Raw genomic sequence first — 48,918 nt, 5'->3', positions numbered from 1 at the left:
AGCACCACGTTGCCGAACACCAGCACCACCATGATGGCCAGCGCCAGCGCAATCAGCGCGTCCAGCACGCGGCAGTAGCCGTCCAGGAATTTGTTCATCGCTTGTCTCCTTCTCTTGGGCGGCTGGAGGACGCCGGCGCTTCCAGAAAAAACACGGCCTGCATTTGCCGCGGATCAGGAATGTACGAACTGGTTCGTTTTTCGTCTTTGGGGGTAACCCCTAGCTGCAGCGCAGCATCGGCACAGAAAAAACGCCGGCCGTCCAGGCGATGGACGGCCGGCGCGGACAGGGCAGGGCAAGCCGTGCCGCCGCGAGGGCGCGGCGGCGGCGATTCAGAGGGTGTTGAGCGGAATGCGCAGGTAGGCCACGCCGTTGTCGTCGGCCGGCGGGAGCTGGCCCGCGCGCACGTTGACCTGTATGGACGGCAGGATGAGCGTGGGCACCTCCAGCGTGGCGTCGCGCGCCTGGCGCATGGCGACGAACGCGTCCTCGCCGATGCCGTCGTGCACGTGGATGTTGTGCTCGCGCTGCGCGGCCACCGTGGTTTCCCAGGCCGGCTCGCGGCTCCCGGCGCCTTTGGGCGGGTAGTCGTGGCAGACGAACACGCGCGTGGCCGGCGGCAGCGCCAGCAGCCGGCGGATGGAGCGGTACAGGCTGCGCGCATCGCCGCCGGGGAAGTCGGCGCGCGCCGTGCCCACGTCCGGCATGAACAGCGTGTCGCCGGCAAACACCGCGTCCTCGATCAGGTAGGCCATGTCCGCCGGCGTGTGCCCCGGCACGTGCAGCGCCGTGGCCTGAAGGCCGCCGATGCTGAACGTCTCGCCGTCGTGGAAAAGATGGTCGAACTGGCTGCCGTCGGGCAGGAAGCCGCGCTCCAGGTTGTAGAGCTTCTTGAAGGTGGCCTGCACCTCGCGGATGTGCTCGCCTATGGCGATGCGCCCGCCCAGCCGCTGCTGCAGGTAGCGCGCGCCGGAGAGGTGGTCGGCGTGGGCATGGGTTTCCAGAATCCAGTCCACCGCGAGGCCGTGCGCGGCCACGTAGGCGGCCATGGCGTCGGCCGAGTGCGTGGCGGTGCGGCCGGACTTGAAGTCGAAGTCCAGCACGGGGTCGATCACGGCGGCGCGGCGCGTGGCGGTGTCGGCCACCAAGTAGCTCACGGTCCAGGTGGCGGGATCGAAGAAAGCCTGGATGTCGGCCCGGGTCGTCATGGGGGTGCTCCTTCACGTCAATCTATTGAAAAACAATATATGAACTGATATATTGTTGTCAAGACGACTTGTTGAGGAGACCGTGATGGCCGATGCCGCCACCGCCCTGGACCCCGCGCTGCTGCGCGGCGCCGCCGCGCGCGCCGTGGGGGCGCTGAAAGTGCTGGCCAATGAAGACCGGCTGCTGCTGCTGTGCCAGCTCTCGCAGGCCGAGCTGTCGGTGGGCGAGCTGGAGGAGCGGCTGGGCATCCGCCAGCCCACGCTGTCGCAGCAGCTCGCCGTGCTGCGCGCCGAGGGCGTGGTGGCCACGCGGCGCCAGGGCAAGAACGTGTTCTACAGCGTGGCCGACCCGGCGCTGCTGGAAATCCTGGCGGTGCTCTACCGCCTGTACTGCCCAAAGGAGGCCTGAGCCATGGCGATCGACTGGAATGCCTTCACCCCCGCCGCGTCGCTGGCCGGCGGGCTGCTCATCGGCGTGGCGGCGGCGATGTTCGTCCTGCTGCCGGGCCGCATTGCCGGCATCAGCGGCGTGTTGGGCGGGCTGCTCAAGCCCGCCCAGGGCGACGTCGCCTGGCGGCTGGCCTTCGTCCTGGGCTTGGTGGCCGCGCCGCTGGCCTGGTCGCTGCTGGCGGCGCTGCCCAGGCCGCACATCGACGCCGGCACCGGCGCGCTGGTGCTGGCCGGGCTGCTGGTGGGCGTGGGCACGCGCTACGGCGCGGGCTGCACCAGCGGCCATGGCGTGTGCGGGCTCTCGCGGCTGTCGCCGCGCTCGCTGGCGGCCACGCTCAGCTTCATGGGCGCGGGTTTCGCCACTGTGTACGTGCTGCGCCACCTGCTGGCCGGCTGAGGGGAGAGCGTCATGCTGTTGCTGTCTTCGTTCCTGAGCGGCCTGGTCTTCGGCCTCGGTTTGATCCTCTCCGGCATGGCCGACCCGGCCAAGGTGCTGGGCTTCCTGGACCTGGCCGGCGCCTGGGACCCGTCGCTGGCGCTGGTGATGGGCGGTGCGCTGGCCGTGGGCCTGGTCGCCTTCACGGTGGCCAAGCGCATGAAAACCTCGCTGCTGGGCGAGCCCATGCGGCTGCCCACGGCCACGCGCCTGGATGCACGGCTGGTGGGCGGCAGCCTGCTCTTTGGCGTCGGCTGGGGCGTGGCGGGCTTTTGTCCGGGCCCGGCGCTGGTGGCGCTGGGCATGGGCGAAGTGAAGGCCGCGCTCTTCGTGGCGGCCATGCTGGCGGGCATGGGCCTGTTCGAGCTGCTGGAGCGGCGCCGCGCGGCGCGCCGGCTGGGCGCCGCATGACGGCGCAAGGCACCGCTGCCGCCGCGGGCCTGTCCGCGGGCGGCTGGGACTGGTTCTTCGTCGTCGCCACCGCGGCGGTGCTGCTCGGCTACGAGGTGGGGCTTTCCGTGGTCGAGCGGCTGCGCCCGCAGCGCTGGGCGCGCAGCGCGCACGCCGTGCTGCGCCAGGAGTGGATCGACTCGGTGTCGCGCAACGCGGGCACCGAGATCCTGGCCGTGCAGACGCTGCGCAACTCGCTCATGTCCGCGACCATGACCGCCTCCACCGCCGCGCTGGCGCTCATGGGCACGGTGACGCTGGCCGCGCCCTCGCTGCACGCCGCCTTCGAGGTCGGCACGCCGCGCGCGACGGCGCTCACGCCGCGCCTGGTGCTGGAGCTGATGATGCTCACGCTGCTGCTGGCCTCGCTGGTGTCCTCGGTGATGGCGGTGCGCTACTACAACCACGTGAGCTTCATCGTGGGCATGCCCGTGGGCTCGCCGGACCGCGAGCGCTGGCAGCCCGCCGGGCGTGCCTACGTGCGCAAGGCCGGGCTGCTCTACAGCGGCGGGCTGCGCCAGCTCGTCCTGGTGGCGCCGCTGGTGGGCGCGGTGCTCTACCCCGGCGCCGGGTTGCTGGCCGCCGTGGTGCTGGTGGCCGTGCTGCTGAGCCTGGACCGTTACGGCCTGGACCACCTTGCGGCCGAAGAGGTGCGTACCCGCGCTTGAATTTCAGCCGCCAGGCCCTGCCGGGCGGTCATTTGAATCTGCGGCAAATGCCATCTCATATTGGAAAAATGCTTTTCCAATATCCATTTCAAGCTTGAAATTCCGAGGGAATTACTGGCAATAAGAAGAGCTTCTGATTCGCCGGAAACGCCGCGCCCCGCGTCTATATTTGAATCCACCACGAGAACACGGGGGTGAGCGCGCATGGCCACGGATCAGGGCCGCCCGGCCGGGCTGGATGGAAGTGCCGATGTGGTGGCTCTGCTGCGCAGCCGCGCGGCGCAGCAGCCCAGGCGCAAGGTCTTCGTTTTCCTCAAGAACGGCGAGGCCGAGGCGGGCCGCCTGACCTTTGCCGAGCTGGATCTGCAGGCCCGCTCCATCGCGGCGCAACTGCAGCAGCATTTCCAGCCGGGCGAGCGCGTGCTGCTGGCGTATGCCTCGGTGGCGGAATTCGTGAGGGCGCTGTTCGGCGCCCTGTACGCGGGCGTGGTGGCCGTGCCGGTGGCCGCACCCAGCGGCAGCACCGACATCGCGCGGCTGGCGGCGCTGGCGCAGGACTGCGGCGCCACCGGCCTGTGCCTGGGCCACGAGGGCTTCAATCTCGAATACCTCACGGCCGCCGGCCTGTCGCTGGAGAGGCAGCTGCGCTGCGTGACCACCCGCCGCGACGACGGTGCCCACGCCGGCGACTGGCGCGCCCAAGCCCCCGGCCCCGCCGGCGCGGCGCTGCTGCAGTACACGGCCGGGACGAGCGGCACGCCCAAGGGCGTGCTCGTGAGCCACGGCAACCTGCTGCACAACCAGGCGCTCATCCACCAGGCCTTTGGCCACGGCAGCCGCACCGTGGGCGTGAGCTGGTTGCCCGCGCACCGCGACATGGGCCTCATAGGCGCGCTGCTGCAGCCGGTGTTTGCGGGCTGCACCTCGGTGCTGATGTCCCCCGCCGCCTTTTTCGCCAAACCCCTGCGCTGGCTCCAGGCCATCTCCAGGTATCGGGCCTCCACCAGCGGCGGGCCGGGTTTTGCCTATGAAATGTGCGTGCGCCGCATTCGCGCGGAGCAGGCCATGGAACTGGACCTTTCCAGTTGGGAATCGGCCTTCGTGGGTGGCGGCATCGTGCGGCCGGAAACCCTGGAGCGGTTTGCGGAGAAATTCGCCATCTGCCGTTTCGACGCCCGCGCCTGGACCCCGTGCTACGGCCAGACGGAGGCGACCCTGATGGTGAGCTGCGCGCCCAAGCGCGAGTCGCCCAGGACCACCGTGCTGGACGCCGACGAGCTGCAGCACCAGGCCGTGCGCCCGTGCGCGCCGGCCACGCGCCGCGTGCGCGGGCTCACCAGTTGCGGCCCGGTGCTGGGGATGGACGTGGTGATCGTGGACCCCGCCACCGCGCAGCCCTGCGCCGCCGACCGCGTGGGCGAGGTCTGGGTGCGCGGCGACAGCGTGGCGCAGGGCTACTGGCAGCGCCCGCAGCAGACGCGCGACACCTTTGGCGCCCGCCTGGCCGACGGCTCGGGGCCCTGGCTGCGCACCGGCGACCTGGGCTTCGTGCTGGACGGCGAGCTGTTCATCACCGGCACGCTGGGCGACAACGTCGTCATCCGCGGCCGCCACTACGACCTGCGCGACATCGAGCACGCCGTGCGCGACAGCCACCCCGCGCTCAGCGAAGGCGCCAGTGCCGCCGTGTGCGTGGGCGGCGGCGCGCAGCCGCTGCGCGTGGTGCTGATGCAGGAAGTGCAGCAAGCCGAGCTGCTGAGCCTGGACCGTGCCGCCGTGCTCAAGGCCGCACGCCACAGCCTGCATGTTCGCGCCGGGCTGACGCTGCACGACATCGTGTTCGTGAAGGCCGGCAGCCTGCCGCGCACGACCGAGGGCCAGGTGCAGCGCGATAGGGCCTGGGCCGCCTGCCGGCCCGCGGCGCGCGGGCGCGGCCTGCCACCGGCCGCCGCGCCCACGGGCATCGACGGCTGAGCCGCCTGCGGCCGCTCAGGCGCGCACGGGGTAGGCAGCGACGCGCGCCAGCCCCTCGCGGGCCTGGTCGGCCGCCAGCAATTCCTGCTCTATGCGCTGCGCCAGCTCCGCGGGCGGCAGGTCGGCCACGTCGGCATCCACCACCACCTGCAGCGCCTTGCGCACCTGGGGGCCGAGCTGTCGCATGAGCTCGCTCAGGAAAGGACAGGCGGCAAAAAGCGCCACCCGCTCGAAGCCACCCTGCGCCACGGCCGCCTCCACGCGCGGCGCGATGGCGGCGGCGAACTCGCGCCAGTGGCGCCGGCGCGGGTCCGGCGGCGCGGCCCAGGAGGCGAGGTCGGTACGGGGGTCGGGGGCGCGGCGCTGCAGCGGGCTGGGTGCGCTTCGGAGCTGGTGGCGCAGCGTGTCCAGCGCCGCCAGTTCGGCCGTGTCGCGGTCACGGCTCAGGAGCCGGGCCTCGGAAGCATGGGCAATCAGGATCAGGTCGCGGCTCATCGGGAGAGTGTGAACGGAGGAATGCAATCCCCAAATGGGGGCTTCCCAAGGGCTTGGCAAGTTGTCTGCCCGGCCCGTTGCGCGGCGGCGCTCAGCCGGGCTGCGCGCCGTGCCTGAGCGCGTCGCGCAGCGAGGCCGTGAAGCCGCACGCCTGCGCCACCAGCGGCTGCACGCGCGTGGGCAGATGGCCGTGCCGGCCTTCGCGCAGCTCGCCCTCCAGCGCGAGCCAGGGGCCGGTCAGCACTTGGGCGCCCAAGGTGCCGGCGGCGCCGCGCAAGCTGTGCAGCACGCTGCCCACGGCACGGTGGTCGCCGCGGGCCGCGGCCTCCTGCAGCGCGGCCATGCCGGTGTCCATGTCGTCGGCCAGGCGCGAGAGCAGGGCCCGATAGTGGGCCTCGTCACCGGCCAAGCTGCGCAGCCCGGCCTCGACGTCCAGCCCGTCCAGCCGGCGCAAGGCCGCCAGTGCGTCCTGCGGCGCCGGGCCGTCCTCGCCCGCGGGCACCGGTGCGGCCGGCAGCGGCGCGTCGGCGCCCTGGCGGCAGGGGTCCAGCCACTTGAGCAACTGCTCGTACAGGCTGTCCGGGTCCACGGGCTTGGCGACGAAGCCGTTCATGCCCGCCAGCAGGCAGGCGCGCCTGTCCTCGTCGAAGGCGTTGGCGGTGAGGGCCAGGATGGGCAGTTGCCCGCTGGAAAAGCGCCGGCGCAGGGCGATGGTGGCCTCGAAGCCGTCCATCTCCGGCATCTGCAAGTCCATCAGCACCAGTTGCGCCTGCAAGGCCGCCACGCGCTCCAGCGCCTCGCGGCCGTTGCCCGCGCTGCTGACCTCCAGGCCGGCGTGGCGCACGAGGCTGGTGGTGACCTCCAGGTTGACGGGGTTGTCCTCGACCACCAGCACGCGCGCCCCGGCGTGGCGCTGGCGCAGCAGGTCCAGCGCGCGCAGGCCCGGGGCGGTGGGGGTCGGGTGGGCCTCGGTGCTGCCGCGGCGCAGCTGCACCGTGAACCAGAAGCGGCTGCCTTCGCCCAGGCGGCTGCTCACGCCCACCTGGCCGCCCATGCGCTCGGCCAGCATGCGCGTGATGCTCAGGCCCAGCCCCGTGCCGCCGTAGCGGCGCGTGGTGGAGGCATCGGCCTGCTCGAAGGCGTCGAAGAGGCGGTCGATCTGCCCGGCCGCGATGCCCGGGCCCGTGTCTTCCACCTCCAGCAGCAGCGTGACGCCGGCCTCGGTATCGGCCACCACGCGGGCGCGGATGTCCACGCGGCCGCGTTCGGTGAACTTCACCGCGTTGGCCGCCAGGTTGAGCAGCGCCTGGCGGATGCGCGTGGGGTCGCCCACCAGCATGCCCGGCGGCGCGTCGGCCGCGATGCTGACCTGCAAGCCCTTTTGCTCGGCCATCACCGCCACGTGCGACTGCACGCTTTGCAGCAGGGAGACCAGGTTGAACTCGGCCTCGTCGAGGACGAGCTTGCCGGCCTCGATTTTGGAAAGGTCCAGCACGTCGCTGACCAGCGACACCAGGTGCTGCGCGGCCGTATCGATCTTGCGCAGCCGCTCGGCGTTGGTCTGCTCGTCGGCGCCGCCATGCCGCATGAGGCGGCTCAAGCCGATGATCGCGTTCATGGGCGTGCGGATCTCGTGGCTCATGTTGGCCAGGAAGTCGGCCTTGGCGCGCGTGGCCTGCTCGGCGGCCTGGCGCGCGGCCTCGGCCTCGGCGCGGGCCGCTTCGAGCTGCGCCTCGGCCAGGCGGCGCTGCACCGCCAGCATGGTGCCCAGCACGCCCAGCCCGGCCGTCCCGGCCGCGGCCAGCGCCGCACCCCAGAGCTGCGCGCGGCTGAAGGCGCGGTCGTTGGGCGCCGACCACTTGTCCACCAGCCGGTCCAGCATGCCGTCGGCCTTGATGCGCGCGACCGCCGCGTCGAGCTCCTGCAGCAGTTGCGGATTGCGCCGGTGCACCGCGATGCCGGCCTCCTGCAAGGCGAACGGCCCGCCGGCCTGCGCCACGCCGCCGATGTCGAGCTCCTGCACGAAGGTCAGGCTTGCACGCACCTCGCCGGCATAGGCGTCGATCTCGCCGCGCTGCAGCCGGCGCATGCCGTCGCTGGTGTCGGCCACCGTCACCAGCCGGACGCCGGGGTATCTGGCACTGAAATGCTGGCGGGCAAAGCCCGCCGCGCTCACGCCGATGCGCAGCGTGCCGGGGTTGGCGTGCGCCACGCGTTCGGCCTCGGCCTCGCGCGCGAACAGTGCGAACTCCAGCGTCCACAGCGTGCGCGTGAACGCGAAGTGCTCGCGGCGCGCCGCTGTGCTGACGATGGGCGGCAGCACCTCACCCTCGCCGGCCACCACGGCGGCCTGCGCCTCGCCCCAGTCGCGCAGCCTGTATTCGATCTCGCGCCCAAGCACTTGCCCCAGGGCGTGGAACACGTCCACGTTCAGTCCCTTGGCCAGGCCGTCCTCCAGGAATTCATAGGGCGGCAGGCTGCGGTCGCCATGGACGACCAGCGGCTTGCCGCGGGGCCGGACGGCGGACGCCGCGGGCGCAGACAGCCCCGCGGCCCGGGCACCGGCCGTGGCCAGCGCCAGGCCGAGCCAGGCGCGACGGCGCAGGGGTGAAGACGTTGGGGAGGACATGAAGAAAATGCTTTCGGCACCGATGGGCGCCATCCTCCGGACGAAACGCTGCGGCGCAGCAAAACGCCTCAGGCAAAAGGTCGGATTTTCACTGGACCCGCAATGAAACTGGGCCGGGCGTTACACACGCGGGCGGCAAGGAACCAATTAATTCACAAAAAAAGAAAAGATAGGACAGGCCAATAAGCTGAAAAACCCGCGTTGATCCGCACAAACCCGGCGCCGCAAGGCTTTATGTATGGCCACGATCAAAATGCGTCATTCATGTCCACGGGCAATCCGGCCGCCTTGAGCTCCTTGGCCAACTGCAAATGCCAAGCACCTTTCTTGTCCATCTCAATGTACAAGACGTCAGCACAATCGGAAGGAATCTCCACACCCGGCTCAAACAACGCGCAAACCCTATTCTTTCCAAGCTTGCCAACAAAATATCCAAGCCCAAAAATAACATTCTTGTGGGCACGCGAATGCGAGCCTTCACGCGCAGACGATTTAACACCACTCTTATCATCGGCCGTAAGAAGAACTACAGCAAACCCGACATTCGCACACTCTTCAAACTTATCAACAATGGTTTTTCCCTGACCCGGCTTTTCAGGCAAAACCACAACCTCTTGCTGCAGCTTCCCTAGAAAACCGGTCGTTTCGCGCAGGGCAGGGTGGTCACGGCCATGAATCACGAATATCTGGCGTCCCTTGACATTGGGTTCCGACTCCACAACATCATTCTTTTGCAACTCACATTCCGTCTCAAGAAGCTCAATCAAGACATTGATCTTGGCGATTTGAGTCTTGAGAGATTCCGCGCGATGGTTATCCGACCATGCTTCACCAGTCCCCATGGCAAAACCACCATAACGCCCGATGTTCATCACCGAGGCAATATTTGGCGAATCAGGGCCAAAAGCCTTTCCCAAGTAATTTCCGGCCAGCAAAACCCAAACCGAATATTTATCGGCATTAATGGGACGGCTTGACATAATTTCAAGCCCAAGGCTCGAATGTTTGCGCAACAAATCAACTGCTTTTCCAGGAGTCAACTCTGGCTGGCCAACGGCAACTGCAGCAATTTTTTTTGCATTCAGGACCACAAATATTCTCTTACTCGGCAACTACACCGACTTTGACTGTATCCACGCCTTAATCTTTCAACGGCAGGAGCAATCCTTTTTGCGATGAAGACGTTTCTGAGTCCCGACAAGACAAATCAATGACCTGGACACCAGCAACCTTTTCCCACCTCTCCAAAGCCTCGGCAAGCACGGCGTCAAGCTTTCCGTCCGACACCAGCGCATGGCAAGTGCTGGAAAGCTCGATTCGAGCGGAATGGGTTTCCCCCTCCGGGGTAACAAAAAAGACAGTCAACTTCCTGTAAACGCTCACCAACGTGCTTTCAAGGCGTGCTTAGCCGGAGAGCCTATTGGCAAATATTTCGATTTTGTCGACTTGACACGCCACGCGCCGATATATCGTGAAGTACGTCACGCACCGAGCAGTGGGCTGGGCCGATCACGGCGATTCTTGGCCGTGCCCGCAATCAAACGGGCAAGCACTTTTGTTTTCTTATGCGCGTTCCACGGCGGCTCAAAGGCCTGTATTACTTCCGCACAAACCTGACCACCATCTCCACAATACTCTCCCGCCGCGCCTCGATCGCCTCCGGCGTTTCCAGATCCCGCTTGAAAATCAGCGAAAACGTATGCCGGTTGGCCACGTTGAACACGCTCAAGGCGCTGATGGACATGTGAATATCCAGCGGGTCCAGCCCCGCGCGAAACGCCCCGGTTTCCACCCCGCGCTCGTAAATGCGGCGCACGCCGTCGATGGCCGGCACGTTGAGCTGCTGGATCACCTTGCTCTGCGCCATGAACTCACCGCGGTGCATGTTCTCGTTCATCACCAGGCGGATGAACTCCGGGTGCTCGCGCTGGTAGTCCACCGTGTGCGCCACCAGCTTGCGCAGCGCCTCTTCCGGCGCCAGGTCGTCCAGGTGCAGCTCGGCCTCTATCGCCCGCATCGCGCTGTAGGCGTTCTCCAGCACCGCGACGTACAGCCCTTCCTTGTTGCCGAAGTAGTAATACAGCATGCGCTTGCTGGTGCGCGTGGCCTCGGCAATCGCATCCACCCGCGCGCCCGCCAACCCCTTGTCGGCGAACTCGCGCGTGGCCACGGCCAGGATGTCGGCCATGGTCCGCTCCGGGTCGTGCGTGCGCGTGCCCTCCGACTTGGCCGGCGCGGTACGCGACGCGGAATGTACTGTCTGGTTCATCCCCGGCAGTGTAGGAGCGGCGGCCCTTGCGGCGGCTGACATCCCCAACACGCGCATCTCAGTGGAAACCCTAGCAACCACTTGCCGGACACAGCCGGCTCCTGCGTGAACGGCACTGCAAGCAGCCCTTGCACTTCGGCCGTCGCACCGCCAGCGCAATGACCACAGCGGCCACCCCCGCGTCACGAAACCGCCACAAGGCCGGCCCAAAAACTTGATGGCCCTCAATGGCTTAGCGCGGTGGCCCGGCGCATGGCCGGCGCGCCGCGCAACCGGCATGGAACTTGTGATCCCCAGGCCGCGACGCCCGCTTCAGGGGAAGGGCGGCAGTTCCATGAACGGGAGACAAGCGATGGAAACCTTCTACGAGGTGATGCGGCGCCAGGGCATTTCGCGGCGCAGCTTTCTCAAGTACTGCTCGCTGACGGCAACGTCGCTGGGCCTGGGTCCGGCCTTCGTGCCCAAGATCGCCGAAGCCATGGAAACCAAGCCGCGCACGCCCGTGCTGTGGCTGCATGGCCTGGAGTGCACCTGCTGCTCCGAGTCCTTCATCCGAAGCGCGCACCCGCTGGCCAAGGACGTGGTGCTGTCCATGCTTTCGCTGGACTACGACGACGTGCTCATGGCCGCCGCCGGCCACCAGGCCGAGGCCATCCTCGAAGAGGTCATGACCAAGTACAAGGGCAACTACATCCTGGCCGTGGAGGGCAACCCGCCCCTGAACCAGGACGGCATGAGCTGCATCATCGGCGGCCGGCCCTTCGTGGACCAGCTCAAGCACGTGGCCAAGGACGCCAAGGCCATCATCTCCTGGGGCTCCTGCGCCTCCTGGGGCTGCGTGCAGGCCGCCAAGCCCAATCCCACGCGCGCCGTGCCCGTGCACCAGGTCATCACGGACAAGCCCATCATCAAGGTGCCGGGCTGCCCGCCCATCGCCGAGGTCATGACGGGCGTGGTCACCTACATGCTGACCTTCGACCGCATCCCCGAGCTGGACCGCCAGGGCCGGCCCAAGATGTTCTACAGCCAGCGCATCCACGACAAGTGCTACCGCCGCCCGCACTTCGACGCCGGCCAGTTCGTCGAGGCCTGGGACGACGAGTCCGCGCGCAAGGGCTACTGCCTCTACAAGGTCGGCTGCAAGGGCCCCACCACCTACAACGCCTGCTCCACCGTGCAGTGGAACGGCGGGACGAGCTTCCCCATCAAGGCCGGCCACGGCTGCATTGGCTGCTCCGAGGACGGCTTCTGGGACAAGGGCTCCTTCTACGAGCGGCTCACCACCATCCACCAGTTCGGCATCGAGGCCAACGCCGACCAGGTCGGCATGGCCGCCGCGGGCACCGTGGGTGCGGCCGTGGCCGCGCACGCCGCCGTCTCGGCCATCAAGCGCGCCTCGCACAAGCACGACACGGCGGCCAACACCACCACCACGCAGCCTTGAGACGCCGGCAGTCCGCAACGCATCACGAGAACAAGCCATGACCAGCTACGCCACCCAAGGCTTCAACCTCGACGACAGCGGCCGCCGCATCGTCGTGGACCCCGTCACCCGCATCGAAGGCCACATGCGATGCGAGGTCAACCTCGACGCCAACAACGTCATCCGCAACGCCGTCTCCACGGGCACCATGTGGCGCGGCCTGGAAGTCATCCTCAAGGGCCGCGACCCGCGCGACGCCTGGGCCTTCGTCGAGCGCATCTGCGGCGTGTGCACCGGCTGCCACGCGCTGGCCTCGGTGCGCGCGGTGGAGGATGCCCTCGGGATCAAGATCCCCAAGAACGCCCACCTCATCCGCGAGATGATGGCCAAGACGCTGCAGGTGCACGACCACGTCGTCCACTTCTACCACCTGCACGCGCTGGACTGGGTGGACGTGGTCTCGGCCCTCAACGCCGACCCCAAGAAGACCAGCGAGCTGCAGCAGCTCGTCTCGCCCTCGCACCCGCTGTCCTCGCCGGGCTACTTCCGCGACATCCAGAACCGGCTGAAGAAGTTCGTGGAAAGCGGCCAGCTCGGCCCCTTCATGAACGGTTACTGGGGCAACAAGTCCTACATCCTGCCGCCTGAGGCCAACCTCATGGCCGTCACGCACTACCTCGAAGCGCTGGACCTGCAGAAGGAGTGGGTCAAGATCCACACCATCTTCGGCGGCAAGAACCCGCACCCCAACTACCTGGTGGGCGGCGTGCCCTGCGCCATCAACCTCGACGGCAACGGTGCCGTGGGCGCGCCCATCACCATGGACCGCCTGAACTTCATCAAGGCCCGCATCGACGAGATGGAGACGTTCAACCGCAACGTCTATTTGCCCGACGTGCTGGCCATAGGCACGCTGTACAAGCAGGCGGGCTGGCTGCACGGCGGCGGGCTGGCGGCCACCAACGTCAGCGACTACGGCGAATATCCCAAGGTCAACTACGACAAGTCCACCGACCAGCTGCCCGGCGGCGCCATCCTCAATGGCAACTGGGACGAGATCCATCCGGTGGACCCGCGCGACCCCGAGCAGGTCCAGGAGTTCGTCACCCACAGCTGGTACAAGTACGCCGACGAGTCCAAGGGCCTGCACCCCTGGGACGGCGTCACGGAGTCCAACTTCGAGCTCGGCGCCAAGACCAAGGGCAGCAAGACCAACATCGAGCAGATCGACGAGAGCGCCAAGTACTCGTGGATCAAGGCCCCGCGCTGGCGCGGCCACGCCATGGAGGTGGGCCCGCTGTCGCGCTACATCCTGGCCTACGCCCACGCCAAGAAGGGCAACCAGCACGCCCAGCGTCCCAAGGAGCAGCTGGAGTACGCGGCCGAGATGATCAACCACGCCTTCCCCAAGGCGCTGGGCCTGCCCGCCACGGACTACACGCTCAAGCAGATGCTGCCCTCCACCATAGGCCGCACGCTGGCGCGCTGCCTGGAGAGCCAGTACTGCGGCGAGATGCTGGGCAACGACTGGCACGAGCTGGTGGCCAACATCAAGGCCGGCGACACCGCCACGGCCAACGTCGAGAAGTGGGACCCGTCCACCTGGCCCAAGGAGGCCAAGGGCGTGGGCCTGGTGGCCGCGCCGCGCGGCCAGCTCGGCCACTGGATACGCATCAAGGAGGGCAAGATCGAGAACTACCAGTGCGTGGTGCCCACCACCTGGAACGGCAGCCCCCGCGACGCCAAGGGCCAGATCGGCGCCTTCGAAGCCGCGCTGCTCGGCACCCCCATGACCAACCCCGAACAGCCGCTGGAAGTGCTGCGCACGCTGCACTCGTTCGACCCCTGCCTGGCCTGCTCCACGCACGTGATGAGCGAGGACGGCCGCGAGCTGACCACGGTGAAGGTGCGCTGAAGCAGCGCGTGCAAGACAAGGAAACCGCCATGAAGCATTCCCGCATCCTGTCGCGCGCCGCCGCCGCGCTGGCCCTGGCCGGCGCCGCCGGCACCGCAGCCGCCCACCCCGGCCACGCCGCGAGCCTGGCCGACGGCCTCACGCACCCCTTGCTCGGCCTGGACCACCTGCTGGCCATGGTGGCCGTGGGCCTGTGGTCGGCCCGCGCGCTGCCCGCGCAGCAGCGCTGGCAGGGGCCGGCCGTGTTCGTCGCGGCCCTGCTGGCCGCGGCGCTGGCCGCGCTGGGGGGCGTGTCGCTGCCCGGCGTGGAGCTGAGCATCGCCGCCAGCGTCGTGCTCTGTGGCGCGCTGGTGGCCGGCGCCCGCGAAATTCCCGCACGCGCCGGCCTGGCGCTGGTGGGCGCCACGGCGCTGTTCCACGGCCTGGCCCACGGCGCCGAGGCGCCCATGGGTGGTTTTGGCGGCTTCGCCGCCTTCGCCCTGGGTTTCACGGCGTCCACGGCCGCGCTGCACCTGGCGGGCCTGTGGCTGGCCGCCAGGCTGCAGCGCCTGCCCGCGCTGGCCTGGAGCTTCATCGGCGCCGCCGTCGGCACCGGCGGCCTGGCCCTGCTGGCCGCGCGGCTGTAAGCGCCTCAGGCGCCCAGCCCAACCACCAGCAAGACAAGAGGAGACAGCCATGTCCGCTCTGCCTCAAGAGCAGTTGAAGAACCTGCCGAGCACCGACGCGCGCGAGCTCAAGCAGGCTTCGCCCATACGCTCGGTCTACGTCTATGAGGCGCCCGTGCGCCTGTGGCACTGGATCAACGTCCTGGCCATCACGGTGCTGGGCGTCACCGGCTACTTCATAGGCTCGCCGCTGCCCACCCTGCCGGGCGAGGCCAGCGACCACTTCCTGATGGGCTACATCCGCTTCGCGCACTTCGCCGCGGGCTACGTGTTCGCCGCCGCCATGGCGGGCCGCGTGTATTGGGCGCTGGTGGGCAACCACCATGCGCGCGAGCTGTTCTCGGTGCCCATCTTCAGCAAGGCCTACTGGCTGGACATCGTGTCCATGCTCAAGTGGTATGCCTTCCTCATCCCGCAGCCCAACCGTTACGTGGGCCACAACCCGCTGGCGCGCTTCGCGATGTTCTTCGTGTTCATCCTGCTGTCGCTGTTCATGATCGCCACCGGCTTCGCCCTCTACGGCGAGGGCCTGGGCATGGGCTCGTGGGCCGACAAGGCCTTCGGCTGGATCATCCCGCTCATGGGCCAGTCGCAGGACGTGCACACCTGGCACCACCTGGGGCTGTGGATCATGGTGACCTTCATCATCGTCCACGTGTACGCCGCCATCCGCGAGGACATCATGGGCCGCCAGAGCGTGGTGAGCACCATGATCTCCGGCTACCGCACGTTCAAGGACTGAGAGCCCGCGCCATGGTCGAGAGCATCACCCCGCGCACCGGCGCGGCCGACCCCTGCGCCGAGGGCTACGCGCCCATCGTCGTCCTGGGCATTGGCAACCTGCTGTGGGCCGACGAGGGCTTCGGCGTGCGCTGCGTGGAGGCGCTGGGCCAGCGCTGGGACTTCGCGCCGCACGTGCAGCTCGTGGACGGCGGCACGCAGGGCCTGTACCTGCTGCACCACGTGCAGGCCGCGCGCCAACTGCTGATCTTCGACGCCATCGACTACGGGCTGGAGCCCGGCACGCTCAAGGTCGTCCGCGACAAGGACGTGCCGCGCTTCCTCGGCGCCAAGAAGATGAGCCTGCACCAGACGGGTTTTCAAGAGGTGCTGTCGCTGGCGCAGCTCACCGGGCACTACCCGGAGCGCGTGCTGCTGGTGGGCTGCCAGCCGCAGGAGCTGGAGGATTACGGCGGCAGCCTGCGCCCGGTGGTTCGCGCCGCCATGGAGCAGGCACTGGCCTTGGGCGTCGAGGCGCTGCGTGACTGGGGCGCCGAGCCGCGGGCACGCGATGGCGCCGCGGCCGAGGTCGACGGCGTGACGCTGCCCTCGCTGGCGCTGGAGCGCTACGAGGGCGGGCGGCCCACGGCCGAAGCCGCCTGCCGCGTGGGCGACGCGCGCTTCATGCCCGCCGCGCCGGCCGGGGACTGAGCCGCCATGTGCATAGGCATTCCCATGCAGGTGCTGCGCGCCGCCGGGCTGCGCGCCCAGGTGCAGGGCCGCGGCGAGCAGCGCGAGGTGGACACGGCGCTCGTGGGCGACGTGGCCCCCGGCGACTGGCTGCTCATCTTCCTGGACGCCGCGCGCGAGCGCATGGACCCACAGCGCGCCGCGGAAGTGAACGCCGCGCTGGACCTGCTGGCCGGCGCCCTGGGCGGGCAGGCCCTGTTCGCCGACGACCCGGGCTTCACGCTGCCCTCGGCCATGAGCGCGCACGACGTGGCCGCGCTGGCCGGCGCGCCCTACCGGGGCAGCGGCGGCGGCACCGACTGAACCCACGCATTCCCTTGAATGGAACCAGCCATGAACCAAGCTGTATCCGGGGTGGCTGACAGCGCCGCTCCCAACCTGAGCGCCGAACCCGACACGCCCGCCGTGATCGCCAGCCTCGTGCAGCGCCACGGCGCGCAGTGGGTGGACGAGCGCACGTTGGACGACTGGATCCACGGCGGCGGCGACCGCGTGCTGCTGCTGGCCGGCGACCCGGTGCGCTTCCCCGAGGGGCTGGACGTGGCGGTGGTGCTGCCGGAGATCCTGCGCGCCATGCCGGGCCGCTTCGCCATGGGCGTGGCGCGGCGCTCGGCCGAAGGGGCGGTGGCGCAGCGCCTGGGCGCCAACCGCTGGCCCTCGCTGGTGTTCGTCCGCGACGGGCGCTACGTCAGCACGCTGGCGGGCATGCACGACTGGAACGTGTTCGTCACCCGCGTGCAGGAGATCCTGGCCATGGAGCCCACGCGCATTCCCGGCATAGGCATCGCCGTGGTCAGCGCCGACGCCGGCGCCGGTTGCGCCTGAAACCGCAGGAGAGACGGCTCATGAAGGCTTTTCCCATCCCCGTCGTGCCTTTCGGCCCCGGCAGCCAGGCCGAGGACGAGACGCTGGACTACATCACCATGCCCCAGGGCATGGACACCTACCGCGCGCCGCCGCTGCCCGAACCGGAGGAGGTGGCCGCGCACGGCGAGGCGCAGCGCGTGCTGCGCGAGACGCTGCGCGCGCTGGCGCTGGTGTGCAGCGAGGGCGGCACGCGCTGCGTGACGCTGGCCGGGCTGTCGGCCGAGGACCAGGCGCTGGTCAACCAGGTCATGGGCGAGGGCGAGGTCGGCGCCCGCGTGCTGCCCGCGCAGGACGGCGGCGTCGAGGTGCAGGTGCAGGAGTCGGTGTTTGCCGGCGTGTGGCGCGTGACCACGCTGTCCGAGGGCCGCGTGGTGAGCGACTGCCTCGAAGCCGGTGCCGTGCCGCAGGTGCTGCGCGAAGCGGCCGCGGCCGATTCGGCCGCCTTCACCGCCCCCGCGCTGCCTGATCCGTTGCCGGCGGACGCGATGAACGCGGCGCAGATCCTGGTCGAGATCGAGGACGCCGCCCGCTCCTGGCAACCCGGCGCCGAGCCGCACGTGGTCAACCTCACGCTGCTGCCGGTGTCGCCGCTGGACATCGGCCTCATAGACCACCGCGTGGGCACGGGCCGGGTCCTGATCCTCTCGCGCGGCTACGGCAACTGCCGCATCACCAACGCGGGGCTGCGCCACGGCTGGCGCGTCGTCTACTACAACTCGCAGGACACGGTGATCCTCAACACCGTCGAGATCACCGACATGCCGCAGGCCGCCTGCGCCGCGCCGGACGACCTGGCCGACTCGCACCACCGCCTGCAAGAGGTGCTGCAGTGGGTGACGGAAGTGCCGGCGGCGCCGGAGGTGGCGGCATGACCGAGGCCGTTCGCTTCGAAGGCAGCTACCTGGGCGACCGCAGCCGCCTGGCGGCCGACACCCGGCTGGAGTGCAAGATCTGCTGGTGGGTGTACGACCCCGCGCTGGGCGACGACACCTGGCAGATCGCGCCCGGCACGCCCTTCGCCGAGCTGCCGCCGCACTGGCGCTGCCCGGTGTGCGACGGCGACGCCGAGCAGTTCATGGTCCTTGCCGGCTGACGGGCACGGCCACCATGCAGCGCGTCGAGATGCTGGTCGGCGCCTTCGAGCACATCGCGCGCACCCGCATGGCGGGCGTGCCGGTGCTGCACGCGGGCTTGAAGACCGAGGCCCTGGGTTTTGCACCGCAATGCTGCGACGAGGGCTTGCCCGGGGTGCTGGGCGTGCTCGTCACGCCCTGGTTCATGAACCTGCTGTGGCTGCCGCCGGGCGACGCGCCGGCGCTGGCCCTGGGCGCCTCGCGGCTGCGGCGGCTGGGGGGCGAGACGCTGTCCTTCCTGGGCGCCGAGGAAGCGGGCTGCCGCTTCGAGGCCTGCTCGCTGTTCTCTCCCATGTTCGAGTTCCAGGACCAGGCCGCCGCGCGCGCCGTGGCGCTGGCGGCGCTGCAGGCGCTGCGCGGGGCGCCGGTGAAAGCGGACGTCGCGCCCGCACCGGTCGCACCGGTCGCACCGGTCGCGGCGGCCACGGTGGTGCCGGCTCCGCCCGCGGCGGGCGCGCCCACGCGGCGCGGGCTGCTGTTCGGCCGCCGTGCGCAGGCGGGTGCGCGATGAACCCGCTGGACGCGCTGGCCGGGCGGCTGCTGCTGCAAGTCGGCCAGCCGCTGCCCAACATCCGGCGCCTGGGCGTGCGCCGCGCCGAACGGCTGGCCGTGGGCCGGCCCGCCGACGCCGCACCGGCGCTGCTGGGCACGCTGTTCACGCTGTGCGGGCACGCGCACGTGCTCACGGCGCGCCGCGCCGTCGAAGCCGCGCGTGCCGCCCCCGGGGCCGAGCTGCCGCCGCCGCCGGAGGCGGACGCACGCACCCTGCAGTGGCGTACCGCGCAGGAGCAGGTGCGGCGGCTGCTGGTCGATGCCCCGCCCGTGGTGGACCTGTCGCCGGCCACGCCGGTGGTGCTGCAGCGCTGCCCGCTGTGGCAGGGCGGCGGCGAGGTGTCGGCCGCGGCGCTGGCGCAGTGGCTGGCGTCGGACCTGCTGTCCATGCCCGTTGCGACCTGGCTGGCCGCCTGGGAGCGCGACGGCGAAGCCTGGCTGCGCGAGTGGTCCGTCACCGCGCGCAGCCCCGTGGCGCGGCTGTTGCGCCGGCTGTGGCCCTGGGCCTCGGCGCTGCGCCTGCCGCACCGCGCGCTGCGGCTGCACGCACGGGACGGCAGCGCCCTGGCGCTGGCCGCGCAACTGGCTGCCGATGCACCGTTGCAGGGCGCCGGCGGTGTGCCATATGCCACGGGCCCCTGGTGCCGGCAGCGCGATCGGGAAGCGGCCCGGGTTGACAATGCCTGGATGTTCTTCGCCAGCCGCCTGACTGACCTGGTTCGCCTCGCCAGCCCCGACGGCCCGGCCACCGGCGCGGGGCTGCTCGCCTGCGGCGCCGTCAACACGGGCGGGCGCACCGGCCTGGCCTGGACCGAGACCGCCCGCGGCCTGCTGGTGCACGCCGTGGCGCTGGACGAGGCCCACCGCGTGGCCGCCTGCCGCGTGGTCTCGCCCACCGACTGGAATTTCGACCCCCTGGGCCCCGCCGCCCGCGCGCTGCGCGACGTGCGTGACGCCGCGCAGGACGCACGCGCCGTGCAGTCGCTGGTGCTGGCGCTGGACCCGTGCATGGGCTGGGAGGCGCAGGCGCGCCGGCAGGACCAGGAGACGGCACATGCATGAGGTCAGCCTGGCCGGGGGCATCCTGCGCATCGTGGAAGACGCCGCGCGGCGCGAGCGCTTCAGCCGCGTCTCCACGCTGCGCCTGGAGGCCGGGCGCTTTGCCGGCGTGGAGGTGCGGGCGCTGCGCTTCGCGCTGGAGACGCTGGCGCCGGGCACCTGCCTGGAAGGCGCGCGCATCGACATCACCGAACCGCCGGGCCGCGCCTGGTGCATGCGCTGCGGCGGGGAGGTGGAGCTTGAAGCCCGCGCCGACCCCTGCCCGGGCTGCGGCGGCCATCAACTGCAACCCACGGGCGGCACGGAGCTGCGCGTGGTGGACATGACGGTGCACGACTGAACGCGCCGCCATCGCCCAACCCCTGAGTACAAGGAGAACCCGTCATGTGTGTGGTCTGTGGATGCGCGGACAACGGTGCCGCCCCCGGCGGCCAGCCGGCCAGCCCCGCCGTGGCCGACGAGCGCGGCGACCTGCATTTCGGCGCCGGCGCGGCGCGGGTCTCGGTGCCCGGCATGTCGCAGGAGCGGGCCATCAAGATCGAGGCCGACGTGCTGGGCGAGAACAACCGCCTGGCCGCGCTCAACCGCGCGCACTTCAAGAGCCACGGCGTGACGGCGCTCAACCTCGTCTCCAGCCCGGGCTCCGGCAAGACCACGCTGCTGTGCGCCACCATCGCGCTGCTCAAGGCGCGCGAGCCGCGGCTGCAGGTGGCCGTGATCGAGGGCGACCAGCAGACCAGCTTCGACGCCGACCGCATCCGCGCCACCGGCGCCCCGGCCATCCAGGTCAACACGGGCAAGGGCTGCCACCTCGACGCGCAGATGGTGGCCGAAGCTTTCAAAAGGCTGCACACCCACGGCCATGCGCATGGGCATGAGCACAGGCATGCCCACGGGCACTCGCAGGGCCACGCGCACGATCACGACCATGGGCACGACGACCATTCGCACGGCCACGGCCACGCGCATGACCATGGCCACGATCACGGCCATGCGCACGCTCACGCGCATGACCACGACCACGACCACGCGCAGCAACTGCTGCTCATAGAAAACGTGGGCAACCTGGTGTGCCCGGCCCTGTGGGACCTGGGCGAGGCCGCCAAGGTGGCGGTGCTGTCGGTGACCGAGGGCGAGGACAAGCCGCTGAAGTACCCCGACATGTTCGCCGCGGCGCAGCTCATGCTGATCAACAAGGTGGACCTGCTGCCCTACGTGAGCTTTGACGTGGAGCGCTGCATCGCCTACGCGCGCCGCGTGAACCCGGCCATCGAGGTGCTGCAGGTCTCGGCCACGCGCGGCGACGGCATGGACGCCTGGCTGCACTGGCTGCTGCACGCGGGCCAGGAGCCCCGCCCCGTGGTGCCGGCGCCCAGCGAGCGCGAGCTGGCGCTGCAGCAGCGCATTGCCGACCTGGAGCGCGAGCTGCAGAAGTGGCGCGCCGCGGCGGCCGCGGCCGCGCAGAGCTGAGCCCGCGCCCCGCCCCCGCCATGGACACCGAGCTGAGGCTGCCGCTGCCCGCGCCGCGCCGGGTGCTGGCCGTGGGCGCCTGGCTCAAGAACGCCGCCTGCCGCGTGGACGGCACGCAGGTGCTGCTGAGCCCCGTCCACGGCGACCTGGACGACCCGGCGGCCTGCACGGCGCTGGAGGACTCGGTGCAGCGGCTGCTGGCGCTTGGGCCCGTGGACGCCGTGGCGCACGACCTGCACCCCGACTTCCACAGCACGCGGCTGGCGCAGGCCCTGGCCGCGCGCCTGGGCGTGCCGGCGCTGGCCGTGCAGCACCACCACGCGCACATCGCCGTGGTGCAGGCCGAGCAGGGCATCACCGGTGCGCTGGTGGGCCTGGCACTGGACGGCGTGGGCCTGGGCACCGACGGCCTGCCCTGGGGCGGCGAGCTGCTGTGGGTGCGGGGCGCGCAATGGCGCCGCCTGGGCCACCTGCAGCCGCTGGCGCTGCCCGGCGGCGACGCGGCCGCGCGCGAGCCCTGGCGGCTGGCCGCCGCGGTGCTGCACGCGCTTGGGCGCGGGCCGGACATCCCGGCGCGGCTGGGCACGGCCGTGGGCGAGGGCGCGGCGCGCATGGTGGCGGCCATGCTGGCGCGGCACCTGAACTGCCCGGAGTCCACCAGCGCCGGGCGCTGGTTCGACGCGGCGGCGGGGCTGCTGGGCCTGTCGGTGCGCCAGGCCGCGGAGGCCGAGGCCGCCATCGCGCTGGAGCGGCTGGCCGCGCAGACCATGGCCACGCAGCCCGCGCTGGTGGAGACGCTGGCCCACATCCCGCTCACCGAGGTGCTGCCGGACGGCACGCTGTCGCTGCTGCCGCTGCTGGAGTGCGTGTCCGCCCTGGGCGACGCGGGGCAGACCGGCGAGGCCGCCGCGCTGTTCCACGTGCAGCTGGCCGACGCCATGGCCGGCTGGGCCTGGCAGGCCGCGCGCGACCACGGCGCCGCGCAGGTGGCGCTGGGCGGCGGCTGCTTCTTCAACCGCGCGATGAGCACGCGGCTGCAGCTCGCGCTGGACGCCATGCGGCTGCCCGTGCTGCGCCCGCAGCTCGTGAGCTGCGGCGACGCCGGCCTGGCCCTGGGCCAGGCCTGGGCCGCCGCGCTGCGGCTGGCCGAGGAGGAGGGCGGGGGCGAGGACGCCCGGGACGCCCCCTGCGCTGCGGCCGCAGCTTCATCCAACGACAACCCCGACCACCGCCAACCCCCGACGGAGACTTCCCCATGTGCCTAGCTTTACCGGCCCGCGTGGTCAGCCTGACCGAGGGCGACACGGACGCCGTGGTGGACCTCGGCGGCGTGCGCAAGCGCATTTCCATCGCCCTGGTGCCACACGCCCGGGAGGGCGACTACGTGATCGTCCACGTCGGCCACGCCATAGGGATGATCGATCCCGAGGAGGCCGAGCGCACCCTGGCCCTGTTCGGCGAGCTGGCCGCACTGGACGCGGCGGACGCCGCCGCCGTGGCCGCGCCCACTTCCACCACCGGCGCCTGAGCCGCACCGCCATGAAGTACATCGACGAGTTCCGCGACGGCGCCATCGCGCAGAAGATCGCCGCCCGCCTGGCCGCCGAGGCCGACCCGCAGCGCAGCTACGCCTTCATGGAGTTCTGCGGCGGGCACACGCACGCCATCTCGCGCTACGGCGTGACGGAGCTGCTGCCGCCCAACGTGCGCATGGTCCACGGCCCGGGCTGCCCGGTGTGCGTGCTGCCCATTGGGCGCATCGACCTGGCCATCCAGCTGGCGCTGGAGCGCGGCGCCATCGTCTGCACCTATGGCGACACCATGCGCGTGCCGGCCTCGCCCGGCGCGGCCGCGGGCGAGCCGCTGTCGCTCATGCGCGCCAAGGCGCGCGGCGGCGACATCCGCATGGTCTATTCCGCCGCCGACGCGCTGCAGGTGGCGCGCGCCAACCCGGCGCGCGAGGTGGTGTTCCTGGCCATCGGCTTCGAGACGACCACGCCGCCCACCGCGCTGGCCATACGCCAGGCGGCCCAGGAGGACCTGCCCAACTTCAGCGTGCTGTGCTGCCACGTGCTCACGCCCGCGGCGATCACGCACATCCTGAACTCGCCGGAAGTCAAGGACTGGCGCACCGTGCCGCTGGACGGCTTCGTGGGCCCGGCGCACGTGAGCATCGTCATCGGCTCGGCGCCGTATGAAGGTTTCGCGCGCGACTACCGCAAGCCCGTGGTGATCGCCGGCTTCGAGCCGCTGGACGTGATGCAGGCCGTGCTGATGCTGGTGCACCAGGTCAACGAGGGCCGCGCCGAGGTGGAAAACGAGTTCAGCCGCGCCGTCACGCGCCAGGGCAACGCCGCGGCGCAGGCCGTGGTGGCCGAGGTGTTCGAGCTGCGCGAGAGCTTCGAGTGGCGCGGCTTGGGCGAGGTGCCGATGAGCGCCTTGAAGATCAAGCCGGCTTTCGAGCGCTTCGACGCCGAGGCGCGCTTTGGCCTGACCTACCGTGCCGTGGCCGACCACAAGCAGTGCGCCTGCGGCGAGATCCTGCGTGGCGTGAAGCGGCCCACCGACTGCAAGCTCTTCGGCACGGTGTGCACGCCGGAGAGCCCGATGGGGTCGTGCATGGTGTCCTCCGAAGGCGCGTGCGCGGCGCATTACTCGTATGGGCGCTTCCGGGACATCCCGGTCGTGGCCGCCTGACGTTTCACAAGAACAAGCTGCAAGCCGTCATGAGCACGATCAAGAAGGACTACGTCCGCCCGCTCAACGTGAAAACCGGGCGCGTGGACATGAACCATGGCGCCGGCGGGCGGGCCTCCACGCAACTGATCGAGGAGATTTTTCTCCCGGCCTTCGACAACCCCTTCCTGCGCCAGGGCCACGACGGCGCGGCGCTGCCGCTGCCCGCGGCCGGCCGCCTGGTGGTGGCCACGGACGCGCACGTCATCTCGCCGCTGTTCTTCCCCGGCGGCGACATCGGGTGCTTGAGCGTGCACGGCACCGTGAACGACGTGGCCATGAACGGCGCGACGCCGCTGTACCTGACGGCCAGCTTCATCCTGGAAGAAGGCTTTCCGCTGGCGGACTTGAAGCGCATTGCCGACTCCATGGGCGCGGCCGCGCGCGAGGCGGGCGTGGCCATCGTCACCGGCGACACCAAGGTGGTGGAGCAGGGCAAGGGCGACGGCGTCTTCATCTCCACCACGGGCGTGGGCGTGGCGGCGCCGGGGGTGGACACGTGCGGCGCCAACGCGCGGCCGGGGGACGTGGTGCTGGTGTCCGGGACGGTGGGCGAGCACGGCGTGGCGGTGCTGTCGCAGCGCGAGTCGCTGGCGTTCGAGACGGCCATCGTCTCCGACACCGCCGCGCTCAACGGGCTGGTCGCCGCCCTGCTGGCGGCGCTGCCGGGGCGCGAGGGCGACCTGCACGTGCTGCGCGACCCCACGCGCGGCGGGCTGGCGACCACGCTCAACGAGATCGCGCGCCAGTCCGGCGTGGGCATGCTGCTGCAGGAGGCCGACATCCCCGTGCTGCCGCAGGTGGACGCGGCCTGCGAGCTGCTTGGGCTGGACCCGCTGTACGTGGCCAACGAAGGCAAGCTGGTGTGCATCTGCGCGCCTGACGTGGCGGACGCGGTGCTGGCGGCGATGCGCGCGCATCCGCGCGGCGCGGGGGCGGCGCGCATAGGCACCGTCACCGAAGACCCGCACCGCTTCGTGCAGATGGCGACCCGGCTGGGCGGGCGCCGCGTGGTGGACTGGCTCAGCGGGGAGCAGTTGCCGCGGATTTGTTGAGGGATGGGCTTGGCGTCGCAGATGCCGCTGGCAGGAAGTGCCGTTGGCATGAGGTGCCGTTCGCAAAGGGTGCTGTTCGCATCCCGTAAGCCAGGCCGCTTCGCACCCTTGTTCGTCATTCCCGCGAAGGCGGGAATCCAGGCGGCCCCACGCCGGAGCGCAGAGACACGCAGGAATGCCGGGGATGGCACCTGGGTACGCCCGCCTGTGAGCTTGCGGCCGACTTGGGGGCCGCCTGGATTCCCGCCTTCGCGGGAATGACGAAGCAGTGGGGCAACGGAGCGGCTGGCGGCTGGCGGCTGGCGGCTGGCGGCTGGCGGCTGGCGGCCAAGCCTCGCACCCACCCTGGCACCTCGCCCAAGCAACTTCGTGCAGCCGTCACGAATTTCTGCCCACCGCCCGCCCCCTTCATGCCGCCAACACTTGCCGGGGGAAAATCCCCCGCTTCGCCTGCGTCAGCCCAGCAGTGAAAACGCCATGAACCTTCCTGACCTGCTGCCCGTGGTGCTCGTCGTCGATGACGAGGCGCGCTCGCGCGAAGCGATGCGGCGCACGCTGGACGAGGAGTTCCGCATCCTCGAAGCACCACACGCCGAGGACGCCCGCGCGCAGATGGAGCGCCACGACGTGGACGTGATCCTGTGCGACCAGCGCATGCCCGGCCTCAGCGGCGTGGACTTCCTCAAGGAGGCGCGCCAGCGCTGGCCGGAGTCGGTGCGCATCATCGTCAGCGGCTACACCGACAGCGAGGACATCATCACCGGCCTCAACGAGGCGGGCATCCACCAGTACGTGCTCAAGCCCTGGGTGCCGGACGCGCTGCTGGCCACCGTGCGCGCCGCCGTGGAGACGCGCACGCTGCAGCGCAGCCTGCAGCGGCTGGACGTGGACATGCGCACCGCCACGCCCGTGCTGCGCCAGCGCCGCAGCGAGGCGCTGGCCAAGGCGCGCGCGGTGTTCGACTTCGACCGCATAGAGCGCGCCCCGGGCAGCCCGCTGGACGGCATCTGCGCCATGGCCGAGCGCATGGCGCGCTACGACCTGCCGGTGCTGGTGCTGGGCGAGTCGGGCACCGGCAAGGAGCTGCTGGCCCGCGCCATCCACTACGCCAGCCCGCGCGCGGCCGCGCCCTTCGTCATGGAGAACTGCGCCGCCATCGCCGACACGCTGCTGGAAAGCGAGCTCTTCGGCCACAAGCGCGGCGCCTTCACCGGCGCCTACGACGACCACCCCGGCCTCTTCCAGCGCGCGCACGGCGGGACGATCTTCCTGGACGAGATAGGCGACACCTCGCCGGCCTTCCAGGTGAAGCTGCTGCGCGTGCTGCAGGAGGGCGAGGTGCGGCCCGTGGGCTCGGCCACGCCGGTGCCGGTGGACGTGCGCGTGGTGGCCGCCACGCACCGCGACCTGGAGGCCGAGGTGCGCGCCGGGCGCTTCCGCGAAGACCTGTACTACCGCGTCGCCGGCGTGACGCTGTGCATGCCGGCGCTGCGCGAGCGCGTGGCCGACATCCCGCCCATCGCGCGGCGGCTGCTGCACGACGTCGGCCTGGAGCTGGGCCGCCAGGGCCTGTCGTTTGCCGACGATGCCACGCCGGTGCTCATGGGCTACCCCTGGCCGGGCAACATCCGCGAGCTGCGCAACGAGATACGCCGCGCCGCGGCGCTGAGCGACGGCGAGGTGGTGCCCGCGCGCCACTTCTCGCTCAAGGTGCTGCACGGCCAGGCCGGCGTGAGCACGGCGGCGGGCAAGGGCCATGGCGGCAACGGCGTGGCGCTGCCAGCCTCCGGCACGCTGGCGCAGCGCCTGGAGGCGGTGGAAGCCATGCTGCTGCGCGAGGTGATGCTGCGGCTGCGCTGGAACAAGACACACGCGGCGCGGGAGCTGGGCCTCTCCCGCGTGGGCCTGCGGGCCAAGCTGCTGCGCTACGGGCTGGAGGACAAATCATGAACCGCGAACCCTTCAACGTCCTGTGGCTGCAGTCCGGCGGCTGCGGCGGCTGCAGCATGTCGCTGCTGTGCGCGGACACGACCGACTTCCACGCCATGCTGCGCGGCGCGGGCATCAAGCTGCTGTGGCACCCCTCGCTGTCGCTGGAAAGCGGCCACGAGGTGCGCAAGCTGCTGGACGACTGCGTGGAGGGCCGCGTGCGCGTGGATGCGCTGTGCGTGGAAGGGGCGCTGCTGCGCGGGCCCAACGGCACGGGGCGCTTTCACCACCTGGCCGGCACGCAGGTGCCCATGATCGCCTGGGTGCGCCGCCTGGCCGGCGTGGCGCGCCACGTGGTGGCCATAGGCAGTTGCGCGGCCTGGGGCGGGGTGTCGGCCGGCGACCCCAACCCCACCGAGGCCTGCGGGCTGCAGTACGAGGACGAGCACGCGGGCGGGCTGCTGGGCGCGGAGTTCCGCTCGGCCAGCGGGCTGCCGGTGGTCAACGTGGCGGGCTGCCCAACGCACCCGGGCTGGGTGCTGGACACGCTCATGGCGCTGGCCGAGGGGCTGCTGTCGGCCGCCGAGCTGGACCCGCTCAACCGCCCGCGCTTCTACGCCGACCAGCTCGTCCACCACGGCTGCACGCGCAACGAGTACTACGAGTTCAAGGCCAGTGCCGAGAAGCCCAGCGACCTGGGCTGCATGATGGAACACATGGGCTGCAAGGGCACGCAGGCCCATGCCGACTGCAACACGCGGCTGTGGAACGGCGAGGGCTCGTGCACGCGCGGCGGCTACGCCTGCGTGAGCTGCACGGAGCCGGGCTTCCAGGAGCCGCACCACCCCTTCCACGTCACGCCCAAGGTGGCGGGCATCCCCATCGGCCTGCCCACGGACATGCCCAAGGCCTGGTTCGTGGCGCTGGCCTCCCTGTCCAAGAGCGCCACGCCCAAGCGCGTGAAGCACAACGCGGTGGCCGACCGCATCGTGGTGCCGCCGGCCGTGCGGCGCACGCGGCTGAAATGAGACCCGCAGCATGAGCAGATTGATCGTCGGCCCCTTCAACCGCGTCGAGGGCGACCTGGAGGTGCAACTGGAGCTGGGCGAGGGCGCCGTGAAGGCCGCGTGGGTGAACGCGCCCATGTACCGCGGCTTCGAGCAGATGCTCCCGGGGCGCGACCCGCTGGACGCGCTGGTGATCGTCCCGCGGCTGTGCGGCATCTGCTCGGTGTCGCAGTCGGTGGCCGCGGCGCGGGCGCTGGCGGCGCTCAGCGGCGCGGTGCCGCCGCCCAACGGGCAGATCGCGCACAACCTGATGCTGGCCACCGAGAACCTGGCCGACCACCTCACGCACTTCTACCTGTTCTTCATGCCGGACTTCACCCGCGCCGTGTACGCGCGCCAGCCCTGGCATGCCGAAACGCTGCGGCGCTTCGAGGCGCACGCGGGCGAGCACGGGCGCCGCGCCATCGCCGCGCGCCAGCGCTGGTTCACGCTGCTGGGCACGCTGGGGGGCAAGTGGCCGCACACGCACGCGCTGCACCCGGGCGGCGTGACGCGGCCGGTGGACGCCTCGGAGCGGCTGCGGCTGCTGGCCAAGGTGCGGGAGTTCCGGCAGTTCCTGGAAACCACGCTCTTCGGCGCGCCGCTGGAGGAGGTGGCGGCGCTGCCCGGCGAAGCCGCGCTGCGCGCCTGGCTGGAGGCCGGGGACCGGGGCGACTTCGGCCTGTTCCTGCGCATCGCCGAGGCGCTTGGGCTGGACACGCTGGGGCCGGGGCCGGGGCGTTTTCTCAGCTACGGCGCCTTCCCGCAGCCGGACGGGCTGCTCACCGTGCCGCGCGGCGTGTGGGACGCCGAGGCGCGCGCGCTGCTGCCGCTGGACCTGGACGCCATCACCGAGGACGCCACCCATGCCTGGCTGGACGACCGCGGCGGTGCGCTGCACCCGCGCGACGGCCAGACGCTGCCGGACGCCGACAAGGCAGGCGCCTACACCTGGAACAAGGCGCCGCGCCTGGCTGGGCAGGTGGTGGAGTGCGGCGCCGTGGCGCGGCAGCTCGCCGCCAACCAGCCCCTGGTGGTGGACGCCGTGCGCCGCTGCGGCGGCAGCGTGTACACGCGGGTGCTGGCGCGGCTGATGGAGCTTGCGCGCGTGGTGCCGCTGATGGAGGACTGGCTGCGCGCGCTGCGCCCCGGCGAGGCCTGGCACGAGCCGGTGCAGATGCCCGAGGGCGGCGTGGGCGTGGGCCTGGTGGAGGCCGCGCGCGGCAGCCTGGGGCACTGGCTGCGCGTGGAGCGCGGGCGCATCGCGCGCTACCAGATCGTGGCGCCCACCTCCTGGAACTTCTCCCCGCGCGACGCCGCGGGCACGCCGGGTGCGCTGGAAGCGGCCCTGGCGGGCACGCCGGTGCGCCCCGGCGAGGCCACGCCCGTGGCGGTGCAGCACGTGGTGCGATCCTTCGACCCGTGCATGGTGTGCACGGTGCACTGAGTTTTTCCAAGCGATGAGCGAAAGCAGCAGCCGTACCCCCCGTTCCTCCCCGCTGGACGACCCCCAGCGCCGCCGCCTGCTGGGCGACGAGGCGCGGCTGGAGGGTGTGGAGGAGGACACGTGGATAGACGTCATCCAGAAGATGGACGAGGTCTATTCGCAACTGCTGCGCGACGAGGTGGCGCTGGAGGAGAAGAACGCGCAACTGGAGCAGTCGCAGCAGTTCATCTTCAGCCTGCTGTCGGCCATGAGCGACGTGCTGGTGGCCTGCGACCACCGCGGCGTCATCGAGGAGACCAATGCCGCGCTGCGCGAGCTCATAGGCCGCAGCGACGCCGACCTGCACGGCACCAGCGTCTATGCGCTGCTGGCGGGCGAGGCGGCGGTGGCGCGCGTGCGCGGCGTCGTGGAGCTGCGGGCGCTGCCGCGGGTGGCGGACACGGTGGAAGTGGAGCTGCTGGACGCGCAGGGCCGCGCCGTGCCGGTGGATTTCAACTGCTCGCCGCGGGTGGACGGCAGCGGGCGGCGCGTGGGCACGGTGCTGGTGGGGCGGCCCATGGCGGAGATCAAGCGCGCCTACCGCGAGCTGCGCGAGGCGCACGAGGCGCTCAAGCGCACGCAGCAGCAGTTGCTCCACTCCGAGAAGCTGGCGTCGCTTGGGCGGCTGGTGGCCGGCGTGGCGCACGAGCTGAACAACCCCATCAGCTTCGTGTTGGGCAACGTGAACGCGCTGCAGCGCTACGGGCAGCGGCTTTCCCAATACCTGGAGGCCGTGCACGGGCAGGAGGACGCGGCGACGCTGGCGTCGCTGCGGCGCTCGCTGCGCATCGACCACTTGCTGGCGGATTTGCCGTCTCTGATTGCCGGCATGCTCGAAGGCGCGCAGCGCACGGCGGACATCGTGCAGGGCCTCAAACGCTTCTCGGCCGTGGACCGCGAGGAGCACGTGGCGGTGGATTTGAACGCCGTCATCCAGCGCGCCATCCACTGGGTATGCAAAGGCACGGCACAGGATTTCCACGTCACGTTCTCACCGGCCCCTGGCGAATGCACGGTGCTGGGCAGCACGGGCCAATTGATGCAGGTGGTGATGAACCTGATTCAAAACGCCTACGACGCGGCCTCCGGCGTGGCAGAAAACAAGCCGGCCCTGGCAATTCGAAGCGAAATCAACGGCGGCAAGGTCAAGGTTTATTTTCAGGACAATGGGCCGGGGATTCCCGAGAACGTTTTATCCCGGGTATTTGATCCCTTCTTCACCACGAAACCCGTGGGCAAGGGCACGGGGCTTGGGCTTTCCATCAGTTATGGCATCGTGGAAAGGCACGCCGGAAAACTGAGCGCGGGCCGTTGCCCCGACGGCGGGGCAGTGTTCGAGCTGGAATTGCCTTTGAAAACTCCCAGCCTTTGACCAGGCAAAAAAACACCAGAAATCGGCAACTGCCTCGCCACTTTGCCTACATTGACGGCCTCATTCAAAAGGCCCAGTATTGGCACGCAATGGCTTTTTGCGTGAAATATGCACTTCTTTTGAGTTTGATTGCAGAATACATCTGCAGCTTGGCTCTTCGCAAGCCCATTACTGCTCAGTACACTTTACTTCATTGATCCGCTTGTGCCTGGCCGGCAGCCGCAACACCGTTTGCGGGTGGCGCCTGTATTTTGTGCACAAGCAGTTTTCATTTCAGCAGTGACCCTGATTCGATTATCGCCAGAGCATTTACAGTCACAGCCGGAGCTGCCGTTTGATTTGTATGACGAGCACCACCAGTTGCTCGTGGCTGCCAAGCAGCCTCTGGACCATCAGGTAGTACAAGCCAGGCTGCACGCACGCCTGGGCTTTTATGCGGAATCCCAGGCCGTGGAGGAGTGGCGACGTCGTCTGGCCACGGCGACGGACGAATTGTCGCAGCGCGACATGCCGCCGCCGAAGATCGTCAGGGCCCGGCCGATTTCGGTTCCCGTCCAGTCCTTCACCAAGCCGGGGGACGAATGGGAAAATCTCACGCACGCGCTTGAAGCAGTATTGCGCGACGCCAGTGCCAACAAGCCCTGGCTGGAGCCATTGAATTACGTGATGGCGCGAGCGCGAGGGCAAGCGACGCTCAAACCGGACGAGGCGCTGTTCCACTTCATTTATGAAGGCCAGTATTACACCGATGAATACAGCAGCCACCAGGCCTTGCGCTGCATGCTGATTGCAGGCGAGGTGGCGCGGCACTTGGAATGGGATGATGCCCTTCTGGATTTACTGGACCGCTCGGCCTTGACCATGAATGTGGCCATGCGCCGGCTGCAAAATACCTTGGCGCAGGAACGCAGCGGCCCCTTGGATGCCGCCACGCAAGCATCGATAGCGCGCCACGCCGCCGACGGGGCCCGCATATTGGAGGAAAGCGGCGTCGCGGATGCCGAGTGGATCGAGGCCGTGCGCCACCACCATGATGAAACCCTGGAGCAAATTCCCGTGGCCCAGCGCCGGCCCGGGCAGCGCGTGGCCGTGCTGCTGCGCCGGGTGGATATTTACGGTGCCAAGCTCAGCCGCCGTGCCGACCGTGCGCCGGCAACGGCCATGCAGGCCGCGCGGGAAGTTTGCTTGGGCGCTAATGGCCGGCTGGACCGAATGGGCGCCGCGCTGCTCAAGGCCATGGGTCTGTATCCGCCAGGCAGTTTCGTGAAGCTGGAAAATCGGGAAATTGCCCTGGTATTGGCGCGTGGCATCAGGCAGGCCAATCACCCCAAAGTGGCCGTGGTGATCAACGCGAAAGGCATGCCCCTACCCGACCCGCGGCCGCGCGACACGGCCCAGCCGGGATATGCCGTGCGCAGCGCAATTTCCCCCGCCAAAATGCTGATGAAATTGCCACGCGACCGCGTGCAGGCGCTGCACGAGACGCTGCGCTCGATGCAACCATAAGGCGAGACGGGCGGGCGGAACGGGCGAATAAAAGCCCGTGATAAACTGCAAGGCTTGCAGTTGTAAATTTTCAGTTTTGGCTTCTCAACGAGCGCATGAATTGACGGGCTGGGCGGCGGGCATCGCGGCTGCGGCCTGGGTGATTCGCCAGGGAGCGGTCGGTCCCTACCATTTATGGATGCTGGCCACCGTGATCGCCGGCTACTTCGGCGGCACGGCCCCGGACTGGCTGGAGCAGATTCCCTGGCGCAAGAACAAGCGCTGGTGCACACACCGGACCATCACGCACTGGGTGCCCGGGTGGGTGGCCCTGCTGTATGCCGCCAATGCAGGCCTGGGCACCTACTGGTTTTGCGCACCCCTGTTTGGTTTCGCCGCCGGCGGCCTGATACACCTGCTCATAGACTGGCCCAATCCCTTGGGCGTTCCCATTTTGTGGTCGCGCCACTCCTTGAAGCTGTGGAAATCCGGGCACGCGGATTCCTTCGTGGTCGCGGCATGCTGGTTCGCGGCCATCTGGATCGCAGATAAATTATTGTTCGATTCACTGCATTTTCATCGGGCGCTTGCGTTTTTCGATTGGGTGTAGCCTGTGGGCAGGCGCTTCCATTGAAGCGAAAATTGTAGAGCCCGACAAAAATACGCAACAGCACCAAAATTCCAGATTCACATGCGACCAAGCATGTCGGCCACCACCACATGCCGAATCGCATTGACCACCCGCCGCTGCCCCCCCAAAAATGGCAATGCCGGCCCTTGAATCAAATCGTCAGCCACGCGCTCAAACGCCTGCACCAACGAAGGCAGCTCCACAGGCACCGCACGCAATAAACGATCCAATTCCCGCCGGCCTATGGCAGAAGGCACGCTCATCACCTCGCCCGCATCCAGCAGCACCTGCCGGTTGACTTCTCCAAAAGTCCGCGCCCCAGGCAATTGAATGGGCATGCCGACCGCGGGCCAGTGCCCCGCATCGTCTGCGATGGCCCGTGTTTCATAAACGCCAGTGCAAAGTAAATCGTAAGCGGGTGCCCATTCAATCCCTTCAGCGCTCACAAGAAAAGACAAATTCTTCAAATGGTTGTCACCGTTGGCAATCAGCACGTTGAAAACCAGCCAACGGTAAAGGGACAAGCGCGTGGCGGCACGGTTCCGGCACCTGTCGGCCAGGGCCGACAAATTTTCCAACGTGGCCTCATGGTATTTGAATGCACGGGAGCGGCTGAGCAGTTGGCAGGCGTCTATGGCGTGCAGACGCTGGATTTTCTCGTTATTCCCTGCCCGGCGGTCAAAACGCTCAACGATGTATACCGGCTCCGGCGTATAACGCAGATGGACGCGTGGAACGTTCAGGCCGACACGGCCCGCCAAACACATCATCAAATATTCATTGACCGAGGTGGCTGGATATTCCGCCTGCCGGTTATCGGGCTTGAGAATATGCGTGGACGCCTGGCCGCCCACGGGTTCAAACAATTGGCCGTCGCGCAGCAGCACCAGCAACTTGTGCTGCGCGCCGGCTGCCGACATGCGCTTGGGCGAATCCTGGGTCAGCGGCATGCGCGGCAGGTTGCCGATGCGGCGGCACAGTTCCTCGTCGGACAGGGGCCTTGCGCCCTCAACGGGAGCCGGCGACACACCCGGCCGCTGCAGCACCAGCGAACCGGCAGACTCGGCGCCCAAGTACTCCAGCAGCGCGAACGCGTCGGCCTGATCGACGCCCGCTTCCCGGCTCACCAGCAGCCGTGCGCCTTCCTCGGGCAGCAGGTTGTCGAAGTACCACTGCACCGGGCGCTGCGTGCCGCCGTCCAGATGGCTCAACGCGGAACGGGGCAGGCCGAGCGCCAAGTCGAAACCGTCCGGCGCCTGCGTCCAGGCCGGGTCGTAGTCGAAACGCCAGACGCCGCCGTTCTCGTGCAGCACCCCGACAGGCCGCTGTCCGTCCAATAGCACTTCCAGCGCGCGTTCCACGGCTCAGCCCTGAGCGTCGTCCGCCGCTGCAGCCGGCGCGCGCCGCTGATACGGCTTCACCCCGCCGGCAGCCTGCAGCCGCTGCATTTCCTGCACGGCGGCTTCCGGCAAGTCCAGTTGCAGGTGGGCGCCGATCTGCTCCAGCAGCTTGAACACCAGCCCCATTTGCAGCGTCGGCTTGCCATGCTCGGCGTCCGACACGAACTGCTTGCTCACGCCGGCGAAAGCCGCCAGGTCGTCTAGCCTGAGCTGGGATGCACGGCGGGCCGCCCGCAGCGCCAGCCCAAAGCTGGCCATGTCGTCGATTTGAATTTTCATGGAAATTCCTATGGGCACAGGAATTTTGGCACCATTGGGCTTGCTGCGAGCAAAAATTCCTGTGAGCGCAGGAACTCTGAAACCCTGGGCCGCCATGGGGCAGCCGTTGCTCGCCTTGGGCAAACGCCAGCCTTGCGCTGCCGCAAGCACGCCGCCATGCCGTCCACCCGGCCGCCGGCAGGCCAGTAAGCATCAGTTAAGCTGCCGCGTACCCCCTGTAGCCACAAGAAGGAGACCGCCATGCCCGCCCTGTTGCCCGACGTGGACCCTGACGGCCTGCTGGAATATTCGGTCGTCTATACCGACCGCGCCCTGAACCACATGTCCGCCCGCTTCCAGGGCGTGATGCGCGACATCTCCGCCATCCTGCGCGAGGCCTACGGCGCTGCGGCCGTGGCCATCGTCCCCGGCAGCGGCAGCTACGGCATGGAAGCCGTGGCGCGCCAATTTGCCACCGGCCAGCAGGTGCTCGTCATCCGCAACGGCTGGTTCAGCTTCCGCTGGAGCCAGCTTCTGGACATGGGCGGCATTCCCGCCGCCACCACGGTGCTGCAGGCGCGCCGCCAGGGCGACGGTGCCCAGTCGCCCTACGCGCCGGCGCCCCTTGAGGAAGTCGTCGCCGCCATCGAGCGCGACAAGCCCGCCGTGGTGTTCGCCCCGCACGTGGAGACGGCCGCGGGCCTGGTGCTGCCGCACGGCTACCTGCGCGCCGTGGGCGAGGCGGTGCGCCGCGTGGGCGGCCTGTTCGTCCTGGACTGCATCGCCTCCGGCGCCGTGTGGGTGGACATGCGCGAGTGCGCGGTGGACGTGCTCATCAGCGCGCCGCAAAAGGGCTGGAGCGGCTCGCCCTGCGCCGCCTTCGTCATGTTGGGCGAGCGCGCGGCCGAGCGCATAGGCGCCACCACCTCCACCAGCTTCGCCTGCGACCTCAAGAAGTGGCTGCAGATCATGCAGACCTATGAGAGCGGCGGCCATGCCTACCACGCCACGCTGCCCACCGACGCGCTGCAGCGCACCCTTGACGCCATGCGCGAAACCCAGCGCCTGGGCTTCAGCAAGCTGCGCGAGGCGCAGTGGGCGCTGGGCGCGGGCGTGCGCGCCATGCTGGAGCGCCGCGGCTTTCCCAGCGTGGCGGCCGACGGCTTCCAGGCACCGGGCGTGGTGGTGAGCTACACCACCGACGCCGAGCTGAGCAGCGGGCGCAAGCTGCTGCTGCAGGGCGTGCAGATCGCCGCGGGCGTGCCGCTGCAGTGCGGCGAGGGACCGGAATTCAAGACCTTCCGCGTGGGCCTGTTCGGCCTGGACAAGCTGCAGGACGTGGACGGCGCCGTGAGCCGGCTGGAGCACGCCTTCGACGCCGCGCTCGCCTGAGCCTCCTTCGCTCCTGGGCCGCCGCCCCGGCGGCCCGCTCGCGCCCGCGAAATACATCTTGCTGAAGCCTTCCGCCTTCTCGCAGTTTCCGCAGGCGCAAGCCGAGTACCGCCAGGCCCGGCGCCGGGGCGACCGCCTCGTGCTGGCCTACGTCGGCGTCTCGGTGCTGTGGATTTTGCTGTCCGACCGCGCCGTGGAGTGGCTCATTGCCGACGGCGGCGTGCGCGCGGCCGTGGGCACGGCCAAGGGCTGGCTGTTCGTGGCCGTCACGGCCGCGCTGCTGCTGGCGATGCTGCGGCGCTGGACGGCGGCGCAGCTCGCGCAGCGCGAGCGCGAGCTGGCCAACCGGCACTTACTGGAAGTCATCGCCGAGAACTCCTCCGACGCCATCACGGCCAAGGACCGCGAAGGCCGCTTCATCTTCTGCAACCCCGCCGCGCTGCGCTGGCTGGGCAAGGAGGCCGGCCAGACGATAGGCCATGACGAGCACGAGATCTTCAGCGCCGAGCAGGCGCAGGCGCTGCAGTCGATGGACCGCGCCATCCTGGCCGACGCGCGCACGCGCGCGAGCGAGCTGGAGATCGACACGGTGCAGGGCCGGCGCGTCTTTCTCACCACGCGCGGCCCGCTGCGCGGGGCCGACGGCTCGGTGGCGGGCGTCTTCGGCATCTCGCGCGACATCACCGAGCGCAAGCGCGCGGAGGAGACGCTGCACGACCGCGAGCACAAGCTGCGCGCCATCGTCACGCACTCCCCCTCGTGCCTCTCGCTCAAGGACCGCGAGGGCCGCTACGTGCTGGCCAACCCCAACCTGCAGCGCCAGCTCGGCTTGGGCGAGGGCGACATCGTCGGCCGCACCGATGCCGACCTCTACCCGCCGGACGTGGCCGCCGCGCTGCGCGCCAACGACGCGCTCGTCCTGGGCACGCGGCAGCGCCACATGCTGGAAGAGACGGTGCCCGTGGACGGGCAGCCGCGGCTGTTCATGAGCCACATGTTTCCCGTGGTGGATGAGGTGGGCACGGCACGCTACGTGTGCCGCATCGCGCTGGACGTCACCGAGCGGCGCCGTGCCGAGCAGGCGCTGACCGCGCGCAACGAGGAGCTGGAGCGCTTCAACCGCGTCATGGTCGGCCGTGAGCTGGAGATGGTCGAGCTCAAGCGCCAGGTCAACGCGCTGTCGCGCGCGCTGGGCCGCCAGCCGCCCTATCCGCTGGCGTTCGACCAGGACGGCGGTCCGCCGCAGCCCGCGGCGGGGGCCCAATGACCACGGCCGCCACGATGGCGCACGCCGCCGCGCGTGGGCGCCGGCTGACGCTGCCCGTGTTCCTGGCGCGGCTGGTGTGGTGGTGCCTGCTGCCGCTGACGCTGGTGTCGGCCTGGCTGGCCTGGGACCGCGTGCACAGCGTCGAGCTGCGCAGCGAGGACGAGGCGCGCCACCAGGCGCGCAACTTCGCCGCCGCCGTGGACCATGTGCTGGCCGCGCGCATCGCCGCGCTGCAGATGCTGGCGCGCTCGCCGCAGTTGCGCGAGGCCCCGCAGTGGCAAGGGCTGTACCAGTCGGCGCAAGGCTTCCGCGAGAGCTTTGGCGCCCATGTGATCCTGGCCGACGGCACGCTGCGCATGGTGTTCAACACCAGCACGCCGCTGGGCACGGTGCTGCCGCCGCTGCCACAGCCCAAGGGCAGGGCGGCGGCCCCGGCGGCGCTGGACAGCGGCACGCCCGCGGTGGGCGACGTGGTGACCGGCCCCGTGCTGCGCAAGCCGCTGGTGGGCATCGCCGTGCCCGCACCGCGCGCCGACGGCACACCCATGGTGCTGCTGGCCATGACGGAAACGGCCGAGCTGCAGCGCCAGCTCGACCGGGTGCAGTTGCCCGGGGACTGGTCCATCGCGCTGCTGGACAGCTTGGGCACGCCCATCGCCCGCCGCTCGCCCGCGGGCGTGGACCTGCGCGAGGCCGCGCGCTTCGGCTCGGCCCCCACGCTGGCGCCCTGGCAGGTGGTGGTGGAGATTCCGCGCAGCGTCTATCGCGCGCGTTGGGCGCGGGCCGCCGGCAGCGTGGTGGCCGCCATCGTCGCGGCCACGCTGATGGGCGCGTTGGGCGGGCTGCTGGCCGGGCGGCGCCTGGCGCGCGCGGTGGCGGCGCTGGCGCTGCCCCGGCCGCAGCGCGCCCGCGCCGCAGACGACATCGCCGAGATCGCCGCCGTGCGCAACCTGCTGGAAGAGGCCACGCAGGGCCGGCGCCAGGCGGAGCTCGACCTCTCGGCCAGCGAGCAGCGCTTCCAGGCCACTTTCGAGCAGGCGGCGGTGGGCATCGCGCTGGTGGCGCCTGACGGGCGCTGGATGCGCGTGAACCACAAGCTCTGCGATATCGTCGGCTACAGCGACCAGGAGATGTTGGCGCTGACCTTCCAGGACATCACCCACCCCGACGACCTGGACGCCGACCTGAGCGAGGTGCGCCGCATGCTCGCGCGCGAGATCACCACCTACGCCATGGAAAAGCGCTACATCCGCAAGGACGGCGCCCCGGTGTGGATCAACCTGACCGTGTCGCTGACCTGGCAGGCCGACGGCAGCCCCGACTGCTTCATCGCCGTGGTGGAGGACATCCAGGCGCGCAAGCAGGCCGAGCTGGCGCTGCGCGCCAGCGAGCAGCGGCTGCAGCTCTTCATCGAGCATGCGCCGGTGGCCATGGCCATGTTCGACCGCGGCATGCGCTACATGGCCGTGAGCCGCACCTGGGTGGACATGTACAGGCTGCAGCGCCAGCTGCCCCTGGTGGGGCGCTGGCACTACGACGTGTTTCCCGAGCTGCCGCAGCAGTGGAAGAACGTGCACCAGCGCGCGCTGGCCGGCGAGGTGCAGTCCTCGGACGCCGACCTGTTCGAGCGCCTGGACGGCAGCCGGCAGTGGGTGCGCTGGTCGGTCCGGCCCTGGTACCAGGGCGACGGCGGCGTGGGCGGCCTGGTGATCTTCACCGAGGACATCACGCAGCGCGTGCTGGCCGAGCAGGCGCTGCGCGAGCAGCAGGCGCAGGCGCTGGAGGACCAGCGCAACGCCCGCCTGGCCGCGCTCAACCTGATGGAAGACGCCGTGGCCGCCCGCGGCCGCGCCGAGCAGGCCAACCAGGCCCTGCGCGAAAGCCAGGCCCAGTTGCGCAAGCTCGCGCAGGCGGTGGAGCAGGGCAGCGAGGCCATCATCATCACGGACACCGAAGGCCGCATCGAGTACGTCAACGAGGCCTTCACCCGCCAAAGCGGCTACGCGCGCAACGAGGTGCTTGGGCGCAATCCGCGGCTGCTGCAGTCCGGGCGCACGGCGGTGGAGAGCTTTGCCGCGCTGTGGCGGGCGCTGCGCGCGGGCCAGCCGTGGAAGGGCAGCTTCGTCAACCGCCGGCGCGACGGCAGCGAGTACATCGAGTCCGCGGTGGTCACGCCGCTGCGCGGCGAGGACGGAAACATCACCCACTACGTCTCGGTGCAGGAGGACGTGACCGAGAAGACCCGCATGGCCCAGGAGCTGGACGCACACCGCCACCACCTGGAGGAGCTGGTCCGACAGCGCACGGCGCAGCTCGACCAGGCGCTGGCCGCGGCCGAGACGGCCAGCCGCGCCAAGAGTGCCTTCCTGGCCAACATGAGCCACGAGATCCGCACGCCCATGAACGCCATCCTGGGCCTGACGCACCTGCTCGGCCGCGAAGCGCCCACGCCGCAGCAGGCGGCGCGGCTGGGCAAGATAGAAGGCGCGGCGCGGCACCTGCTGTCCATCATCAACGACATCCTGGACCTCTCGAAGATAGAGGCCGGCAAGCTGCAACTGGACGAGCGCGACTTCTCGCCGCACGCCCTGCTGGACCACGTGCGCTCCATCGTGGGCGACGCCGCCGCGGCCAAGGGCCTGAGCATCCTCATAGACGCCGACCACGTGCCGCCCTGGCTGCGCGGCGACGACACGCGCGTGCGCCAGGCGCTGCTCAACTACGCGGGCAACGCGGTGAAGTTCACGGCACAGGGGCAGGTGACGCTGCGCGCGCAACTGCTGCGCGAGGACGGGCAGCGGCGGCTGCTGCGCTTCGAGGTGCAGGACACGGGCGTGGGCATCCCGGCCGAGCAGTTGCCGCGCCTGTTCGAGGCGTTCGAGCAGGCCGACATCTCCACCACGCGCCGGCACGGCGGCACGGGGCTGGGACTGGCCATCACGCGGCGGCTGGCGGCGCTCATGGGCGGCGAGGCCGGCGCACGCAGCACGCCGGGGCAGGGCAGCGTCTTCTGGTTCACGGCCTGGCTCAGCCGCGGCGAGCCGCTGCGCGCGGGGGCCCCGGCCATGGCGCAGGCCGAGGCCGAATTGCGGCTGCACCACGCCGGCGCGCGGCTGCTGCTGGCCGAGGACAACGCCGTCAACCGCGAGGTGGCGCTGGAGCTGCTGCGCGGCGCGGGGCTGGAAGTGGACGTGGCCGAGAACGGCCTTACCGCACTGGAGCAGTTGCAGCACCGGCACTACGACCTGGTGCTCATGGACGTGCAGATGCCGGAGATGGACGGCCTGGAGGCCACGCGCGCGCTGCGCCGGCGCCCCGAGCTGGCCGCGCTGCCCGTGCTGGCCATGACGGCCAACGCCTTCGACGACGACCGCGCCGCCTGCCTGGCCGCGGGCATGAACGACTTCGTGGCCAAGCCCGTGGACCCGGAAGGCCTGTACGCCACGCTGCTGAAGTGGCTGCCCGGCGCCCGCGAGCTCGCGCCGCCCACGGTGCTGCCGCCCTCCACGGCGGCGCTGCAGACGCCGCCCGCGGCGGCGCCGCAGGCACAGGGCGACCTGCTGGCGCGGCTGGCGCTGCACCCGGGCGTGGACGTGGCCGCGGGCCTGTCCAACCTGCCGGGCATGGAAGACCGCTACGAGTCGCTGCTGCGCCTCTTCGCCGAGCACCACAGGCAAGACGCCGCCAAGCTCAGCGGGCACTTGGCACGCGGCGAGCTGCGCGAGGCCACGCTGCTGGCGCATTCGCTCAAGAGCGTGGCGCTGACCCTGGGCGCCACCGAGCTGGCCGCCGCCGCGCGCGCCCTGGAAAGCCGCCTGCGCGAAGGCGCGCCAGCCAGCGACGACGCCGTGCAGCGCCACGCCGCCGACCTCGCCCGCACGCTACCGCCGCTGGTGCAGCTCATCCGCGACGCGCGGGCCTGAGCCCGCACCGGCACGGCCCCGGCGCGGCCCTCAGGCCGCCGCCGGGCTGCCCGCCACGCGGCGCACCCAGTCGACGAAGCTCACCACTTCGCTGCGCTGTGCGTGGCGCGCGGGATAGACCAGGAAATGCGCCTGCACGGGCAGGAAGCAGCCCTCGTCCTCGAACACCGGGCGCAGCCGGCCCGCGCGCAGGTGCACTTCGCCAATGGACGTGCTCTCCAGCGCCACGCCCAAACCCTGCACCGCCGCGTCCATGGCCATGAAGGCGCGGTCGAACCGGTAGGCGTAGCCGGCGGGCGCATAGGCTAGGCCGCGGCTGCCGAACCAGTCCGGCCACTGCACCACGCTCACCGTGGACTGGATCAGCGGCACCTGCATCAGCTCCTCGGCCGTGCGTATGCGATGGCGCGCTATGAAGTCCGGCGAGGCCAGCGGCATGATCTTCTCGTCGAAGATGGGCAGCACCGTGAGGTGCGGCCAGTTGGGCACGCCGTAGCGGATGTCGATGTCCGCCTGGCCCACGGTGAAGTCCGAGTGCACCACCGACGAAGACATGGACAGCGAGATGCCCGGGTAGGCCTTGGCGAAGTCGGTGAGCCGCGGCATCAGCCACAGGCTGGCGAAGCTGGGCGTGGAATGCACGTGCAGCGTGTTGCGCACGCCCTTGCGCACGTTGTCGGTGGCCGCGCCGATGGCCGCCAGCGCCCCGGAGATGCGCCGCAGGTAGTCCTCGCCCGCGTCGGTGAGCTCCACGTTGCGCGCCGTGCGCTCGAACAGGCGCACGCCCAGGAACTCCTCCAGCTTGGCGATCTGGTGGCTGATGGCCGAGGGCGTGAGGTGCAGCTCGTTGGCCGCCACGGTGAAGTTGCGCCGGCGGGCCACGGCCTCGAAGGCAATGAGGCTGGACAGCGGCGGAAAAGACGTTCTCATGGGCGCATATCCGGACAAACCCAAAGATGAAGAGACATCAACCTTCATTGAAATCATATCGTTTGTCTTCAACCAGGGTGCTTTCCACAATCCACTCCATCGCAAACGACACACCCCGGAGACAGACATGCTGCTTGCAGACAAGGTTGCCCTCATCACCGGCGGCGCCGGCCTCAACGGGCTGGGTTTCGCCACCGCGCGCTGCATGGCCGAGCACGGCGCGCGCGTGGTCGTCATGGACCTGGCGGCAGCCGACCCGGCCGCCGCGGCGGCGCAATTGGGCGACCACCACATGGGCGTGCAAGCCAGCGTCACCGACAAGGCCGCGGTGGATGCCGCGGTGGCCCAGGTGCTGGAGCGTTACGGCCGCATCGACATCCTGGTGAACAACGCCGGCATCACGCAGCCGCGCAAGACCGTGGACATCAGCCCTTCGGACTACGACGCCGTGCTGGACGTGAGCCTGCGCGGCACGCTGCTGGTGTCGCAGGCAGTGCTGCCGGCGATGCAGGCGCAAAAGAGCGGCTCCATCATCTGCATCTCCTCCGTCAGCGCGCAGCGCGGCGGCGGCATCCTGGGCGGCCCGCACTACTCGGCGGCCAAGGCCGGCGTGCTGGGCCTGGCGCGCGCCATGGCGCGCGAGTTCGCCATCGAGGGCATACGGGTGAACTGCATCACGCCGGGCCTGATAGGCACCGACATCCTCAAGGGCAAGCTCACCGAGGAGCGCAAGGCCGAGATCGCCGAGACCATTCCCATGGGCCGGCTGGGCCACCCCAGCGACATCGCCGGCGCTTGCGTCTTCCTCGGCAGCGAGCTTTCGGCGTACTGCACGGGCGTCACGCTGGACGTCAACGGCGGCATGCTCATCCACTGAGACGAACCGCCGCGTCCCGCGGCAGCGGCGTGCTTACGCCGCCCTACATTCCAGCCCCATTGAATCGCCGCACAGACGGCAACCAGGAGACAAACCATGAAGCGCAGACTCTTCTCTGCCGCCGGCTTTGCGCTGGCCGCCACGCTGGCGCTGCCCGCCTTGGCCCAGAACGTCAAGCTCACCCTGGGCCACGGCGCCGCGCCGGGCAACCCGCGCCACGAGGCGGCGGTGAAATTCGCCGAGATCGTCAAGGCCAGGACCCATGGCCGCATCGAGATCCAGGTGGCGCACTCGGCCCAATTGGGCGACGACGCGGCCATGGTGACCGCGCTGCGGTCGGGCACCCTGGACCTGTCGGCCAACAGCCAGGGCGCGCTGTCCACGGTGATCCCGGAATACGCCGCGCTGGGCCTGCCCTTCCTGTTCTCCGACATGCAAAAGGCCTGGGCGCTGCTGGACGGCCCGGTGGGCGAGGAGCTGGCCAAGCGCACGGCCGCCAAGGGCATGGTGGTGCTGGGCTACTGGGACAACGGCATCCGCCACATCACCAACAACAAGCGGCCCATCAAGGTGCCCGCCGACGTCAAGGGCCTGAAGCTGCGCACGCCGCCGGACGCGATGACGGTGGACATCGTCCAGGCGCTGGGTGGCGACGCACAGCAGATCAAGTTCGCCGAGCTGTACGTGGCGCTGCAGCAGGGCGTGGTGGACGGGCAGGAGAACCCGCTGGCCAACATCGCCTCGGCCAAGCTGTACGAGGTGCAGAAGTACCTCTCGCTCACCGGGCACAAGTACGAGTCCAACCCCTTCCTGATGGGCAAGCGCTCGTGGGACAAGCTCAGCCCCGCCGACCAGCAGGTGTTCAAGGAAGCCGCGGCTGAAGCGACCAGGCTGCAGCGCAAGCTCTCCAAGGACGCCGACGAGAAGCTGGTGGCCGAGCTCAAGGGCAAGGGCGTGCAGGTGGACACGGTGGACCGCAAGGCCTTCGTGGACGCCACGCGTCCGGTCTACGACAAGTGGGCCGCCAGCCCGTCGGGCGACTTCTTCAAGCGCGTGATTCAGCAGGCGCAGGCGCAGTAAGCCTCACGCCCGCCCAAGGGCAGCCCGACGCCTGACCGTTTCGCCGTACAGACCCGGTGAGGCCTGGCCCTGCGCGTTGCGGCTGCAACCGCCCACTTCGCCCGTGCTGCCTGCGCGGGCCCATGGAGACCCTCCATGCCTTTCCTCCACTTTCTGGACCGCTGCATAGGCCTGGCCTGCCGCGGCGTCCTGTACGTCACGCTCAGCGTGGTGTTCGTGATCCTGAGCGCCAACGTGGCGCTGCGCTATGCCGCGGGCACCAGCATCGCCTGGGCCTCGGAGCTGCCGGAGCTGATGTTCCCCTGGATGATCATGGCCGGCGTGGTGCTGGCCGCGCAGCACGGCTCGCACATCGCCGTGGTGCTGGTGACGCAAAAGCTCTCGCCCACCGTGCGCCGCTGGGTGCTCACGCTGGGCTCGCTGATGGTGGCCGGCCTCTACGGCACGCTGGCCGCCATGGCCTGGCCGCTGGCCGAGATCGCGGCCGACGAGAAGACGCCCATCCTGCAGGTGCCCGGCTCCGTCAGCGTCACCTGCCTGATGCTGGGTTTCACATTGCTGGCCGTCACCGCGCTGACCAAGCTGCCTGAGATCTGGGCCGAGCACACTCCCGCCCACGACGCGCAGGCCGACGCTGAAGCCCTCGCCCACGGAGCCTGAACATGACCGCACTGATCATCGTCTTCTTCATGGTCGCGGCGCTCGCGTCCATTCCCATCGCGCATGCGCTGGTGCTCTCCGCCGTGGGCGGCCTCTTCATCCTCGACCGCGTGCCCGTGCACCTGGCCATCGAGCAGATGATTGCCCAGACGCAAAGCTTCCCGCTCATCGCCATCCCGTTCTTCATGATGACGGGCGCGCTCATGGTCAGCGGCCGGCTGGGCCAGAGCCTGGTCAACCTGCTGTCCATGATGATTGGCCGCGTGCACGGCGGCCCGGCCCAGGTCGGCGTGCTCTCCAGCACCATCTTCGGCGGCGTCTCCGGCTCGGCCGTGGCCGACGCCTCGGCCATCGGCTCCATGCTCATCCCCTGGCTGAAGAAGCTCGGCTACCCGGCGCCCTTTGCCGCCGGCACGCTGGCCGCCGCGGCGACGATAGACATCCTCATCCCGCCGTCCATCCCCATGATCGTCTATGCGCTGGTTTCGGGCGCATCCATCGGCGCGCTGTTCGTGGCCGGCATCCTGCCGGGCCTGCTGATGTGCGGCGGCTTCATGGCGGTCTGCTACATCCAGGGGCGCCGCCGCAACTTCCCGCGCGACACCACGCCGTTCCACTGGGGCGCCTTCCTCAAGCAGCTCGCCCACGCCGGCCCGGCGCTGGCGATGCCCGTTTTGATCATCATCTTCCTGCGCTTCGGCATCGCCACGCCCACCGAGGTCAGCGTGATGTCCACGCTCTACGCGCTGCTGGTCTCCGGCCTGGTCTACCGCGACCTCACCGTGGCCAAGCTCAAGCATGCCGCGATCGAGGCGGGCATCTCCACCGGCGTCGTGCTGCTGATCATCATGGCCTCCAGCGTGGTCGGCTGGATCGTCACCTATGAGCAGCTCCCCGCCGCCTTCACGCAGTTCGCCAAGGAAACGCTGCAAAGCCCGTGGCTGATCATCCTGGCGATGAACCTGATCATGCTGGCCACCGGCATGTTCATCGACCTGCCCGCGGCCGTGCTGCTGCTCACGCCCATGTTCGTGCCGCTGGCGCAGGCCGTGGGCATGGACACCATCCAGTTGGGGATCATGATGATCGTCAACCTCTCCATCGGCCTGTACCACCCGCCCATAGGCACCACGCTGTTCATCACCAGCTCCATCGCCAAGGTGCGCATCGGGGACGTGGTGATGGAGCTGCTGCCCTTCTACGTCGTGGCCATCGGCCTGCTGCTGGGCTTCGCCTACATCCCCGCGCTCACCCTGCGCTGACCACCCCCGGCCGTGCCCGCACCCGCTGTGCAATGCAGCGGGCATGGCCAAGCTCACCCCGGAGAACTTCCATGACCGACATTTCCAAGCTTCAGGCATGCGCCTACCGCATCCGCCGCTACGCGGTGCGCATGGGCGAAGTGCAAGGGCAGGGCTACATCGGCCAGGCCCTCGGCTGGGCCGACGTGCTGGCCGTGGCCTACGGCCACGCGCTGAGCTTGCGCGCCGACGACCCGAAGTGGGAAGGGCGTGACCGCTTCCTGCTCTCGCACGGCCACTACGCCATCGCCTTCTACGCCGCGCTGATAGAGGCCAAGATCATCCCCGAGGAGGAGCTGGAGACCTACGGCAGCGACGACAGCCGCCTGCCCATGTCCGGCATGGCCACCTATACGCCCGGCATGGAGATGTCCGGCGGCTCGCTGGGCCAGGGCCTGCCGATCGCCGTGGGCATGGCGCTGGGCCTGCGCCTCAAGGGCAACCCGGCCTTCGTCTACAACTCCATGTCCGACGGCGAGCTCGACGAGGGCTCCACCTGGGAAGCCGCCATGGGCGCAGCGCACCACGGCCTCTCCAACCTCATCTGCCTGGTGGACATCAACAACCAGCAGGCCGACGGCCCCTCCGGCAAGGTGATGGGCTTCGAACCCCTGGCCGACAAGTGGGCGGCCTTCGGCTGGCACGTGCAGCGCGTCAAGGGCAACGATTTGCCCGCGGTGCTGGCCGCCTTCGACGCCGCGCGCCATCTCAAGGAAGACAAGCCGCGCGTCATCCTCTTCGACACCCTCATGGGCAAGGGCGTGCCCTTCCTGGAGACGCGCGACAAGAACCATTTCATCCGCGTCGATCCGCCGGAGTGGCAGCAGGCGCTTGCCATCCTGGACCAGTCGCAATCCTGAGCCGCACGAAAAGGACGCACACCATGAGCACCAACACGCCCACGACGCCTGAAGTCAAGAAGCCCCGCCTGACCACCTCGGCGATGATTGCCTCCATCGCCGGCGAAGGCCAGCGCGTGCAGGCCGCGCCCTTCGGCAAGGCCCTGGTCGAGCTGGCCCGGGAGCGCCAGAACATCGTGGGCCTCACCGCCGACCTGGCCAAGTACACCGACCTGCACCTGTTCGCTCAAGCGTACCCCGAGCGCTTCTTCCAGATGGGCATGGCCGAGCAGTTGCTGATGGCCGCGGCCGGCGGCATGGCCAAGGAGGGCTTCGTGCCCTTTGCCACCACGTATGCCGTGTTCGGCACGCGCCGCGCCTACGACTTCGTGCACCAGGTCATCGCCGAGGAGAACCTCAACGTCAAGATGTGCTGCGCGCTGCCCGGCCTGACCACGGGCTACGGGCCCAGCCACCAGGCGACGGAAGACCTGGCGCTGATGCGCGGCATCCCCGGGCTGACCATCGTGGACCCCTGCGACGCGCTGGACATCGAGCAGGCCGTGCCCCAGATCGCCGCCCACGAGGGCCCCGTCTACATGCGGCTGCTGCGCGGCAACGTGCCGCTGGTGCTGGACGAGTACGACTACACCTTCGAGCTGGGCAAGGCCAAGCTGCTGCGCGGCGGCCGCGACGTGCTGGTGATCTCCAGCGGCTTCATGACCATGCGCTCGCTGGAAGTGGCCAAGGCGCTGCAGGCCGACAGCGTGGACGTGGCCGTGCTGCACGTGCCCACCATCAAGCCGCTGGACGAGCCAACCATCCTGGCCGAGGCTAGGCGCTCCGGCCGCCTGGTGGTCGTGGCCGAGAACCACTCGGTGGTCGGCGGCTTGGGCGAGGCCGTGGCCGGCTTGCTGATGCGCTCCGGCGTGCACGCCCCGTTCCGCCAGGTGGCGCTGCCGGACGAGTTCCTGGACGCCGGCGCGCTGCCCACGCTGCACGAGCGCTACGGCATCTCGGCCGAGGCGATGGGCCGCCGCATCAAGTCCTGGCTGTGACGGCATCAAGGCAACCGGCGGTTCGCCGCTGGTTGCCGGCGCAGCGGGTGACGTCTTGAGGCCCAGGCAGCAGCCCGCGCGCCTGTACCAGCCGGCGCAACGTTGTCCCATTCGCGAACAATGAAGCGATCCACGCGGCATTCCTGATCGCGCTGGAGCGGTCGTATTACCGTAAGAACCCGTATTTCGGGACTGGCGCCCCCGGCAGGGCGCCTTGGTGGCACAGGCCTTGCGGTCAATCTTGTCGATTGACCCAGTTTTGACACCCACCGAGGAGACAACCATGTCCAAGCGTTCCATCGCCCGCACCCCCTCGCGCCTGGCGGCCCTGCTGGCCGGCGTCCTGTTGGCCGGCGCGGCCCTGGCCCATGGCGACGTCACGCCGCAGGCCGTGGACACCAGCTCGCTGCCCTCGCTGGGTGAAGGCTGGCGTGATGCCAATCCTTTCAAGGGCAACGATCAGGCGGTGAAGATCGGCACCTCGGCCTACAACCAGAACTGCGCCCGCTGCCACGGCCTGGAGGCCATCTCCGGCGGCATCGCCCCGGACCTGCGCAAGCTCGACAACGAGTGCGCCACACAGAAAATCGATGCCAAGAAGACGGCCTGCGCCAAGGAAGTGGATGACTACTTCATCAACACCGTGCGCCACGGCCGCACCCGCAACGGTGCCGTGTACATGCCTCCCTTCGAAGGCACGCTGAACCAGGAAGCCCTGTGGTCCATCAAGGCCTACCTGGAAACCCGCCGCGAGAAGCCGCTGTAATCCATCGCCCCGCGGGCTGCCCGCGCGGCCCGTGACGACAGGCAACCTTTCGGCACCAGCGCGTGTGCCGAATGGTGGCTTGTTTCATAGGAGATGGTCATGCTGATTGGAGTGCCGCTGGAAACGGCGGCTGGTGAAACGCGCGTTGCGGTGACACCCGAAACCGCGAAAAAACTCAAGGCCCAAGGCCATCAACTCTTCGTCCAGTCCGGCGCCGGCATCGCCGCGTCCGTGCCTGACGCGGCTTATGCCGCCGTGGGCGCGGAGATCGTGGACGCCAAGGCCGCCTTCAAC

General features: G+C 69.7%; 46 protein-coding genes and 2 pseudogenes. 39 read left to right on the top strand and 9 right to left on the bottom strand.

Annotated features, from left to right (window positions below):
* Positions 1 to 98 (bottom strand): annotated as a pseudogene (locus ALA01S_RS34820) (TRAP transporter small permease); the annotation flags it as partial.
* Positions 99 to 332: 234 nt separating this feature from the next.
* Positions 333 to 1,208, bottom strand: a complete 876-nt coding sequence (locus ALA01S_RS16285; RefSeq protein ID WP_066338162.1) for an MBL fold metallo-hydrolase — start codon at positions 1,206 to 1,208, stop codon at positions 333 to 335.
* An 85-nt stretch (positions 1,209 to 1,293) separates the two neighbouring features.
* On the opposite strand from ALA01S_RS16285, the gene ALA01S_RS16280 reads away from it, so the two are divergent.
* From ALA01S_RS16280 to ALA01S_RS16260, 5 genes are all read left to right on the top strand, one after another.
* A complete protein-coding gene (locus tag ALA01S_RS16280) occupies positions 1,294 to 1,617 on the top strand; it encodes an ArsR/SmtB family transcription factor (protein WP_066338160.1) in 324 nt (107 codons plus the stop codon).
* A 3-nt stretch (positions 1,618 to 1,620) separates the two neighbouring features.
* The gene (locus tag ALA01S_RS16275) at positions 1,621 to 2,055 is read left to right on the top strand and encodes a YeeE/YedE family protein (RefSeq protein ID WP_066338158.1); all 435 of its coding nucleotides are present in this window, start codon (positions 1,621 to 1,623) and stop codon (positions 2,053 to 2,055) included.
* A 12-nt stretch (positions 2,056 to 2,067) separates the two neighbouring features.
* The gene (locus tag ALA01S_RS16270) at positions 2,068 to 2,505 is read left to right on the top strand and encodes a DUF6691 family protein (protein WP_066338156.1); all 438 of its coding nucleotides are present in this window, start codon (positions 2,068 to 2,070) and stop codon (positions 2,503 to 2,505) included.
* A complete protein-coding gene (locus tag ALA01S_RS16265) occupies positions 2,502 to 3,212 on the top strand; it encodes a DUF599 domain-containing protein (RefSeq protein ID WP_084267630.1) in 711 nt (236 codons plus the stop codon). The genes ALA01S_RS16270 and ALA01S_RS16265 overlap by 4 nt, the downstream gene beginning before the upstream one ends.
* Before the next feature lie 204 nt (positions 3,213 to 3,416).
* A complete protein-coding gene (locus tag ALA01S_RS16260) occupies positions 3,417 to 5,186 on the top strand; it encodes a fatty acyl-AMP ligase (RefSeq protein ID WP_066338154.1) in 1,770 nt (589 codons plus the stop codon).
* A 15-nt stretch (positions 5,187 to 5,201) separates the two neighbouring features.
* Here ALA01S_RS16260 and ALA01S_RS16255 read toward each other — a convergent pair whose 3' ends face one another.
* The 4 genes from ALA01S_RS16255 to ALA01S_RS16245 all read right to left on the bottom strand — a co-directional run bounded on the left by ALA01S_RS16255 (position 5,202) and on the right by ALA01S_RS16245 (position 10,579).
* The gene (locus tag ALA01S_RS16255) at positions 5,202 to 5,681 is read right to left on the bottom strand and encodes a host attachment protein (protein WP_066338152.1); all 480 of its coding nucleotides are present in this window, start codon (positions 5,679 to 5,681) and stop codon (positions 5,202 to 5,204) included.
* A gap of 91 nt (positions 5,682 to 5,772) precedes the next feature.
* Positions 5,773 to 8,310 (bottom strand): ATP-binding protein, encoded by a 2,538-nt coding sequence (locus tag ALA01S_RS16250; protein WP_169805940.1) that lies wholly within the window; start codon positions 8,308 to 8,310, stop codon positions 5,773 to 5,775.
* A gap of 248 nt (positions 8,311 to 8,558) precedes the next feature.
* Positions 8,559 to 9,401 (bottom strand): TIR domain-containing protein, encoded by an 843-nt coding sequence (locus tag ALA01S_RS31905; RefSeq protein ID WP_157119046.1) that lies wholly within the window; start codon positions 9,399 to 9,401, stop codon positions 8,559 to 8,561.
* A 506-nt stretch (positions 9,402 to 9,907) separates the two neighbouring features.
* Positions 9,908 to 10,579, bottom strand: a complete 672-nt coding sequence (locus ALA01S_RS16245; RefSeq protein WP_066338147.1) for a TetR/AcrR family transcriptional regulator — start codon at positions 10,577 to 10,579, stop codon at positions 9,908 to 9,910.
* A 352-nt stretch (positions 10,580 to 10,931) separates the two neighbouring features.
* Here ALA01S_RS16245 and ALA01S_RS16240 point away from each other — a divergent pair, with 352 nt between their 5' ends.
* From ALA01S_RS16240 to ALA01S_RS16130, 23 genes are all read left to right on the top strand, one after another.
* Positions 10,932 to 12,023 carry a hydrogenase small subunit gene (locus ALA01S_RS16240; RefSeq protein WP_066338145.1) on the top strand — a complete coding sequence of 364 codons (1,092 nt, stop codon included), beginning with the start codon at positions 10,932 to 10,934 and terminating at the stop codon, positions 12,021 to 12,023.
* 37 nt (positions 12,024 to 12,060) lie between these two features.
* Positions 12,061 to 13,917, top strand: a complete 1,857-nt coding sequence (locus ALA01S_RS16235) for a nickel-dependent hydrogenase large subunit (RefSeq protein WP_066338143.1) — start codon at positions 12,061 to 12,063, stop codon at positions 13,915 to 13,917.
* A 29-nt stretch (positions 13,918 to 13,946) separates the two neighbouring features.
* Entirely contained in the window at positions 13,947 to 14,543 is a 597-nt protein-coding gene (locus ALA01S_RS16230) for a HupE/UreJ family protein (protein ID WP_066338141.1), read from the top strand.
* Between the two features lie 49 nt (positions 14,544 to 14,592).
* Positions 14,593 to 15,324, top strand: coding sequence for a Ni/Fe-hydrogenase, b-type cytochrome subunit (gene cybH / locus ALA01S_RS16225; protein ID WP_066338134.1), 732 nt, complete (start codon positions 14,593 to 14,595; stop codon positions 15,322 to 15,324).
* Positions 15,325 to 15,335: 11 nt separating this feature from the next.
* The gene (locus tag ALA01S_RS16220) at positions 15,336 to 16,013 is read left to right on the top strand and encodes a HyaD/HybD family hydrogenase maturation endopeptidase (RefSeq protein ID WP_084267628.1); all 678 of its coding nucleotides are present in this window, start codon (positions 15,336 to 15,338) and stop codon (positions 16,011 to 16,013) included.
* Positions 16,014 to 16,019: 6 nt separating this feature from the next.
* Positions 16,020 to 16,355: a HypC/HybG/HupF family hydrogenase formation chaperone gene (locus tag ALA01S_RS16215; RefSeq protein WP_066338133.1), complete on the top strand. Its 336-nt coding sequence runs from the start codon at positions 16,020 to 16,022 to the stop codon at positions 16,353 to 16,355.
* 30 nt (positions 16,356 to 16,385) lie between these two features.
* Positions 16,386 to 16,877, top strand: coding sequence for a thioredoxin domain-containing protein (locus ALA01S_RS16210; protein ID WP_066338132.1), 492 nt, complete (start codon positions 16,386 to 16,388; stop codon positions 16,875 to 16,877).
* 20 nt (positions 16,878 to 16,897) lie between these two features.
* On the top strand, positions 16,898 to 17,791 hold the full coding sequence (locus ALA01S_RS16205) for a hydrogenase expression/formation protein (RefSeq protein WP_066338130.1): 894 nt from the start codon (positions 16,898 to 16,900) through the stop codon (positions 17,789 to 17,791).
* Positions 17,788 to 18,012: a rubredoxin gene (locus ALA01S_RS16200; protein WP_066338128.1), complete on the top strand. Its 225-nt coding sequence runs from the start codon at positions 17,788 to 17,790 to the stop codon at positions 18,010 to 18,012. The genes ALA01S_RS16205 and ALA01S_RS16200 overlap by 4 nt, the downstream gene beginning before the upstream one ends.
* 14 nt (positions 18,013 to 18,026) lie before the next feature.
* Complete coding sequence (gene hybE / locus ALA01S_RS16195) at positions 18,027 to 18,563, top strand: [NiFe]-hydrogenase assembly chaperone HybE (protein WP_066338125.1); 537 nt, start codon at positions 18,027 to 18,029, stop codon at positions 18,561 to 18,563.
* On the top strand, positions 18,560 to 19,666 hold the full coding sequence (locus ALA01S_RS16190) for a hypothetical protein (RefSeq protein WP_066338106.1): 1,107 nt from the start codon (positions 18,560 to 18,562) through the stop codon (positions 19,664 to 19,666). The genes hybE and ALA01S_RS16190 overlap by 4 nt, the downstream gene beginning before the upstream one ends.
* Positions 19,659 to 20,003, top strand: a complete 345-nt coding sequence (hypA, locus tag ALA01S_RS16185; protein WP_066338102.1) for a hydrogenase maturation nickel metallochaperone HypA — start codon at positions 19,659 to 19,661, stop codon at positions 20,001 to 20,003. Before ALA01S_RS16190 ends, hypA begins: the two co-directional genes overlap by 8 nt.
* Positions 20,004 to 20,047: 44 nt before the next feature.
* Entirely contained in the window at positions 20,048 to 21,133 is a 1,086-nt protein-coding gene (hypB, locus tag ALA01S_RS16180; protein ID WP_066338101.1) for a hydrogenase nickel incorporation protein HypB, read from the top strand.
* A gap of 20 nt (positions 21,134 to 21,153) precedes the next feature.
* A complete protein-coding gene (locus ALA01S_RS16175) occupies positions 21,154 to 22,398 on the top strand; it encodes a Kae1-like domain-containing protein (RefSeq protein WP_169805939.1) in 1,245 nt (414 codons plus the stop codon).
* Positions 22,389 to 22,661, top strand: a complete 273-nt coding sequence (locus ALA01S_RS16170) for a HypC/HybG/HupF family hydrogenase formation chaperone (protein WP_066338100.1) — start codon at positions 22,389 to 22,391, stop codon at positions 22,659 to 22,661. The genes ALA01S_RS16175 and ALA01S_RS16170 overlap by 10 nt, the downstream gene beginning before the upstream one ends.
* A gap of 11 nt (positions 22,662 to 22,672) precedes the next feature.
* Entirely contained in the window at positions 22,673 to 23,830 is a 1,158-nt protein-coding gene (hypD, locus tag ALA01S_RS16165; RefSeq protein ID WP_066338099.1) for a hydrogenase formation protein HypD, read from the top strand.
* Positions 23,831 to 23,859: 29 nt separating this feature from the next.
* Positions 23,860 to 24,924, top strand: coding sequence for a hydrogenase expression/formation protein HypE (gene hypE, locus ALA01S_RS16160; protein ID WP_066338097.1), 1,065 nt, complete (start codon positions 23,860 to 23,862; stop codon positions 24,922 to 24,924).
* Between the two features lie 477 nt (positions 24,925 to 25,401).
* Positions 25,402 to 26,874 (top strand): sigma-54-dependent transcriptional regulator, encoded by a 1,473-nt coding sequence (locus tag ALA01S_RS16155; protein WP_066338094.1) that lies wholly within the window; start codon positions 25,402 to 25,404, stop codon positions 26,872 to 26,874.
* On the top strand, positions 26,871 to 27,881 hold the full coding sequence (locus ALA01S_RS16150; RefSeq protein ID WP_066338091.1) for an NADH-quinone oxidoreductase subunit B family protein: 1,011 nt from the start codon (positions 26,871 to 26,873) through the stop codon (positions 27,879 to 27,881). Before ALA01S_RS16155 ends, ALA01S_RS16150 begins: the two co-directional genes overlap by 4 nt.
* 10 nt (positions 27,882 to 27,891) lie before the next feature.
* A complete protein-coding gene (locus ALA01S_RS16145) occupies positions 27,892 to 29,346 on the top strand; it encodes a nickel-dependent hydrogenase large subunit (protein ID WP_066338088.1) in 1,455 nt (484 codons plus the stop codon).
* Positions 29,347 to 29,359: 13 nt separating this feature from the next.
* Positions 29,360 to 30,757 carry a sensor histidine kinase gene (locus ALA01S_RS16140; protein WP_084267627.1) on the top strand — a complete coding sequence of 466 codons (1,398 nt, stop codon included), beginning with the start codon at positions 29,360 to 29,362 and terminating at the stop codon, positions 30,755 to 30,757.
* 279 nt (positions 30,758 to 31,036) lie between these two features.
* Complete coding sequence (locus tag ALA01S_RS16135) at positions 31,037 to 32,263, top strand: HD-GYP domain-containing protein (RefSeq protein WP_157119044.1); 1,227 nt, start codon at positions 31,037 to 31,039, stop codon at positions 32,261 to 32,263.
* A gap of 76 nt (positions 32,264 to 32,339) precedes the next feature.
* Complete coding sequence (locus ALA01S_RS16130; RefSeq protein WP_066338080.1) at positions 32,340 to 32,852, top strand: metal-dependent hydrolase; 513 nt, start codon at positions 32,340 to 32,342, stop codon at positions 32,850 to 32,852.
* A gap of 77 nt (positions 32,853 to 32,929) precedes the next feature.
* Here the strand turns inward: ALA01S_RS16130 and ALA01S_RS16125 are convergent, their stop codons facing one another.
* Positions 32,930 to 34,234, bottom strand: a complete 1,305-nt coding sequence (locus ALA01S_RS16125; protein WP_066338078.1) for a HipA domain-containing protein — start codon at positions 34,232 to 34,234, stop codon at positions 32,930 to 32,932.
* Between the two features lie 3 nt (positions 34,235 to 34,237).
* Positions 34,238 to 34,552 carry a helix-turn-helix domain-containing protein gene (locus ALA01S_RS16120; RefSeq protein WP_066338076.1) on the bottom strand — a complete coding sequence of 105 codons (315 nt, stop codon included), beginning with the start codon at positions 34,550 to 34,552 and terminating at the stop codon, positions 34,238 to 34,240.
* Positions 34,553 to 34,792: 240 nt separating this feature from the next.
* On the opposite strand from ALA01S_RS16120, the gene ALA01S_RS16115 reads away from it, so the two are divergent.
* Genes ALA01S_RS16115 through ALA01S_RS16105 form a run of 3 tightly spaced genes read left to right on the top strand, consistent with a single transcriptional unit; the run spans position 34,793 to position 41,113 of the window.
* The gene (locus ALA01S_RS16115) at positions 34,793 to 35,923 is read left to right on the top strand and encodes a pyridoxal-phosphate-dependent aminotransferase family protein (RefSeq protein WP_066338074.1); all 1,131 of its coding nucleotides are present in this window, start codon (positions 34,793 to 34,795) and stop codon (positions 35,921 to 35,923) included.
* Positions 35,924 to 35,981: 58 nt separating this feature from the next.
* A complete protein-coding gene (locus ALA01S_RS16110) occupies positions 35,982 to 37,190 on the top strand; it encodes a PAS domain-containing protein (protein WP_066338073.1) in 1,209 nt (402 codons plus the stop codon).
* Positions 37,187 to 41,113 carry a PAS domain S-box protein gene (locus tag ALA01S_RS16105; protein ID WP_066338071.1) on the top strand — a complete coding sequence of 1,309 codons (3,927 nt, stop codon included), beginning with the start codon at positions 37,187 to 37,189 and terminating at the stop codon, positions 41,111 to 41,113. The genes ALA01S_RS16110 and ALA01S_RS16105 overlap by 4 nt, the downstream gene beginning before the upstream one ends.
* Before the next feature lie 30 nt (positions 41,114 to 41,143).
* Here ALA01S_RS16105 and ALA01S_RS16100 read toward each other — a convergent pair whose 3' ends face one another.
* Positions 41,144 to 42,043, bottom strand: coding sequence for a LysR substrate-binding domain-containing protein (locus ALA01S_RS16100; protein ID WP_066338070.1), 900 nt, complete (start codon positions 42,041 to 42,043; stop codon positions 41,144 to 41,146).
* A gap of 127 nt (positions 42,044 to 42,170) precedes the next feature.
* Here ALA01S_RS16100 and ALA01S_RS16095 point away from each other — a divergent pair, with 127 nt between their 5' ends.
* The 8 genes and pseudogenes from ALA01S_RS16095 to ALA01S_RS16060 form a co-directional block, all read left to right on the top strand.
* On the top strand, positions 42,171 to 42,920 hold the full coding sequence (locus ALA01S_RS16095; protein ID WP_066338068.1) for an SDR family NAD(P)-dependent oxidoreductase: 750 nt from the start codon (positions 42,171 to 42,173) through the stop codon (positions 42,918 to 42,920).
* Between the two features lie 96 nt (positions 42,921 to 43,016).
* Positions 43,017 to 44,000 carry a TRAP transporter substrate-binding protein gene (locus tag ALA01S_RS16090; RefSeq protein WP_066338067.1) on the top strand — a complete coding sequence of 328 codons (984 nt, stop codon included), beginning with the start codon at positions 43,017 to 43,019 and terminating at the stop codon, positions 43,998 to 44,000.
* 135 nt (positions 44,001 to 44,135) lie between these two features.
* On the top strand, positions 44,136 to 44,660 hold the full coding sequence (locus ALA01S_RS16085) for a TRAP transporter small permease (protein WP_066338065.1): 525 nt from the start codon (positions 44,136 to 44,138) through the stop codon (positions 44,658 to 44,660).
* 2 nt (positions 44,661 to 44,662) lie between these two features.
* Positions 44,663 to 45,922 (top strand): TRAP transporter large permease, encoded by a 1,260-nt coding sequence (locus tag ALA01S_RS16080; RefSeq protein ID WP_066338061.1) that lies wholly within the window; start codon positions 44,663 to 44,665, stop codon positions 45,920 to 45,922.
* A 71-nt stretch (positions 45,923 to 45,993) separates the two neighbouring features.
* On the top strand, positions 45,994 to 46,821 hold the full coding sequence (locus tag ALA01S_RS16075) for a transketolase (protein ID WP_066338059.1): 828 nt from the start codon (positions 45,994 to 45,996) through the stop codon (positions 46,819 to 46,821).
* A gap of 23 nt (positions 46,822 to 46,844) precedes the next feature.
* Positions 46,845 to 47,858, top strand: coding sequence for a transketolase family protein (locus ALA01S_RS16070; RefSeq protein WP_066338057.1), 1,014 nt, complete (start codon positions 46,845 to 46,847; stop codon positions 47,856 to 47,858).
* A gap of 283 nt (positions 47,859 to 48,141) precedes the next feature.
* A complete protein-coding gene (gene pedF / locus ALA01S_RS16065) occupies positions 48,142 to 48,624 on the top strand; it encodes a cytochrome c-550 PedF (RefSeq protein ID WP_066338054.1) in 483 nt (160 codons plus the stop codon).
* Positions 48,625 to 48,723: 99 nt separating this feature from the next.
* Positions 48,724 to 48,918, top strand: a pseudogene (locus ALA01S_RS16060) (NAD(P)(+) transhydrogenase (Re/Si-specific) subunit alpha); the annotation flags it as partial.

The organism is Azohydromonas lata NBRC 102462, from assembly GCF_001571085.1.
Classification (GTDB): domain Bacteria; phylum Pseudomonadota; class Gammaproteobacteria; order Burkholderiales; family Burkholderiaceae_C; genus Azohydromonas; species Azohydromonas lata.
The sequence above is the reverse complement of the archived record's forward strand: the minus strand, read 5'-3'. Positions and strand labels throughout refer to the sequence as shown.

Bases quoted from the DNA above. Each gene is read 5' to 3' on its own strand.
- ALA01S_RS16285 (WP_066338162.1), bottom strand. From the start codon at position 1,208: ATGACGACCCGGGCCGACATCCAGGCTTTCTTCGATCCCGCCACCTGG.
- ALA01S_RS16280 (WP_066338160.1), top strand. From the start codon at position 1,294: ATGGCCGATGCCGCCACCGCCCTGGACCCCGCGCTGCTGCGCGGCGCC.
- ALA01S_RS16275 (WP_066338158.1), top strand. From the start codon at position 1,621: ATGGCGATCGACTGGAATGCCTTCACCCCCGCCGCGTCGCTGGCCGGC.
- ALA01S_RS16270 (WP_066338156.1), top strand. From the start codon at position 2,068: ATGCTGTTGCTGTCTTCGTTCCTGAGCGGCCTGGTCTTCGGCCTCGGT.
- ALA01S_RS16265 (WP_084267630.1), top strand. From the start codon at position 2,502: ATGACGGCGCAAGGCACCGCTGCCGCCGCGGGCCTGTCCGCGGGCGGC.
- ALA01S_RS16260 (WP_066338154.1), top strand. From the start codon at position 3,417: ATGGCCACGGATCAGGGCCGCCCGGCCGGGCTGGATGGAAGTGCCGAT.
- ALA01S_RS16255 (WP_066338152.1), bottom strand. From the start codon at position 5,681: ATGAGCCGCGACCTGATCCTGATTGCCCATGCTTCCGAGGCCCGGCTC.
- ALA01S_RS16250 (WP_169805940.1), bottom strand. From the start codon at position 8,310: ATGTCCTCCCCAACGTCTTCACCCCTGCGCCGTCGCGCCTGGCTCGGC.
- ALA01S_RS16245 (WP_066338147.1), bottom strand. From the start codon at position 10,579: ATGAACCAGACAGTACATTCCGCGTCGCGTACCGCGCCGGCCAAGTCG.
- ALA01S_RS16240 (WP_066338145.1), top strand. From the start codon at position 10,932: ATGGAAACCTTCTACGAGGTGATGCGGCGCCAGGGCATTTCGCGGCGC.
- ALA01S_RS16235 (WP_066338143.1), top strand. From the start codon at position 12,061: ATGACCAGCTACGCCACCCAAGGCTTCAACCTCGACGACAGCGGCCGC.
- ALA01S_RS16230 (WP_066338141.1), top strand. From the start codon at position 13,947: ATGAAGCATTCCCGCATCCTGTCGCGCGCCGCCGCCGCGCTGGCCCTG.
- cybH (WP_066338134.1), top strand. From the start codon at position 14,593: ATGTCCGCTCTGCCTCAAGAGCAGTTGAAGAACCTGCCGAGCACCGAC.
- ALA01S_RS16220 (WP_084267628.1), top strand. From the start codon at position 15,336: ATGGTCGAGAGCATCACCCCGCGCACCGGCGCGGCCGACCCCTGCGCC.
- ALA01S_RS16215 (WP_066338133.1), top strand. From the start codon at position 16,020: ATGTGCATAGGCATTCCCATGCAGGTGCTGCGCGCCGCCGGGCTGCGC.
- ALA01S_RS16210 (WP_066338132.1), top strand. From the start codon at position 16,386: ATGAACCAAGCTGTATCCGGGGTGGCTGACAGCGCCGCTCCCAACCTG.
- ALA01S_RS16205 (WP_066338130.1), top strand. From the start codon at position 16,898: ATGAAGGCTTTTCCCATCCCCGTCGTGCCTTTCGGCCCCGGCAGCCAG.
- ALA01S_RS16200 (WP_066338128.1), top strand. From the start codon at position 17,788: ATGACCGAGGCCGTTCGCTTCGAAGGCAGCTACCTGGGCGACCGCAGC.
- hybE (WP_066338125.1), top strand. From the start codon at position 18,027: ATGCAGCGCGTCGAGATGCTGGTCGGCGCCTTCGAGCACATCGCGCGC.
- ALA01S_RS16190 (WP_066338106.1), top strand. From the start codon at position 18,560: ATGAACCCGCTGGACGCGCTGGCCGGGCGGCTGCTGCTGCAAGTCGGC.
- hypA (WP_066338102.1), top strand. From the start codon at position 19,659: ATGCATGAGGTCAGCCTGGCCGGGGGCATCCTGCGCATCGTGGAAGAC.
- hypB (WP_066338101.1), top strand. From the start codon at position 20,048: ATGTGTGTGGTCTGTGGATGCGCGGACAACGGTGCCGCCCCCGGCGGC.
- ALA01S_RS16175 (WP_169805939.1), top strand. From the start codon at position 21,154: ATGGACACCGAGCTGAGGCTGCCGCTGCCCGCGCCGCGCCGGGTGCTG.
- ALA01S_RS16170 (WP_066338100.1), top strand. From the start codon at position 22,389: ATGTGCCTAGCTTTACCGGCCCGCGTGGTCAGCCTGACCGAGGGCGAC.
- hypD (WP_066338099.1), top strand. From the start codon at position 22,673: ATGAAGTACATCGACGAGTTCCGCGACGGCGCCATCGCGCAGAAGATC.
- hypE (WP_066338097.1), top strand. From the start codon at position 23,860: ATGAGCACGATCAAGAAGGACTACGTCCGCCCGCTCAACGTGAAAACC.
- ALA01S_RS16155 (WP_066338094.1), top strand. From the start codon at position 25,402: ATGAACCTTCCTGACCTGCTGCCCGTGGTGCTCGTCGTCGATGACGAG.
- ALA01S_RS16150 (WP_066338091.1), top strand. From the start codon at position 26,871: ATGAACCGCGAACCCTTCAACGTCCTGTGGCTGCAGTCCGGCGGCTGC.
- ALA01S_RS16145 (WP_066338088.1), top strand. From the start codon at position 27,892: ATGAGCAGATTGATCGTCGGCCCCTTCAACCGCGTCGAGGGCGACCTG.
- ALA01S_RS16140 (WP_084267627.1), top strand. From the start codon at position 29,360: ATGAGCGAAAGCAGCAGCCGTACCCCCCGTTCCTCCCCGCTGGACGAC.
- ALA01S_RS16120 (WP_066338076.1), bottom strand. From the start codon at position 34,552: ATGAAAATTCAAATCGACGACATGGCCAGCTTTGGGCTGGCGCTGCGG.
- ALA01S_RS16115 (WP_066338074.1), top strand. From the start codon at position 34,793: ATGCCCGCCCTGTTGCCCGACGTGGACCCTGACGGCCTGCTGGAATAT.
- ALA01S_RS16105 (WP_066338071.1), top strand. From the start codon at position 37,187: ATGACCACGGCCGCCACGATGGCGCACGCCGCCGCGCGTGGGCGCCGG.
- ALA01S_RS16100 (WP_066338070.1), bottom strand. From the start codon at position 42,043: ATGAGAACGTCTTTTCCGCCGCTGTCCAGCCTCATTGCCTTCGAGGCC.
- ALA01S_RS16095 (WP_066338068.1), top strand. From the start codon at position 42,171: ATGCTGCTTGCAGACAAGGTTGCCCTCATCACCGGCGGCGCCGGCCTC.
- ALA01S_RS16090 (WP_066338067.1), top strand. From the start codon at position 43,017: ATGAAGCGCAGACTCTTCTCTGCCGCCGGCTTTGCGCTGGCCGCCACG.
- ALA01S_RS16085 (WP_066338065.1), top strand. From the start codon at position 44,136: ATGCCTTTCCTCCACTTTCTGGACCGCTGCATAGGCCTGGCCTGCCGC.
- ALA01S_RS16080 (WP_066338061.1), top strand. From the start codon at position 44,663: ATGACCGCACTGATCATCGTCTTCTTCATGGTCGCGGCGCTCGCGTCC.
- ALA01S_RS16075 (WP_066338059.1), top strand. From the start codon at position 45,994: ATGACCGACATTTCCAAGCTTCAGGCATGCGCCTACCGCATCCGCCGC.
- ALA01S_RS16070 (WP_066338057.1), top strand. From the start codon at position 46,845: ATGAGCACCAACACGCCCACGACGCCTGAAGTCAAGAAGCCCCGCCTG.
- pedF (WP_066338054.1), top strand. From the start codon at position 48,142: ATGTCCAAGCGTTCCATCGCCCGCACCCCCTCGCGCCTGGCGGCCCTG.